This window comes from Peptoniphilus obesi ph1 (assembly GCF_000311865.1).
GTDB lineage: Bacteria > Bacillota > Clostridia > Tissierellales > Peptoniphilaceae > Peptoniphilus_E > Peptoniphilus_E obesi.
The window spans coordinates 607,980-665,650 of sequence record NZ_HE978580.1; the positions used below are offsets into that span (position 1 = coordinate 607,980).

Annotated in this window: 51 protein-coding genes and 1 tRNA gene (1 of these 52 only partly in view); 15 read left to right on the top strand and 37 right to left on the bottom strand. The window is 31.0% G+C overall.

Features of this window, described 5'->3' with window-relative positions; genetic code table 11:
• From HGPB_RS02640 to HGPB_RS02655, 4 genes are all read right to left on the bottom strand, one after another.
• The coding region (locus HGPB_RS02640) for a GTP-binding protein (protein WP_036738036.1) at window positions 1-368 on the bottom strand (368 nt) is incomplete at its 3' end.
• Window positions 369-482: 114 nt separating this feature from the next.
• The gene (locus HGPB_RS02645) at window positions 483-1,838 is read right to left on the bottom strand and encodes an MATE family efflux transporter (protein WP_019132138.1); all 1,356 of its coding nucleotides are present in this window, start codon (window positions 1,836-1,838) and stop codon (window positions 483-485) included.
• Between the two features lie 132 nt (window positions 1,839-1,970).
• Complete coding sequence (locus HGPB_RS02650) at window positions 1,971-2,375, bottom strand: aconitase X swivel domain-containing protein (RefSeq protein ID WP_019132139.1); 405 nt, start codon at window positions 2,373-2,375, stop codon at window positions 1,971-1,973.
• Entirely contained in the window at window positions 2,375-3,580 is a 1,206-nt protein-coding gene (locus tag HGPB_RS02655) for an aconitase X catalytic domain-containing protein (RefSeq protein ID WP_019132140.1), read from the bottom strand. Before HGPB_RS02655 ends, HGPB_RS02650 begins: the two co-directional genes overlap by 1 nt.
• Before the next feature lie 182 nt (window positions 3,581-3,762).
• Between HGPB_RS02655 and HGPB_RS02660 the strand changes: the two genes are divergently transcribed.
• The 4 genes from HGPB_RS02660 to HGPB_RS02675 all read left to right on the top strand — a co-directional run bounded on the left by HGPB_RS02660 (window position 3,763) and on the right by HGPB_RS02675 (window position 7,882).
• Window positions 3,763-3,838, top strand: a tRNA-Thr gene (locus HGPB_RS02660).
• A gap of 104 nt (window positions 3,839-3,942) precedes the next feature.
• On the top strand, window positions 3,943-5,907 hold the full coding sequence (locus HGPB_RS02665; RefSeq protein WP_019132141.1) for a YcdB/YcdC domain-containing protein: 1,965 nt from the start codon (window positions 3,943-3,945) through the stop codon (window positions 5,905-5,907).
• 269 nt (window positions 5,908-6,176) lie between these two features.
• Window positions 6,177-7,160 (top strand): macro domain-containing protein, encoded by a 984-nt coding sequence (locus tag HGPB_RS02670; RefSeq protein ID WP_019132142.1) that lies wholly within the window; start codon window positions 6,177-6,179, stop codon window positions 7,158-7,160.
• Between the two features lie 71 nt (window positions 7,161-7,231).
• A complete protein-coding gene (locus tag HGPB_RS02675; protein WP_019132143.1) occupies window positions 7,232-7,882 on the top strand; it encodes a vWA domain-containing protein in 651 nt (216 codons plus the stop codon).
• A 340-nt stretch (window positions 7,883-8,222) separates the two neighbouring features.
• On the opposite strand, the gene HGPB_RS02680 is transcribed toward HGPB_RS02675, so the two are convergent.
• Window positions 8,223-9,404, bottom strand: a complete 1,182-nt coding sequence (locus HGPB_RS02680) for a MalY/PatB family protein (RefSeq protein ID WP_019132144.1) — start codon at window positions 9,402-9,404, stop codon at window positions 8,223-8,225.
• A gap of 116 nt (window positions 9,405-9,520) precedes the next feature.
• Window positions 9,521-11,128, bottom strand: coding sequence for a gamma-glutamyltransferase family protein (locus HGPB_RS02685; RefSeq protein ID WP_019132145.1), 1,608 nt, complete (start codon window positions 11,126-11,128; stop codon window positions 9,521-9,523).
• Window positions 11,129-11,198: 70 nt separating this feature from the next.
• Between HGPB_RS02685 and HGPB_RS02690 the strand changes: the two genes are divergently transcribed.
• Window positions 11,199-11,711, top strand: coding sequence for a methylated-DNA--[protein]-cysteine S-methyltransferase (locus tag HGPB_RS02690; protein WP_019132146.1), 513 nt, complete (start codon window positions 11,199-11,201; stop codon window positions 11,709-11,711).
• Window positions 11,712-11,722: 11 nt separating this feature from the next.
• On the opposite strand, the gene HGPB_RS02695 is transcribed toward HGPB_RS02690, so the two are convergent.
• From HGPB_RS02695 to HGPB_RS02710, 4 genes are all read right to left on the bottom strand, one after another.
• A complete protein-coding gene (locus HGPB_RS02695) occupies window positions 11,723-12,364 on the bottom strand; it encodes a trimeric intracellular cation channel family protein (protein ID WP_019132147.1) in 642 nt (213 codons plus the stop codon).
• Window positions 12,365-12,498: 134 nt separating this feature from the next.
• On the bottom strand, window positions 12,499-13,287 hold the full coding sequence (locus tag HGPB_RS02700) for a family 1 encapsulin nanocompartment shell protein (RefSeq protein WP_019132148.1): 789 nt from the start codon (window positions 13,285-13,287) through the stop codon (window positions 12,499-12,501).
• A 14-nt stretch (window positions 13,288-13,301) separates the two neighbouring features.
• The gene (locus HGPB_RS02705) at window positions 13,302-13,649 is read right to left on the bottom strand and encodes an encapsulin-associated ferritin-like protein (protein ID WP_019132149.1); all 348 of its coding nucleotides are present in this window, start codon (window positions 13,647-13,649) and stop codon (window positions 13,302-13,304) included.
• A gap of 47 nt (window positions 13,650-13,696) precedes the next feature.
• Window positions 13,697-14,014 carry a rhodanese-like domain-containing protein gene (locus HGPB_RS02710; protein ID WP_019132150.1) on the bottom strand — a complete coding sequence of 106 codons (318 nt, stop codon included), beginning with the start codon at window positions 14,012-14,014 and terminating at the stop codon, window positions 13,697-13,699.
• 124 nt (window positions 14,015-14,138) lie between these two features.
• Here HGPB_RS02710 and HGPB_RS02715 point away from each other — a divergent pair, with 124 nt between their 5' ends.
• The gene (locus HGPB_RS02715) at window positions 14,139-15,545 is read left to right on the top strand and encodes an alanine/glycine:cation symporter family protein (RefSeq protein ID WP_019132151.1); all 1,407 of its coding nucleotides are present in this window, start codon (window positions 14,139-14,141) and stop codon (window positions 15,543-15,545) included.
• Between the two features lie 51 nt (window positions 15,546-15,596).
• On the opposite strand, the gene HGPB_RS02720 is transcribed toward HGPB_RS02715, so the two are convergent.
• The 4 genes from HGPB_RS02720 to HGPB_RS02735 all read right to left on the bottom strand — a co-directional run bounded on the left by HGPB_RS02720 (window position 15,597) and on the right by HGPB_RS02735 (window position 18,739).
• Window positions 15,597-16,106, bottom strand: a complete 510-nt coding sequence (locus HGPB_RS02720) for a macro domain-containing protein (protein ID WP_019132152.1) — start codon at window positions 16,104-16,106, stop codon at window positions 15,597-15,599.
• Window positions 16,107-16,170: 64 nt separating this feature from the next.
• Entirely contained in the window at window positions 16,171-16,446 is a 276-nt protein-coding gene (locus HGPB_RS02725; protein ID WP_019132153.1) for a GNAT family N-acetyltransferase, read from the bottom strand.
• A gap of 504 nt (window positions 16,447-16,950) precedes the next feature.
• The gene (locus HGPB_RS02730; RefSeq protein WP_019132154.1) at window positions 16,951-17,397 is read right to left on the bottom strand and encodes a hypothetical protein; all 447 of its coding nucleotides are present in this window, start codon (window positions 17,395-17,397) and stop codon (window positions 16,951-16,953) included.
• A gap of 13 nt (window positions 17,398-17,410) precedes the next feature.
• Window positions 17,411-18,739, bottom strand: coding sequence for an aldehyde dehydrogenase family protein (locus tag HGPB_RS02735; RefSeq protein ID WP_019132155.1), 1,329 nt, complete (start codon window positions 18,737-18,739; stop codon window positions 17,411-17,413).
• A gap of 124 nt (window positions 18,740-18,863) precedes the next feature.
• Between HGPB_RS02735 and HGPB_RS02740 the strand changes: the two genes are divergently transcribed.
• Window positions 18,864-19,349 (top strand): GAF domain-containing protein, encoded by a 486-nt coding sequence (locus tag HGPB_RS02740; RefSeq protein WP_019132156.1) that lies wholly within the window; start codon window positions 18,864-18,866, stop codon window positions 19,347-19,349.
• Between the two features lie 46 nt (window positions 19,350-19,395).
• On the opposite strand, the gene HGPB_RS08430 is transcribed toward HGPB_RS02740, so the two are convergent.
• From HGPB_RS08430 to HGPB_RS02780, 8 genes are all read right to left on the bottom strand, one after another.
• A complete protein-coding gene (locus HGPB_RS08430; RefSeq protein WP_019132157.1) occupies window positions 19,396-23,007 on the bottom strand; it encodes an S-layer homology domain-containing protein in 3,612 nt (1,203 codons plus the stop codon).
• A 134-nt stretch (window positions 23,008-23,141) separates the two neighbouring features.
• Window positions 23,142-24,596, bottom strand: a complete 1,455-nt coding sequence (locus HGPB_RS02750; RefSeq protein ID WP_019132158.1) for a zinc ribbon domain-containing protein — start codon at window positions 24,594-24,596, stop codon at window positions 23,142-23,144.
• 4 nt (window positions 24,597-24,600) lie between these two features.
• Window positions 24,601-25,884 carry a type IV secretory system conjugative DNA transfer family protein gene (locus HGPB_RS02755; RefSeq protein ID WP_019132159.1) on the bottom strand — a complete coding sequence of 428 codons (1,284 nt, stop codon included), beginning with the start codon at window positions 25,882-25,884 and terminating at the stop codon, window positions 24,601-24,603.
• Between the two features lie 12 nt (window positions 25,885-25,896).
• Window positions 25,897-27,264, bottom strand: coding sequence for a hypothetical protein (locus HGPB_RS02760; protein ID WP_019132160.1), 1,368 nt, complete (start codon window positions 27,262-27,264; stop codon window positions 25,897-25,899).
• The gene (locus HGPB_RS02765) at window positions 27,249-28,508 is read right to left on the bottom strand and encodes a hypothetical protein (RefSeq protein ID WP_019132161.1); all 1,260 of its coding nucleotides are present in this window, start codon (window positions 28,506-28,508) and stop codon (window positions 27,249-27,251) included. Before HGPB_RS02765 ends, HGPB_RS02760 begins: the two co-directional genes overlap by 16 nt.
• A 299-nt stretch (window positions 28,509-28,807) precedes the next feature.
• Entirely contained in the window at window positions 28,808-29,695 is an 888-nt protein-coding gene (locus tag HGPB_RS02770; protein ID WP_019132162.1) for a mechanosensitive ion channel family protein, read from the bottom strand.
• 112 nt (window positions 29,696-29,807) lie between these two features.
• Window positions 29,808-31,277 carry a C69 family dipeptidase gene (locus tag HGPB_RS02775; protein WP_019132163.1) on the bottom strand — a complete coding sequence of 490 codons (1,470 nt, stop codon included), beginning with the start codon at window positions 31,275-31,277 and terminating at the stop codon, window positions 29,808-29,810.
• Window positions 31,278-31,365: 88 nt separating this feature from the next.
• The gene (locus HGPB_RS02780) at window positions 31,366-32,112 is read right to left on the bottom strand and encodes a phosphatase (protein ID WP_019132164.1); all 747 of its coding nucleotides are present in this window, start codon (window positions 32,110-32,112) and stop codon (window positions 31,366-31,368) included.
• A 117-nt stretch (window positions 32,113-32,229) separates the two neighbouring features.
• Here HGPB_RS02780 and HGPB_RS02785 point away from each other — a divergent pair, with 117 nt between their 5' ends.
• Window positions 32,230-32,571: a DUF488 domain-containing protein gene (locus HGPB_RS02785; RefSeq protein ID WP_019132165.1), complete on the top strand. Its 342-nt coding sequence runs from the start codon at window positions 32,230-32,232 to the stop codon at window positions 32,569-32,571.
• Window positions 32,572-32,577: 6 nt separating this feature from the next.
• On the opposite strand, the gene HGPB_RS02790 is transcribed toward HGPB_RS02785, so the two are convergent.
• Together HGPB_RS02790 and HGPB_RS02795 are read right to left on the bottom strand one after the other, a co-directional pair.
• Complete coding sequence (locus HGPB_RS02790) at window positions 32,578-33,495, bottom strand: NADH:flavin oxidoreductase (RefSeq protein WP_019132166.1); 918 nt, start codon at window positions 33,493-33,495, stop codon at window positions 32,578-32,580.
• Window positions 33,496-33,526: 31 nt separating this feature from the next.
• The gene (locus HGPB_RS02795) at window positions 33,527-34,357 is read right to left on the bottom strand and encodes an exodeoxyribonuclease III (protein ID WP_019132167.1); all 831 of its coding nucleotides are present in this window, start codon (window positions 34,355-34,357) and stop codon (window positions 33,527-33,529) included.
• 220 nt (window positions 34,358-34,577) lie between these two features.
• On the opposite strand from HGPB_RS02795, the gene HGPB_RS02800 reads away from it, so the two are divergent.
• The 3 genes from HGPB_RS02800 (at window position 34,578) to HGPB_RS02810 (ending at window position 37,060) form a co-directional block, all read left to right on the top strand.
• On the top strand, window positions 34,578-35,618 hold the full coding sequence (locus HGPB_RS02800) for a coiled-coil domain-containing protein (protein ID WP_019132168.1): 1,041 nt from the start codon (window positions 34,578-34,580) through the stop codon (window positions 35,616-35,618).
• 115 nt (window positions 35,619-35,733) lie between these two features.
• A complete protein-coding gene (gene ypfJ, locus HGPB_RS02805; RefSeq protein WP_019132169.1) occupies window positions 35,734-36,594 on the top strand; it encodes a KPN_02809 family neutral zinc metallopeptidase in 861 nt (286 codons plus the stop codon).
• A gap of 22 nt (window positions 36,595-36,616) precedes the next feature.
• Entirely contained in the window at window positions 36,617-37,060 is a 444-nt protein-coding gene (locus HGPB_RS02810; RefSeq protein ID WP_019132170.1) for a MaoC/PaaZ C-terminal domain-containing protein, read from the top strand.
• Window positions 37,061-37,162: 102 nt separating this feature from the next.
• Here HGPB_RS02810 and HGPB_RS02815 read toward each other — a convergent pair whose 3' ends face one another.
• Together HGPB_RS02815 and HGPB_RS02820 are read right to left on the bottom strand one after the other, a co-directional pair.
• The gene (locus HGPB_RS02815; RefSeq protein ID WP_019132171.1) at window positions 37,163-38,293 is read right to left on the bottom strand and encodes a 2-hydroxyacyl-CoA dehydratase subunit D; all 1,131 of its coding nucleotides are present in this window, start codon (window positions 38,291-38,293) and stop codon (window positions 37,163-37,165) included.
• Window positions 38,286-39,500, bottom strand: coding sequence for a 2-hydroxyacyl-CoA dehydratase subunit D (locus HGPB_RS02820; RefSeq protein ID WP_019132172.1), 1,215 nt, complete (start codon window positions 39,498-39,500; stop codon window positions 38,286-38,288). Before HGPB_RS02820 ends, HGPB_RS02815 begins: the two co-directional genes overlap by 8 nt.
• Before the next feature lie 573 nt (window positions 39,501-40,073).
• On the opposite strand from HGPB_RS02820, the gene yfcC reads away from it, so the two are divergent.
• Together yfcC and iadA are read left to right on the top strand one after the other, a co-directional pair.
• Window positions 40,074-41,786 (top strand): putative basic amino acid antiporter YfcC, encoded by a 1,713-nt coding sequence (gene yfcC / locus HGPB_RS02825; RefSeq protein ID WP_019132173.1) that lies wholly within the window; start codon window positions 40,074-40,076, stop codon window positions 41,784-41,786.
• Between the two features lie 12 nt (window positions 41,787-41,798).
• Window positions 41,799-42,983, top strand: a complete 1,185-nt coding sequence (gene iadA, locus HGPB_RS02830; RefSeq protein ID WP_019132174.1) for a beta-aspartyl-peptidase — start codon at window positions 41,799-41,801, stop codon at window positions 42,981-42,983.
• A 71-nt stretch (window positions 42,984-43,054) separates the two neighbouring features.
• On the opposite strand, the gene HGPB_RS02835 is transcribed toward iadA, so the two are convergent.
• The 10 genes from HGPB_RS02835 to HGPB_RS02880 form a co-directional block, all read right to left on the bottom strand.
• A complete protein-coding gene (locus HGPB_RS02835; RefSeq protein WP_019132175.1) occupies window positions 43,055-45,313 on the bottom strand; it encodes an ATP-binding cassette domain-containing protein in 2,259 nt (752 codons plus the stop codon).
• Window positions 45,314-45,403: 90 nt separating this feature from the next.
• Window positions 45,404-46,330, bottom strand: coding sequence for a DUF1177 domain-containing protein (locus HGPB_RS02840; RefSeq protein WP_019132176.1), 927 nt, complete (start codon window positions 46,328-46,330; stop codon window positions 45,404-45,406).
• Between the two features lie 10 nt (window positions 46,331-46,340).
• The gene (locus tag HGPB_RS02845; RefSeq protein ID WP_019132177.1) at window positions 46,341-48,305 is read right to left on the bottom strand and encodes a S9 family peptidase; all 1,965 of its coding nucleotides are present in this window, start codon (window positions 48,303-48,305) and stop codon (window positions 46,341-46,343) included.
• 2 nt (window positions 48,306-48,307) lie between these two features.
• Complete coding sequence (locus HGPB_RS02850) at window positions 48,308-49,564, bottom strand: M20 family metallopeptidase (protein WP_019132178.1); 1,257 nt, start codon at window positions 49,562-49,564, stop codon at window positions 48,308-48,310.
• Complete coding sequence (locus HGPB_RS02855; protein WP_019132179.1) at window positions 49,557-50,369, bottom strand: ATP-binding cassette domain-containing protein; 813 nt, start codon at window positions 50,367-50,369, stop codon at window positions 49,557-49,559. Before HGPB_RS02855 ends, HGPB_RS02850 begins: the two co-directional genes overlap by 8 nt.
• Window positions 50,359-51,387, bottom strand: a complete 1,029-nt coding sequence (locus HGPB_RS02860) for an ABC transporter ATP-binding protein (protein ID WP_019132180.1) — start codon at window positions 51,385-51,387, stop codon at window positions 50,359-50,361. The genes HGPB_RS02855 and HGPB_RS02860 overlap by 11 nt, the downstream gene beginning before the upstream one ends.
• 25 nt (window positions 51,388-51,412) lie before the next feature.
• A complete protein-coding gene (locus HGPB_RS02865; protein WP_019132181.1) occupies window positions 51,413-52,297 on the bottom strand; it encodes an ABC transporter permease in 885 nt (294 codons plus the stop codon).
• Window positions 52,297-53,250, bottom strand: a complete 954-nt coding sequence (locus tag HGPB_RS02870) for an ABC transporter permease (RefSeq protein ID WP_019132182.1) — start codon at window positions 53,248-53,250, stop codon at window positions 52,297-52,299. Before HGPB_RS02870 ends, HGPB_RS02865 begins: the two co-directional genes overlap by 1 nt.
• A gap of 60 nt (window positions 53,251-53,310) precedes the next feature.
• A complete protein-coding gene (locus HGPB_RS02875; RefSeq protein WP_019132183.1) occupies window positions 53,311-54,924 on the bottom strand; it encodes an ABC transporter substrate-binding protein in 1,614 nt (537 codons plus the stop codon).
• Between the two features lie 268 nt (window positions 54,925-55,192).
• Window positions 55,193-55,540 carry a Spx/MgsR family RNA polymerase-binding regulatory protein gene (locus tag HGPB_RS02880; RefSeq protein WP_019132184.1) on the bottom strand — a complete coding sequence of 116 codons (348 nt, stop codon included), beginning with the start codon at window positions 55,538-55,540 and terminating at the stop codon, window positions 55,193-55,195.
• Between the two features lie 137 nt (window positions 55,541-55,677).
• Here HGPB_RS02880 and HGPB_RS02885 point away from each other — a divergent pair, with 137 nt between their 5' ends.
• Both HGPB_RS02885 and HGPB_RS02890 read left to right on the top strand, forming a co-directional pair.
• Complete coding sequence (locus tag HGPB_RS02885; protein WP_019132185.1) at window positions 55,678-56,463, top strand: SDR family NAD(P)-dependent oxidoreductase; 786 nt, start codon at window positions 55,678-55,680, stop codon at window positions 56,461-56,463.
• Window positions 56,464-56,511: 48 nt separating this feature from the next.
• Window positions 56,512-56,775 (top strand): glutaredoxin domain-containing protein, encoded by a 264-nt coding sequence (locus tag HGPB_RS02890; RefSeq protein WP_019132186.1) that lies wholly within the window; start codon window positions 56,512-56,514, stop codon window positions 56,773-56,775.
• 30 nt (window positions 56,776-56,805) lie between these two features.
• Here the strand turns inward: HGPB_RS02890 and argH are convergent, their stop codons facing one another.
• A protein-coding gene (argH, locus tag HGPB_RS02895; protein WP_019132187.1) for an argininosuccinate lyase crosses the window boundary here: on the bottom strand, window positions 56,806-57,671 show its 3' portion. The gene runs 571 nt beyond the window's last position; only the last 866 of its 1,437 coding nucleotides appear in the window; the start codon falls outside the window, past its right edge — the gene reads right to left on this strand; its stop codon occupies window positions 56,806-56,808.

Here is a 57,671-nt window from a genome sequence, read left to right on the forward strand (position 1 = left end):
AGTAGGATGTGTTCTCTTGTTTGTGGCATTGGTCCGTCTGCTGCTGATACTACTAGGATTGCTCCGTCCATTTGTGCTGCTCCTGTGATCATGTTTTTTACATAGTCAGCGTGTCCTGGGCAGTCTACGTGTGCGTAGTGACGGTTTGGTGTTTCATATTCTACGTGTGATGTTGAGATTGTGATTCCTCTTTCTCTTTCTTCTGGTGCTTTATCTATGTGTGCGTAGTCTATGAATTCTCCTCCACCGTATCTTTTGTTTAATACTAGTGTTATTGCTGCTGTTGTTGTTGTTTTACCGTGGTCTACGTGACCGATTGTTCCTATGTTTACGTGTGGTTTATTTCTTTCAAATTTTTGCTTTGCCATGAATTTCCTCCTACAAATCTTTAAATTAACTACATGATACAATACTAACTGTATAAAATCAACATTTAGCTATCTTTATTACACATTAATTATACATCTTTTTAAAAATGATTTCTATATAGCTTCCTTTTCTCCAATTGCATCTATTTTTTTATAGGCAAAATTTATTAAATTATGTCTACAATAAATATAATCTGCAATTTCTGATATAGGATAGGCTAACCAAACTGCATTTAGATTTCCTGTTTTTGACATTAAATAAGCAACTGGAAGCAGGGCAACGATTTGCCTAATTATCGAAGCATTTAAAGATAAAACTCCATTTCCAAGTCCTTGAAAAACAGCTGATGCTACCAAATTATGACCTGCTACTAAATAAACAAGAGAAATCATTCTTAGTGCAACAACCCCTATCTCTAAAAGTTCATCCGATGCATTAAATATCTTCAATAATTCTTCTGGAAATACTTGCAAGGCAAAAAATCCTATCATCATTATTAAAGTCGCAAATTTAATCGAAAAGTCTATTGTTTCTTTTGCCCTATCCTTATAGCCAGCTCCATAATTATAGGCAATAACTGGAACTACTACATTGTTTAGTGCAAAGATTGGTAAAAATATAAAAGACCTGATTTTAAAATATGCCCCCAGCGCTGCAACAGCTGTAGATGAAAAACCTATCAAAATAAAATTCATAATATAAATTGTTAAAGATGTAACTGCTATTAGGACGAAACTTGGAAATCCAACCCTATATATTTCTTTTATGATTGGGAAATTAGGTTTTAAGCTTGATATTTTAATATCATCATTAAACTTATATTGTAAAAATATACATAAAAAAGTAGCTATAGCTTGGGCAATAACTGTTGCAATAGCCGCACCCGCAACTCCAAGTTTTGGCATTCCAAAATATCCAAATATTAAAATAGGATCTAAAATCATATTTAAAATCATGCCACAAGATTGGGTTATCATTGTATAGTAAGTTTTCCCAACTGATTGGAAAATTTTTTCCAAGGTTAGTTGCATAAAAGATCCAAAGGAAAAAATTGTCACTATCGATATGTACTGAACTCCATATTCAATTATTTGAGGATCATCGGTTTGTGTTTTTAAAAACAATCTTGGAAAAAATAATCCAAAAATTAAAAATAAACTGTAGTGAAAAATTCCAAGTAAGAGACCATTTTCTGCAGATTGATTGGCCTGTTCAAAATTCTTTTCTCCTAAAGACCTGGACAAAAGGGCATTTATACCAACAGCTGTACCAACAGCAAGTCCACTCATTAAATATTGAATTGGATAAGCAAGAGAGACTGCGGCAAAAGCATCTTCTCCTATCTTCGATACAAAATACGAGTCAACAACATTATACAATGCTTGAACAAGCATTGATGCAATCATGGGTAAACTCATTCCTATGACAAGTGATTTTATGTTTTTTGTACCCATCTTGTTTTCTTTCAAGTTAAAACCCCCCTCTTCCATAAAACTACTATAATACAGTAACTTGTGATAATCAATTAAAGAATAAAAGTACAAAGGCCCTAGAGTATTTTAGGGCCTAATGTCTAAAATTAATTATTATTTATTTTTAAATTATAAAAGAGTTACTTCTTCTTTATCTGCATCAACAATAATATGTTCTGCTTCTTTTATATCTTCATAAAATGATTTATCTAATTTATCTACCATGGGTATTTCAAAAAGTATGGCAGCTGTTACTAAAACTGTATCAGGATTTTCAACTATCATAGCCTTTGGTTGATTATTGTTTTTCATAAGTTGGAATAATCCATCTGCTTGAACAACACTTGACCCTTTACCTCCAGGAAATACTAAAATCTTATTAGCAATTATTTTTCCCTCTAAATCATGACCTCTTTCTATAAACTTCCCAGTTTTAGGATCAATTAAATAAAACATAATATCATCTTTTGAAATTACAAATTCACCTTCTGCTCTACCTTCAGAAATTTTATGACATTTATAAACTTTACTCATTATTTGACCCTCCCTGTTACTGCTCCTTCAATGCAGGTATCTAAATCTCGAATTACAAAATCTATTCCTCTTCTCTTTGGATAATAAGCACACTTAGGCGATTCTGTAAGTCCAACTTTTCCTTTAATAAATTTCCAACATGGTTGATCTGGACAAGTTGATGGAACAATATGAGCTCCAAGACTTTCAAGTTTTTCATCAATTCCCATAAGTTCTGCCATTTCTTTTACATGAGATGAAGTTAGTATATACATTTCTTTTTCAAGTTTTCGTCCATTAATTTTATTATTTATGTAGATACATTCATTTATAGTAAAGTGAGGGCAACCAAACATAACAAAATCAATTTCCCTATCTCCTTCAAGAGATATTGTTTCTAAGATTTCATCAAAGTCTTCATTTGTAATAGTAACTTTTCTTTCAGGTTCTTTTCCTCCAAAAGCAGTTTCAATATCTTTTGCTTCAGGAGTAACCCCAACAATATGATACATATCATAAGCTCCAGATGTATTTAATTGAGCCCCTAAATTTCTAAAAGCTTCTGGACTTATATGTTTTGGAAGTCCAGTAAAAACTGGTATGCCATGTCCAATTTTCTTACCACACATGCCAAGCATATGGTAACAATAATCATTTTTCATATCTGCTTTTACATCTACTAAAATATTTCCCTTCCTATTTTCATCGAATAATAAACCATATTCTGGAACATAACCTGTGATAGCTGCAAATAAAGCTGAGTTTGCTCCTTCTCTATTTGATCTTGCTCCCCATACTGCATTTACATAAGGAGTAGCACTTGATTCAGAAAAGGCAACAACTTCTCCAAAATTTGGAACGTTTGTATCTATGTAAGGCGTGCAATTGTAAGTTAAAATTGCTCCAAGTTTTTTATAAGCATTGTGAGTTCTTTCCATCATCTTATAATCTTCATCACTTACTAAATTTCTTGATTTAAAATAATCTAAACACCAGCCTGGATTTACTGTAGGAGCAATTCTACATTTTGCACCCATATCAACCATCTTTTCAGCAAGCCAAAGGTCTGCATCTTGATTAGAAAGTGCAACGTGGGCTCTAGTAATTGGCACCATTCTCTTTGCCCCGAATGATTCTCCAATAGCAATTTGAATTTTTATTGCAAGTTGTGCCCCAGGACCATATTTCCCATCTAAAATATTTTGTTGATCTTGATTTAATTTCATAATAACACCTTCCTAAAAAACTTTGACTAAAGTATCCCTACTAGCTTTAATATTTATTTACCCAAAATTAAACATTAAAGTAGTATTGAATTAAAGTATTAAGTATTTTTTATCATAAATAAAATAATCTTGAGCAATAAACTTTAATCTGCTATACTTAGATAGATTTAGATACAAAATTTGCTGACGTAGCTCAGTAGGTAGAGCACTACATTGGTAATGTAGAGGTCACGGGTTCAATTCCCGTCGTTAGCTCCATTTAAAAACAGCTAGGTAAAATAACCTGGCTGTTTTTTATTTTTAATCTTGTAATTGATGTTTATTATTGTTGGGTATAAATATTAAACAAAGGAGGAAATTTTATGAAAAATAAATTATTTTTTACTGTATTTTTATCTTTTCTTCTGCTTTTTTCACTTCCAGTAGATGCAAGTAGTCAAACTGATGCAGAGGTTATAAGACTTAAGAAAATATTTGATATCGGCGATGAGTTTGATAATTTTGATGTATCAAAATCTAGTAATCCAGATAATTTTAAATCTATATCATATGAATGGTCTAACAAGGACTCTGATATTTTAGTCACAACTGATGATAAGGGCAATATTTTTACATTTAGCAAATATACATACACGGATAGTAAGGGACCTGCCATTCTTAAAAACAAGGAAGATATTATAAAAGTTTGTAATGATTTTTTAGATAAGATAGATCCTAATTTATCTAAAAAATATGAACTTGCTAGTATTAGAATCAACTTTAAAGAATCCGTTGCTTTCCTTTCTTTCGATAGGACAGTAAATGGTTTGGAAGTAATAAATGATAATATTAACATGCAAGTTGACCTAGCAAATAAGAGTGTCTACCAATTTACTAGGACTTACTCCAGCGAAATTTTTAAAGATAATCTATTTCCAAATCCTAAGGAAGTAAAATCTAAAGAAGATGCTCTTAAAAAAATCAACAAGGAAAGACCTTTTTATTTAAGCTATTTAGTAGTAGATAAGGATAAAGAAAAAGAAGTTATCCCTGTTTATAGTCAATTGAATGACTTCTTTGCTTTAGATGGAATAAAGCTTAATTTTATTGATAGTCTAGACAATTATGGTGATTATAAAGAAGAAGAAGCTAAGGACTATGCAGGAGCAGAAGTTGAAAAAGCTCTGAGCCCTGTTGAAGAAAAAGAAATTGGTAAAATAAAGGGCGTAAAATCTTTAGATGATGCAAAAAAATTTATAAGTAAAAACTTTGATATTAAAGGATGCAAGATAGTAGAAGAATCTTTATCTAAAAATTATAAAGATGATTATGCTTATTTTATAACTTATGAATCTGATGATTATTCTAAGCGTTTTATATTAGATGCAAAAGATTTAAATCTTTTATCCTATTCTTACTTTAGATATTCTGATGATAAAAAATCTGATTTAAAAACTGATGATGCTATTGCTATTGCAAAAAATTTTATAGAAAAATTTAATAAAAATAAGGACATAGATTTAGAAAATCCTTTCATCGAAAAATCAGACTATGCAACTGACATTAGATTTTACTTAAAGAAAAACGATCACTATGTTTACAATAATTATCTTAATATCACAATTTCAAATTCAGATAAGATAGTTACTTCTTATGGTTTAAATGTGGATGATATAAAGTTTGAAAAGATGTCCAAAGACTTGATAGATAAAAATAAGGCAAATGAAATTGTTAAAGAAAATTTAAAACTTGTTTATGCTTATGTTAAAGATGAGGTTAAACTTCTTTACCTATTTGATGACAATGATGATCTAAAAATAAATGCTAAAGATGGCAACTTAATTAATGACCAAGGCAAGACTTTTATCAACAAAGATATATCTTATAAAAATATAGATGATTCCAAGTATAAGGATGAAATTTTGTATTTAACTTCTCTTGATATAGGTCTTCCAGGAGATAAGGATTTAAAAGAAAAAATTAGTGTTGTTGATTATATCTATTTACTAAACTGCCTATCAAATCCTGTCCCTTATGATAAGGATGGCTTAAAAGATTCTATTAATTATTATGAATTTGAAGATTTAAATAAGGAAAAAGTGGATAATAATCTATTAAGAGCAGATGCTGTTAAGTGGCTTATGAATCAAAATTCTTATAGAAATTTAAAAGATGTCAAAGATGTTTTTGATTCTTCTGTATTTAAAGATTCATCTAGTATTCCAAAAGAATACAAGGCTTACTACTATATAGCAAAAGGACTTGCTATATATGATTATGACAAGGCATCTCCTAAAGAAAATGTATCAATTGAAGAAGCGCTACATTTTATATATAAATCCTTATAAATTTAAAATAAAAAAGACAGGTTAAAGGCTTATTTAATTTGGGATTTTAGAAAACTGATTTAGGGGGTCTTTAAGTGAAAAAGCCTATGAGTTTAAATTCATAGGCTTTTTTATTTGGGAGTATTGTTGATATTGGGAATATTTTTAAGTTATAGATACACGCACCTTGGTCTAATTGTGAATGCCAAAAGGGAGCTTAAATGTCTACTATATTGTCTAGGCACATCAAAAATTCACACACTTTGATAAAATATAGAAAGGAGTTACTAATGCCATTTGAAATAGTGAGAAACAACATAGTAAATATAGAAGTGGATGCAATTGTAAATACGGCAAACCCTAAGCCTATAGTAGGTGGTGGAGTAGATAGTGAGATTCACAAAGGTGCAGGGTCGGAGCTTCTCATTGCAAGAAAGAAAATCGGCGACATACCCTTTGGCAAAGCCTTTATTACGTCTGCATATAATTTAAAGGCAAAATATGTAATCCATACTTCAACTCCATCCTGGAAAGGCGGATATAAAGGGGAAGGAGAAATACTTTCAGCCTGCATTAAAAACTCTTTAAACTTGGCAAAAGAAAAGGGCTGCGACTCCATAGCCATGCCTTTAATCGGAACAGGAAGCTGTGGTTATCCAAATGACTTGGTGCTTAAAATTGTCATTAAAGAAGTGAGCGAATTTTTATTAAAAAACGAAATGCACATCTACCTTGCAGTCTTTTCAAAAGACGCCTTTTCATTGTCAAAAAAACTCTTTCAGTCGGTAAAAGAATATATTTCAGAAAACTACGTGGAAGAAAAAATAAATGAAGAATACATAGGCTCATTTTATAGAAAATATAATTTTGAGGCTGACAAGATGGCACCCCTTATACAAGATAGTGAAAGTATAGAGGACATTTTAAAAAATTTGGACGAAGGATTCTCTAAAACCTTATTAAGACTCATAGACAAGTCCGGCAAGACGGATCCTGAAGTTTATAAAAAGGCAAATATTGACAGAAAGCTTTTTTCCAAAATCAAAAACAATCCCGACTATCGCCCCTCAAAGACCACAGCAATAGCCTTTGCCTTGGCATTGGAACTGAATAAGGATGGGATGGAAGATTTAATAGGAAAAGCAGGCTATGCCCTCACAAGAAGTAGCAAGTTTGACGTAATAATTGAGTATTTTATTGAAAGAAAAAATTACAACATCTTTGAAATAAATGAAACCTTATTTGCCTTTGACCAACCTTTAATTGGAGGATAAACGTCGCCTTGGAAGTGACCTAAATGTCTTCTTGTTTTTTTACAATATAGTAAAAGAAAGAGGGGATAAAAATGATAGAACTTGTATTTATATTAGATAAGAGTGGCTCAATGGAAGGCTTGGAAAAGGACACAATAGGTGGATTTAACTCCATGATCAAAAGGCAAAAAAAAGAAGCAGGAGAAGCCTATGTCTCCACAATATTATTTAACGAAGAAAGTAAAGTGATACACGACAGAGTGTCCATAAAAGACCTACCAAAGCTAACAGAGGAAGAATACTATGTAGAAGGCTGCACCGCACTACTTGATGCAGTGGGAAGAGCCATAAAACACATAGGAAACATTCACAAGTATGCTCGCAAAGAAGATGTGCCAGATAAGACATTATTTGTAATCACCACAGACGGTATGGAAAATGCCAGCAGAAGGTACGGTTACAGAGAAGTAAAAAGACTAATCACCAAGCAAAGAGAGAAATATGGCTGGGAATTTATCTTCTTAGGCGCAAACATAGACGCAGAAGGAGAGGGAGAAAAATTTGGCATAAGAAAAGAAATGGCGGTAAACTATCACAGCGACGAAAAAGGCACAGAACTAAACTACAGAGTCATAGGCGATGCCATAAGCTATGTAAGAAGAAACAAAGGAAGAGTTGACAAACACTGGAAGGACGAAATCATAGAAGACTACGAAAATAGAAATGGCAAAAGACAAAAATAATTAAAGACCTGTTCTGTTATTGGGAAACTTGTTAAAGGGGATAGACGCAAGTCTAAATACTTGTGTCTATCCCCTTTAATATAAAATAGAACTTTAAATAAGGCTTAATATACTTCCTTTTAGTCCTAAATTAGTATCTATCTAAGCTTTTACCTTCCCCAGCAAGGATTATAACTTACATAAGTCTTCTTATAATTAAAGACTTGATAATAAAATACTATGACGCCAATTACTCTATAAATAAGGACAAAATTTTTTATAAAGTTTTTAATGAAGATATTAAAAAATCCTGTGACACAATACTTAATATCCTAAAATAAAAACCCATAACCTGTCCTTTTTATTTGCCTATTTTTTTAAGTTCTATATCTAATCTTTCTAATGCCTCTTCTATAGTTTTTTTCGGAGCTGCTAGGTTAAATCTTGCAAAACCTGATCCGCCTGTTCCAAATATATAACCTTGGTCTAAAAATAATTTACATTTCTTTTCACAAAATTCTTCTAATTCTTCATCTGTCATTTCAAGACTTCTAAAATCAACCCAAGATAGATATGTTCCTTCCAACAAATCCGCCTTTATGCTAGGATGATTTTCCTTGAAAAAGTTGTGGATTAGTTTTTGATTTCCATCTATTACTTGTATAAGTTCATCAAACCAATCTTCACACTCATTATATGCAATCTCGCAAGCCTTGTAACCAAGTGCTGTGCAAGTTGATATAGACATTCGATCCATAGACTTAATAAATCTTTTTTTATTTTCCTCATCTGAAATTACAATATTACTTAGCATCATACCAGCTAGGTTGAATGATTTTGATGGTGCAGTAAAAGTTATTGTCCTTTCCTTTAATCTTTCATCTAAAGTTTGGAAAACTGTGTGTTTGTAGCCTGGCATGACAAAGTCAAAGTGTATTTCGTCACACAAAACAAAGACATCATTTTTTATTGCAATTTCTGCAATTTTTTCTAATTCTTCTTTTTCCCAAACTCTCGCAACTGGATTGTGTGGTGAACAAAATAATAGGGTTTTATTTTTTGGATCTCTTGTTAATTCTTCCAATAAATCAAAATCTATCCTATATTTTTCTTCCTTTATTAAAGGACATTCTACAATTTCTCTGTCTTGCAATTTTATTGCTTCAAAAAATGGATAATAAACAGGTGGCATAACTATTACCCCATCGCCTTTTTTTGTAAATTCATTGATAGCTGCAAATATAGCTGGAACAATTCCTGGAGTCTCAATTATCCAAGATTTTTCAACATCAAAATCATGTCTTCTCTTTAGCCAAGAAATTACTGCATGGTAATATTCTTCATTTCCCCTTGTGTAGCCTAAGACTGTTTGGTCTAAATATTCTTTTAAACCATCTCTTATTTGAGGCGGAATTTTAAATTCCATATCTGCAACTGAAAGAGGGACTATTCCCTTCTCATCGCTGATTACTTTTTGCATTTGCATCCACTTATTTGAACCTTGTCCACTCCTATCGGGCTGACTTGTAAAATCATATTTCATATTCTTATCTCCTTTTTAGAGTATTATCTTCTAAAGACAATATAACATATTTTTCACACTTGGATAAATCTCTATCCTTATAAATAATTTAAATTATAAAAAATACTTATGGTCTCTTATATTCCTAAAACGCTACCATCAGTTCTTCCTTCTGTTCCACCGATATAAACTCCATTATCTAATTTTAAAATTATTTCTCCTCTTCCCATGTCAGTTCTGTCTTTAATTATTTTTATATCGTGTCCCCTATTTTTTAAATCTTCTATAATATAATCTTCGTATTCTTCTTCAATTTCTATTGTCTTTGAATTCATCCACTGCCATCTTGGAGCATCAAGCGCTGCCTGTGGATTCAATCCTTCATCTATCATCCTAAGCAAAACTTGCATATGACCTTGGGGTTGCATAAATCCTCCCATAACTCCAAAAGGACCTATTGATTTATTATCTTTACTAATAAAACCAGGAATGATTGTGTGATAAGGTCTAACTCCTCCTAATAAGGAATTTGCATGGTCTTCATTAAAATTAAAATTTGCCACCCTATTATTTAAGGATATTCCAGTATTTTCAACAACAATTCCCGATCCAAAACCCATATAATTTGATTGGATAAAAGAAATCATATTTCCATCCTTATCTGCTACACAAAAATAAACTGTTGATCCTTGACCTGGTGTGCCAACTTTTGGATCTTTTGCCTTTTTACTTATTTCTCCAGCTCTTTTTTTAGCATATAAATCTGATAAAAGTTCTTCTTCCTTGTATTTCATCCTAGATTTTTCTGCGACAAAGTCTTTTGTATCAACATAGGCACTTTTCAAAGACTCGATTGCGTAATGAGTTCTTTCTTCCCTCGACGTTTTTCCTTTTCCAAGCAAGGCAAATTGTTTTAGAGCCATCAAAACTGTTATTCCATGTGTATTTGGAGGCAATTCCCAAATATCATAACCCTTGTAATTTATTGATATTGGGTCTACCCATTCAGGTTGGTAATTTTCCAAGTCTTTTTTTGATAAAAGTCCCCCGTTTTTTTCCATGTAATTTGAAATTTTTTCTGCAAGTTCTCCCTTGTAAAAAGATTCTCCATAAGTTTTAGCAATTTCTTCTAAAGTATTTCCTATATCTTCATTTATAAAAATTTCTCCTGCTTTTGGAGCTGATCCACTTCTTGTAAAGGTGTCAAAAAATCCTTTAAAAGTTTTATCATCCTTGTATTTTGAATATTTTTCCACTTCACTTTCCCACAAGTCTGAAATTGTTGGGCTGACAACAAAACCATTTCTCGCATAATCTATCGCATAACTTGCGAGTTCTTTAAAGGGCATTTTACCAAATCTTTTGTGAAGTTTCACCCAGCCTCCAACTGCCCCAGGAACATCTACTGTGAGTGGTCCAAATTTTGGAATTTCCTTATAAGAATTTTTCTTAAGGTAGTCTAAGCTTAATTTTTCAGGAGCAGGTCCAGATGCATTTAAACCATAAAGTTTGTCATCAATTGAAACAATTGCAAAACTATCAGATCCCAAACCATTGCAAGTTGGTTCCACAACAACATGAACCATGGCCATAGCAATTGCTGCATCGACACAGTTTCCTCCATTTTTTAAAACATCTATCCCAGCCATGCTTGCATAAGGATTGCCACTTGCTGCCATGGCATTTTTCCCATAGACAGCAGTTCTCCTGCTAGGATAAGGATATTGATTTTGTTTAATATTCATTTTCTGCCTCTTTCTTAATCTGCTTTACTTTGACCATTTTAATTATACAATCTATTTAGGAAGTGATGTCGTGAATTACAAAAAAATCTACAAATCTCCCCTTGGAAACCTATTTTTATTGAGTGATGGAAAATATTTAACTGGTTTATATTTTGAAAATCAAAAATATTTTGATGAAAATCTTCTTAAAGATTATTTAGATAAGGATTTAGAAATATTTGAAAAAACTTTTGCCTGGCTTGATTTATATTTTTCTGGAAAAGACCCAAAATTTAGACCTGATCTTAAGTTTATTGGAAGTGAATATAGAAAAAGAATTTGGAAACTACTTTTAGAAATAGATTATGGAAAATTAGTAAGCTATAAAGATCTTGCCAATGCTTACAATAAAGTTTTCCCAAAAGAAAAAACATCTCCAAGAGCTGTTGGAAATGCCGTTTCCCATAATCTAATTTCAATAATTGTTCCCTGTCATAGAGTCATTGGATCAAATAAAAAACTAACTGGCTATGCTGGAGGACTCGATAGAAAAGTAAAACTTCTTGAATTGGAAAAAGTAGATATTAAAAATTTATCTTACTAGCTTTAATAATTTTATTTTTTTATTCTTGGCAAGTTTACATCGTGTCTAACAGACCATAGTCTTGTCAAAACTATAACCAAAAATATTACTATCATTAAAGCATTTTTATTTTCTGCACTTAAAAATACTATATAAATAATGGCTCCAAATAAGGAAGCAATTCCATAAATTTCTTCCCTAAAAATAACTGGTATATTGCTGGCAAGAACATCCCTAATAACTCCACCACCAACACCTGTTACCATTCCTACAAATATAAGTAAAAACTTTGAATCATAGCCCATGGAAAGTGCAGTGTTTATTCCAGTGATTGTGAAGGCTCCAAGTCCAACTGCATCGAAAAATAACATTATTTTTTCAATAAATTTCATCCAAGAAGAATTTAAAAAATCAATTTTTATATAAAAAATTAAAAATAATATTAAAGATGAAATAACTGCATAAACTGCAAGATATGAATCTCTAAACATTTGTGGTGGAATATTTCCAAGAATCAAATCTCTTAAACATCCACCGCCAAGAGCAGTTACAATTCCAAGAACAACTACTCCAAGTAGGTCTAGACCCTTTCTTATTCCAACCATAGCCCCTGAAAAGGCAAAAGAAACAGTCCCAACAAATTCAAATATTATATCCATTGTTTGGTAATTCATAATAATCCTCCAACAGCCTAATTAATTTAAAAATTTAAATCTCTAGCTAAATTTTATTTTATTATCATAAATTTAACAAGAGATTTAGACAACAAAAAAAGAACACCCCGAAGAGTGTTCTTAAATTTAAAATATTATTCAAATTTTGCAATCTTGTCTGGATCTAAAACTCTTAACATAAATGATTCGCCCACAAAAAGTCTAACCATTTTATCGTCGTCATATTCGTAGCCAACAGAGAAGTCTCCTCCAACTGTAAATTCTATATCTTCGCATTTATGTGGGAACATTACTGCTCCTTTTACAACTTTAGATCTATAAATTTCTCCGCCAATAATTTTTTTAATAATAGAATAAACGCTTACGCCTTCATATATTTGATTTATTTTATCGTGAACATCAGCTGAAACAACAAGATCATATGGCATATCTGTATATGATTCAAATAAAGCATATTTAGCATCAGAAATTGCCTTGATAATTGACTTACCATCATTTCCTAATTTAAAGCTGTGGCCTGCACTTGGAATTAAACCTTCGATGTTTCCTTTTTTATAACCATTATAAATTGCATCTTCCTCAAAAAGAGCAATTTTTTTACAAGCTTCTTCAAGAGCATCAAGCTTAGGATCTTTTATTCCTCTTTCAATATCGTCTAATTCCCATTTATTTAATTCAAAAACAATTCTGCTTTCAACTAAAGGTCTAACTTCATATATTGCTGTTCCTACTTCACCTTTTTTAGAATCAAGTTCTTTTAAGCGACCCTCACCTATACAATTAAATTCAAATCCTTTTGGTCCATCTACTTTTAAAAGGCGTCTTGCTGTTAACATGCTTGTGATAGCTTCTTTGGCAGTATCATCTATTTCTTCCCATGCTTTTTCTGTTATTGGTGCACTATTTCTTTTTAATATATCCATATATAATTTCCCCCTTATAGCTGTCCAATTCCTAGTCCATCTTTAGGATCTTCAGCTTCTTGGTCTTCTTCTCCTTCTTCAAGTTCCATTATAGGTTTGGATGTAAAAAGATATTTTCTCATTTGTCCATCCCAGCCATCTTGATTTCTTCTTAACCATTCTAAGCACATCATAGCGTGTTCCATTTCTTCCACTGCATTATGCCACATAATTTCTTTGGCTTCTGGATCAGAAGTTAATTCGCAACGTTGATGATACCAATCTACAGCTTCAATTTCTTCTTTGAAACTGTTCATCATTCTTATTATATCTCTTGCTTTTTCACTCATTTCTTGCGCTGGTTCATGATAGTCATTTGCCATAATTTATCACCTCTATTTAAACTATACCCCTAATATTTATTTTTTATTTATTTACCAGGATATTCAATTATTCCGCCCTTTATATTGCATACATCAAAACCTTTAACCTTTAAAAATTTTGCAGCTTCAAGAGATCTTGCTCCAGACCTGCATAAAATATAAATTTTTTTATCAGGAAGTTCTGTATATCTTACATCTAGTTCTTGTAGTGGAATATTTACAGAATTTTTTACTGATCTTTCTTTATATTCTCCTTCAGTTCTAACATCTAAAATAAAAGCTCCTTCATCCATAAGATCATCTATCTTACTTGCAGGAATATTTTCAATTTGATTTTTATCTATTATATTTTTAAAAAAATCCATTTTTCCACCTCATAATATTTTTATTCTAAGAATTATATCTTAGTTTTTATTTTTACCCAATTTTTTATGATTTTAACAGTTTATTATGCTATACTAAATGTTATATAAATTTAGGAGGATGAAAATGTTAAATAATCTTACAGACATTATTAAGCAGGCAAATAACTTTCTTTGGGGTCTTCCTTTAATGATTTTATTAGTTGGCTTTGGTTTAGTTTCAACTATATATTTAAGATTTCCCCAATTTACTAAAATTTCTTATGGCTTTAAAGAAAGTTTTGGAAAAATCTTTTCTAAAAAAGACAATAAGGAAGGCTCCATGTCATCTTTCCAAGCACTTGCAACAGCAGTTGCTGCACAAGTTGGTACTGGAAATATAGGTGGAGTCGCTGGAGCAATAGTTTCTGGTGGCCCCGGGGCAATATTTTGGATGTGGATTACGGCAATCTTTGGCATGTCTACTATTTCTGTTGAAGCAATACTTGCTCAAAAGTATAGAGAAGTTAGAGATGGGCAATACATCGGAGGTCCTGCCTTTTATATAAGCAAGGGTTTAAAAGCAAGAGGACTTGAAAAATTTGGCAAAGTTTTAGCTGGAACTTTTTCAGTTTTAATAATTCTAGCTCTTGGCTTTATTGGTAACATGGTTCAATCAAACTCAATCTCAACAGCCCTAGAAGAAGCTTTTAATGCACCACTTCTTGTAACTGGAATAATACTTGCAATTTTTGCATCTTTCATTTTTATAGGTGGCATGAAGAGAATAGGAAACTTCGCAGAGCTTGTTGTTCCAATAATGGCTTTAATATACATAATCGGTTCAATAGTTGTTTTGGTTAAATTTAGGGCACATATACCAGAAGTTTTTGCAGCAATTTTTGAAGCAGCTTTTTCAGCAAAGGCTGTGCTTGGTGCAGGAGTTGGTATTTCTGTTAAAACTGCAATCAGATATGGGGTAGCTAGGGGATTATTCTCTAACGAAGCTGGTATGGGATCTACTCCAAACTCTCACGCTGTTGCAGACGTAGACCATCCTGTAATTCAAGGTAGTGTTGCTATGGTAGGTGTTCTTATAGATACTCTTTTAGTTTGCTCAGCAACCTCTCTTGTAATACTTGCTACAGGAGCAAATAACAGTGGAAAAGAAGGCGTAATGATTACAATGGATGCCTTTAATAAAGCTTTTGGAGATATTGGAACTAAATTTTTAGCAATTGCTCTTTGTTTCTTTGCATTTACAACAATAATTGGTTGGTATTATTTTGGTGAATCAAACACTAAATATTTATTTAACTCAAAAATTGCAGTTAGAATCTACCAAGTTATAGTTTTATCTTTTATAATTATGGGTTCTGTTCAAAAAATTGATTTCGTTTGGGAATTAACAGACCTATTTAATGGACTTATGGTTATTCCTAATATTATTGGATTATTTATTTTATTAAAAGAAGCAAAAATTATATATGATGACTTTGAAAAACAAGCAAAACTTGGAAATAAGTTATCCTATAATTATGAACATAAAAATTAAAAATATTTAAACATAAAAAGATGCACTTTACTCTGTGCATCTTTTTTTTGTCTATAAATCATAATTATTTAAATCCAGTTCTTCTTTAATAGCATTAAATAAAATTAAATATACATCCATTTCATAATCCTTATTTTTATCTAAGAAATCATTTATAGCTTTTATGGCAATTTCTATAGCCTGTTTTTTTGGATATCCATATATGCCAGATGATATTAAGGGAAAGGCTATGGTCTTGCAAGAATATTTTTTAGCAAGGTCTAGGGCTGAAAGATATGAATTTCTAAGTAAGATATCTTCTCCCTCCCTTCCATTTTTATAAATCGGTCCCACCGTATGAATTATATATTTTGCTTTTAAATCAAAACCTTCAGTTATTACAGATTCCGATGTTTTTATTGGAGAAAGTTTATCGCAGGCTTCCTGTAATTTTTCTGGTCCAGCAGCTCTAAAAATTGCTCCGCAAACTCCACCACCCATCAAAAGTTCTTTATTAGCTGCATTTACAATTGCATCTGTATCAAGTTTTGTTATATCTTCATCTATTAATTTTAGTCCCATCTTTACCTCCCATAAATTTTAACTTAATAATAAAAAACTATCCTAATTTATAGGATAGTCTTTCTTATATATTTTTTTCGAATACATCCTTATACTTATCATCTTGGAGTTTTGCATAGGCATAAGAACAGGTCGCCTTTATTTTTTTATTTTCTTTTCTAGACCAAGCTACAAGTTCATCTAATAATTTTTTACCTATTCCTTGACCTGCTAAATCTTCGCTTACAATAGTATGTTCTATATTTACATAATCTCCGTAGTCTTCATAAATCATTTGAGCCTTCGGCGCTTCTTCAAATTCGCCAATATAAAATTTATTATTTCCGTGTTTTATCTTCATATCTGCAACCTCCAATTATAATAACTAACATTTATTACATAAGTCCTTGATAAAATTAATTTATATTTATTATATAAATACCAATTTTAGTTTATCTAAAACAAGAATAAAAAATCAAGCCACAAAAAAGAAAAAAGATGACTTCAATCATCTTTTCTCTCGGGGTTATTAATCAAGATACACTCGCAGTGTATAAAAATTGGGATCGTATTTTTATTTCTTGATCAATATTTTTGGTTTTTATGAGTAGTAAGAACTAATTAAATTTTTATGTAGCTAATCTCTTTTAGCTATTAATTTTATAGAGGTTTTCGGCTATACAATTATAGAATTTAGGTAATATTTATGAAAGTCACAAAATTATAGGGTATTAATCTTATGTTTTTCTTTTTTTAATAATTAGTTTTCTTACTGTTTTTATATTAACATAATTGATATTGAATATCAATAACTTTTTTTAAAATTTTTGATTTTTTTATTTTAGAAAAAGAAGAAAGTAGTAAGTTAACTTACTACTTTCTTTATTTCTTCTGTTCTTATTTTTAGTTTTAGTTGGTTTTGAGTTCTTATTACTTTTTTTCTAAGACTTTTCATGAATTTTATGTTTTTATTAATTTCTTTTTGTACGGATATATCTATAAAAACATTGTCTAGAAAAATATCTAAGATATTATCAAACATAGTGTGTGATGGTCCATCAGGAATAAATAGGTCTGCATCTTTTAATTCCTTATTTAATTTTTTCATAGCCGCTTCTACATCTTTTATAGCTTTTCTACTCTTTTTGATGTTTCTTCTCTTGAAATAACTTACAAATTTTCCTCCGCCTATAACATCCCATCTTCCATAACCTTTAGCTTTTTTAAGTAAAGCTAGTGCCCTATCAATTTTTTTGATAACTTCTTGCGTTGAATCTTTGGCCTCTTTTAATTCATCTACATATGTTTTCAATTTATTCCCCTCTTTATTTAAATAATCTCTTTAAAAAGTTAATGTTTGAACCAGGATACCTAATAGCTAAATCTAAAAGTAAAGATTTATTTAGTATAGACTTTTTGTGGACAAATGTAAAATATGTTTCTTTACCATGATAACTACCAAAACCAGATTCTTTAAATCCCCCAAATGGCATATTTCCACTTATATGTTCTATTGTATCATTTATTGCTCCTCCACCAAAACTTACTTTTTTAATTATTGCTTTTGCCTTTTTTATATCTCTTGTAAATATATAAAAAGCCAGTGGTGTTTTAGCAGAATTTATATAATCAAGGCTTTTTTCTAAGTCTTTGTATGGAATAACTGGAAGAACTGGTCCAAAAATTTCATCTTTCATTAGTAAACTTGCAGTATCAGTTTTTAAAATCACAGGACTTATCTTCCTATTTTCATAATCATATTCATAGTCTACATTCTCTTGATCTAGAATAGCTTTTAGCCTATCAAATTCTTTGTAATTGATTATTTTTCCAAATTTATCTGTCTTTAAAGGATTTTTATAATATTCATCCACTGTATTATACATTTTTTCTATGAATTTATCTATTAAACTTTCATGACAAAGCACATAATCTACACTGACACAAGTTTGTCCAGCATTTAAAAATTTCCCAAAAAATATTCTTTTTACGCTGAGATCTAAATCTGCATCTTCCATAACCAGGCAAGGACTTTTTCCTCCAAGTTCTAAGCTCATTGGACATAAATCTTTTGCAGCTTTTTCATATAATTTTTGTCCAGTTTCTTGACTGCCTGTAAAAAATATATAATCAAATTTTTCTCTCATTGCTATTTCATTTGCATCTGGACCATCTAGGCAAAAAACTACTTCTCTTGGAAAAGTTTCTTCTATTATTTCCTTTAAAATTTTACTGGTCGCCTTTGATTGAGAAGATGGTTTTAAAACTACGCTATTACCAGCTGCTACAGCTCCAATCAAGGGTATCAAAGATAAATTTATTGGATAATTCCATGGTGCAATTACTAAGACTAGACCATAGGGTTCGTTTTCTATATAGCTAGTTGATAAAAAATTTATTATTGATGTTTTTACTTTTCTTGGTCTTGCAAATTTTCTAGTATTTTTTATCATATAGCTTAATTCTTTTCTAACCATTAAATATTCAGTTAAAAAAGCTTCATTTTCATTTTTACCTAAATCTGAATACAAGGCCTCATAGATATCTTCTTTTTTAGATTTTAAAACTTTTTCTAATTTTTTTAATAAGAAAATCCTATAATCTATATCTAAAAATTTTTTATCTCTTTGATATTTTTTCATATCTTCAAACATAATCTCACTACCTACAAAAAAACTTATACTTATAATATAATTATAGTTAAACATATAAATATGATTATTTAAAGCTTTAAGCTTGTATTTATATAAATTTAATTTTATAAGATTGGGTGATTTAATGACTTTTGAAGCAAGAGGAATAGAAAATTTAAATACAGACCAGAGGTTTGAATATATTTTAGATTATTGCAAGGCCCTAGTTAAAACAGAAACAGATAAGATTGCCTTGATGGCAAATATTTCTGCAATTATTATGGCTGCTACAGAAAATATAAACTGGGCTGGTTTCTACTTATATAAAAATGATGCTTTAATTCTTGGACCTTTCCAAGGTTTGCCAGCCTGCACTCTTTTGACTTTGGACCAAGGAGTTTGTGCCAAAGCTTTTAGGGACAAGAAAAGCTTAAGAGTTGCCGATGTGGAAAAATTTCCAGGCCACATTGCTTGCGATTCTAATTCTAGGTCTGAACTTGTTATTCCACTTATTAAAAATGATAAAGCTTTTGGGGTTTTGGATATAGATTCTCCCAGTCTAGACCGTTTTTCAGCTAAGGACCAAAAAGCCTTTGAGAAAATAGTAGATTTTATTAAGGATTATATATAAAAAAAGATGACACATTGATATGTCATCTTTTTTCTTATTCACAAACTTATTTTTCTATATATTTTTGATCATTTGCTGCTTTTTGAATTTCATAATATGCCCAATGATTTTCATCTAAGTCAGTAAAGTCCTTAATATTTATATCTGAATTTTCCTGGTCGAGAGAATAATCAAAGACTGAATTTAAAATCTTAACAGCTTCTGCTCTTGTAATTTTATTATCTGGTCTAAAAGTCCCATCTTCATAACCATTTATTCTATTATTTGCATAAGCTTGATTAATCGCTTTTTCCGCCCAATGACCGCTGATATCTATAAACGGACTCTTTGCTTGATTTTTAATGTCTATATTTTTTATGATTTCTGCAAACTCTGCCCTCGTTATCATTTGGTCAGGTCTGAAAGTCCCATCTTCATAGCCTTTCATAATATTTTTTTCTGCCAAACTTGCTATTATATTTTTCGCCCAAGATTTATCTATATCTTTTAAGTCTGTTTGTGAATTTCCTATATCAATTTCCATAATTTTTGCGAGCATGCTGGCAGCTTCTGCCCTTGTTAAATTTGCATCTGCTTTTATGCTCCCGTCTGCATATCCATTGATATAGGCCTTTCTAATTTTTATATTTGAATTTTCTTTTTCAACTTCTTCTTTTGTAGGACTTATTGGGTCTTTTAAAAAAGCAGGCTTAACTTTTATAGAATTATAATTTGAATTGTGATTTTCAAAATCATCTTCTTTTACTTGAATTTCTTTTACAGTCTCCGTGCTTCCTAGATAAAATTCCTTATCCTTATAAAAAATCCTCGCCCCTGCCTTATCATCTATTCTTATCTCTAAATCTGATCCTATTTCAGGATTGGCTAATCTTATGGCATTTTTTATTTGGTCTTTTTCTGTCTGGCTTAAATTGTTTATATCTTCAACTAAAACTACTTCTCCAGGCTTAATTTTTATGTCAGGATCCTTTTCATCTTCTTTTTTATCTTTAACTATGATTTTAATTTCAATAATTTTCTCGCTCGTATCTGGAAAAAGTATTTTCATCTTAAGCTTGTATTCTCCAGGATTTTTACAATCTGGAATTTCTTGCCCACCTAAAATACTGATGTTTGGAGAATCTTCTAAATTATCTGGATAATCTGTTTTAACTAAATTTATGACTTCATCTTCTTCTATCTTTTCATTTATATCTTTTGTCAAATCTTCTGCAAAGACTTGATATTTGTCCTTATCTTTCATTTCTTTTTCTTTATAAACTGCATAGACTTCTGTGTCTTTTGAAATAGGAGATTTTTCTATAAATTTATATGCCTTATCTTTATCATTTACTTGGTCTAGGCTTTCTGCTTCTGTGATTTCTTGCCAAGCTTTTAAATCTTCTTCCAAACTTAAATCAAGTTTTTTTGTGGACCAGCCTACAAATTCAAATCCATTTTTTTCAGGCTCTGTTTTTACAAATTTTCTAAGCTCTAGGGCCTGTCCTTGCAATTCATTTCCTTGGTGGTCAAGCGTGCTTGCATTTTCACCTTCAAATCCATTTGCCAGATAATTTTCATCACCTAAAAGTCTGATATTTCTCGGTGCAATCCTTATTATCGGATCTGTATCACCTGATCTTAAAGTTTTATATGAAAAATCTTTTACAGGAGAGTCTTCATTGTAGCCTTCAAATGAAATTTCATCTGAACTTCGAATAGATCCACCGTTTAAATCAAATTTCACCCTAGCTTGGGCTATTTCTTCTACTTCTTGTGAAGCAAATGAAGCTTTATTGTCCTTATTTGAAATATAAATCGGACTGTCTTTTTCTAATTGACCTAGTTGGTGTGAAAATTTGTAGCCAGTTATTTCTTGATTTTCTATTATAATTTTTTCTGCTTGGTTGGAAGACTTTGTTTTGATTTTTTCTCCATTTTTACTTATATAGATATTTGCATTTTCATAAGAAGAAAAGCCACTTAAATTTCCGTCTGTAAATAATTCATTTGTTTTTACAGGATTTTCTGTTTTTGCTAGGATTATTGAAGAATAAGTATCTGTCCAAGGGATAATTCTTGGATTTTCTTCTATATAGCTAGGTTTTTTAACTCCAACACTTGAATTCCTATCATTTCCCGTTCCCTGAGTTGATTTAAAAAATGTAATTACAATATTTTTCTTAGTATTATCTATTGATTGGCTTTTTACTGTTATTGTATCTCCACTTTTAATAATTAAATCAAAAGGCATGATAAGATCTACTTCTCTTGTTGCAAGACCCTCTTTTTTCCTAAAAAATAAGGAATCTCTTAAATTTATTTTATTTTCTCCATTGATAAATATAAATTCTTGTCCATTGATAAATTGCTCTGATCCAAAATCAATCTCAATTTTTTCCCCTTTATTAAATTTATAGTCGCTTTGTGTTGTAAGTTCAAAAACTTCAATATTATTAGGAAAATCTGTAAGAAGACTGGTATGCAGGCCTAATTCTATAAGATTTTTGTCTTTAAAAGACTTTTCCAACTTATCCTTATCTATAAAATAGCTTATTTTTATAGTAAGATCGTCTTTATTATTTAAAAATATTTTGTTAAAACTACTACTCGCTACTTGTGAAAAGTTTTCTCCCCTAAATTCTTCCTTAAAATTATCAGGTCCAATTTTTAGAAAGGCAAGCTTATCTTTTATGTAAAAATCATCCTTATTTATCTCTATTTTATTGGAAAGTTCTTTACTTGTGTCATTATTATCAACTCTTACAATTTCAGCAAAAATAGGACTATCATCCTTCCCTAGAATTTTGTAGAAATTTTCATCCATAACTTGTCTAAAGGCTTTAGGCTTTTGATTTATAGCTGGTCTATATTTATCAGATCTTTTATAGCTACAAATTATGTCAATAGATCCTTTTTCTTTATTGTAAAATCCATATAAGGAGTTTCCATCAAATTCAATATTATTCTTGCCCCTCAAATCACTAGCCGTTTCAGTCTTGTAAGAACTTGAAAAGTCTATATTGCTTGCAAAAGTGTAGTCATTATATTTTTTACTAGAATTTATAGTATAAAAATTCTTATAATTTTCATCACTTATCCTAAATTGAAGTAAAAAATTAAAAAGCTGGTCTGCTTCAACTCCTTCTTTTAAAACTAAATCAATAGGAACTTCTATAGGACCGCTTCTGTTCTCTCCAATCTCATCTTTTAAAATTTCCATTGAATATTGACAGTCTTTTAATTTTTCGAACTTGCCAGTTTTTTCGTAGCCTGGATAGTCATGTCTGTAGCCTGGATAAGCTTCCTTGTAAAAATAAGAATTATCCCAATCTACTAACTGGTCAATTTCACTTGGAAATAAAAGTATTAGCTTTGACCACTTGCTTAAATTTTCATTTAGTCTAGCATCGAAGCTAAGTCTAAGAACATTTCTCAAAGATCCAGATATATTTTTTCTATAAATTCCTTGGTATTCAAGTCTCGTTAAAGAAAGTCCATCATTACTTCCAGAACTTTCTAAATTACTTCCTTCATCTAATTGCCAAAAATTTTCTTCGTTTTTTATTTCGACCAAATTATTTGTCGGAATTTCTGCAAAAATATTGTAGGTGAAAATTGTAATTGTAAAAATTATAGATAGGATTAAAGCTCTTCTAAAGCTTTTATTAAACTGCATGTCTTCATTCCTTCCTTTTTAATATTAAAATTATAATTTCTAAAAAAGTATATCATATAAAAACTATCTTTCGCCCAAATAAAAATTTTGAAAATAAAAAACTATTACCGAAAATATCAGTAATAGTTTTTGTCTTATTTAAATAAATCTTCTGGACTAACCTTAACTCCCCATCCAATCTGCTCTAGGCTTGCAATCTTTTCTAAGGATGTATACTCATAGCCCAAACCTTCCATCTCTTCTGAAGAATAATCATCAGTTACTGCTGCCAAAAATCCTACCTCTCCTAATAGTATTGATTGGAAATACCTTTCTCCAAGCAGGGCGTTTATTGCATAACTGTAGCTATAATCTACTTCTCCATTAATAATATTGTAAATATTTTCATTTATTATAGTCGCCAAGTTTCCTTCTCCATTTAATGTACCATTATTAAAATCATAGAAGTTACACATTTCATATAAATAAGCACCATAATCTCCGTCTCCTTCAATTCTTCTTTCTTCGCCCGTATCAGAAGTAATTACAACTGAATTTAAAATCAAAGGAAAGATAACAGATGTGCATAAAAAAGGAACTACATATACATCTTGTCCTTGAAGATCGTAACGAATATAGTCCAAATAAGTTTCCTCTGATGGATCTAATAAATACTGGTCTAAATCTAAACTTATTATCTCTACATCATCATCCGTATAGGTTCCATCATAAAATGCCTCTTGATTATCAATATATTCAAATGTAATCTCTTTTAAATCATTTCCTAAAATTAAAAGCCTAGACTCTTCCGTAATTGGAATATCATTTCCATCATCAACTAGGAAAAATTCATAATTCGGTACCATACCGTAATAATCAGATATTTCTTTATCTCCTAGAGTATAAGAAACCCATTTGAAATTTTCTTCAGTCCCTTTTAGAGTGCCCACTCCTTCGTTCACAAGAAAATCCATGTTTCTAAGTTCTTCTACTTCTTCTGAGTCCATATCTTCATAGCTAGGTAGTCTGTATCTTTCTAAATATGTTCCACCCTTTTCCAAACTAGAAAAAGCAACATCTTGAATTTTTTTATCACTTTGTAGAGAAATACTCTTTTCCCATTTCTTTTTATTTCCAGTTTTTACTCCATCATAAAAAGCAAGAGACTCGTCTATAGTTTTATGTTCTAACTTTTCTTCTTTATCTTTTTTCTTTCTTAAATTATCTTCTGCGCTTGCTTCCCTGTATTCAATAGTATTTTTAGTATTGCTTGAATTGTAAAAATAATATCCTATTACAGAAATTGAAATGACACAAGCTAATCCAATCATTAGATATTTTTTATTTATCCTATCAAATATGCTTTCTCTTGCATAATTTCCACTAGAAGAATTAAAGTCTTGACCGTGATTATAGTTCTTATCGTTATAACTTGGATTATTATAATTTTGATTACTATAAGATTGATTATGGTTAGAATTATAATTAGGATTTCCAGCTTGCTTTTGCCAAGTATTTTCTTTTAAACTCTCATCTTCAATTCTTCGTCCACACTTTTCACAAAATACTGCTCCGTCAATATTTTTATGACCACACTTACTACAAAACATTTGATCACCTCATTCTAGCAAATTTAAATTTAAAAGGTCCTGTCCCAGGCATTGAAATTATTGCTTCCCCTGTTGCAAGACTAGCTATATCCCAGTCTTCAACAACATATGCATCTCTAATTTGTTCGCTTATTCCCCTAGAGCTGATAGAAGATTGAAAGATTTCTTTTTTCCTATTTTTACCATGCAAACCTTGAACGTATTGCTTAGATGTCGGCTCATTTAAATTAAATACAATTGATGTTAAAAATCCTGATAGTAAAGATCTGGCTCTTGATTCTCCATAGATGTCAAAAATTTGTTCAACGTTTTGTATTCCAATGACAAATTTTATTCCTAAAGACCTACCAAAGTTTACTGCATCATCAACGTGAGATAAGTTTGGCACCAAGGAAAATTCATCTGTTATAAAATATACATTTCCCGTATTTCTAGACCTAGATAAGGATTTTTTAATAGCTAGGTCAAATAAAAGAGTATAAATTGGAGAAAGAGTCCTACCTTGAGCAAGATCATATTCTATAAATATTTTTTTGCCAGCTTTTTTCATAAGCAAGTCGCACATAGCTAAGTTGCCTGACTTTTTAAAATTTCCAATAAAGATTTGTCTAAGAGTTTGTTGTAATTCTGAAAGAACGCCTTGGGTTTGAGGAGACCTATCATCAAATATATAAGAAGCCATTCCGTAAAGATCCTGATGGCTGCTCAACAATTCTCTTAATAATTCTCCATCACAAACATCTACAAAGTCTCTTAAAATTTTATTATCAACTTGTATCTTGTCCCTAACCCTATAAAAATGAGTAAGTATTGCTGCAAATAAATCTTTTGCCGCCATAGGGAAAAATACTTGAGATGTTTTTTCAATTTTTTCTCTAAAAATAATATTAGCTATTTCATTTATAGATTCTTCTGGAGCATTGTCATCGATTTCTTTAAATATATTCCAATAATCGCTGCCATTTTCTCCCCTAGCATTTTCATCATTTGAGATAACTATATCGCCAGCTTCATAAAAGTCTTGGAGATATTCTCCCTTGGTATCAAAAATAATAAATAGATCATCTTGCTTCTTTGCCTTATTTAGCTGACCTATAATTTGGTAAAAAGTATTTGTTTTTCCAGTTCCTATTCCTCCAAGAATCATCATGTGCCTGCTGAGTAATTCTTCATTTATAGGTATGTATTGTCCGTTGTCGCCATAAAAAGCCATTATAGGTGATGGAACTTGAAGCTGACCTGGTCCATTTTCAAGTCTAATTCCATCAAAAACTTCTACTACTTTCAATTTATCATCTCCTTACAAGCCAAAGCCTTGAATATTCTCTACCGTGATTTCTTCTTGTATTTGTTGGTCCATTTCTTCTTGTAAAGCTTCTTCTGCTTTTTGAACTTCCTGATTAATAAATTCCTGGTACTCTGCTTCAAAAACCTCTTGACTAACTTCATCTAAAAGTTCTGAATCTACAATTTGATTCAAAGATTTTTCAACTTCTTCTTCCAGCAGTTTATCTAGTTCTCCTCTTTTTTCTAACTCATCTGCATATTCTTCTACAAGAGATATTTCAGTATTTTCTTCTTCGACTTTTTCATCTCCTAAAGCCTTATCAATCGAACTTTTCATATAATCCATCATCAAATTATGACTTACTTCTATCGGTTTAATTATGCTATAAACTATAAGATCTCCCATATTTGCATTTTTTAAATCAATTTCGGACTTTATATGATAATTTGGCATAATGGAAGTATCATCGTGATCCATTTGAAGTTCAAAACCTGCCTTTACATTTTTTGTAACAGCCGCCTTGCTTTCAATTGATACATCTTTTCCGCTAAGTTTAAAGTCTGTATCTACAAGCTTACTCGAATATGAGTGTCCAATATAAAATTTTTCTTTAAAGTTGTATCCAAATTTTTTTGTAGAACTCACTCCCAATGTTTCGTTAGATTTTTTATCTGAAAGCTCTATGCCAAATATTTTATTTATCGAAGTATATGCAGAAAGTTTTCTTGCGTGCTTGTACTTTGTCCCATTTAACTCGAAGTTTCTTATATTATTAATATTAAACTTGGCTTGGGATTTTTTTAAAGACTGCAATGAAAGATCAAATCCTGTTTTTTTATTTGGATTTTTAAATTTATACTTAATTTTTCCACTCTCAAGACTATCTATATTTGATAAGCCAAATTTTAAGTTTTCAAATTGTTTCTGGCTGAGGTTTAATTCTGGAATTTTTTCCAAACCATTTATAAAATCTTTATATTTTATAGGCTCAAAAGCTTTGTATATACCGTAGGGATCACCCATAAAGAAATTAGCATTTTCTACAAGCTCACTTGGAAAAACTTCTCTTAGATTTTTGACATCATCAATAAATTTTTCAGAAATAAGATAGGCTTTTTGTGGGTCTGTAAGAGTTTTTGCTATTCGCTCTGCCGCTTGATTTTCTAAACCAGCTTGTTCTGAAATTATCTTATCTATAAAATTTTTGTCCCCATTATAAAAGGCTCTTATGGCCTCCCGACCATAAGAGTTTTTTATTTCCTGATTTAAATCTGCCAAATTATATAAACTGGCAAGATCTTTATAAAAGCTTTTTGTTATTTCTTGATTTTTTATAAAATCTTCATATTTGAGTCCAAAATCTTTTAGACTTGCTTCCATTTTTCTACACCATAGTCACCAAGGACTTGTATATCATCAATAATTGCTCCTACTTCTCTTAAAGCAATTTCTGTATCACGAGCAGGTAAAACATAAGAATAACCACAGTTTTCTTCATCCGGTCTTATCAATGGAATTCCCTTCTTATCTGCTTTTACCATAACTGCTTCTCCTCCGCCTTTTGTTGCTACATAAATTTCCATATCTGGTAATTTTGAAACAGAGATAATTGCAATAATTAATAAAATAAACTTAACTATTGTTAAAATAACTGTCAACTCTCCGCCTGAGCCTCCATAATAAACTGACGCTAGTGGATTTCCTATTAAATCAATGCCTTCTGCTGACAAACTCATTGAAACTGCAACAGCTAAAAGTTTTAGCCACCTATTTATTCCTGGAAAAAACAAAATAAAACCTGCTGCTATTACTGATATTGTTGAAAGTAAAGATAAAAATTTACGTCCGGCTTCTCCATCAAATATTTCAAAAAATATAGCTGCAAGCGTTCCTACTACAAGGCTTGTAATAAAAAATATAAATAAAAATCTTAAAAACTTAAAAGCATATGACTTTCTAAATTTCACTCCACCAATTTCACTGATAGTAAATTCTTGTTGGTAGTTAGTTGATCCATTAAAATCAAAACCCTTAGCAGAAAAAATTACCCTCTTATTTGTTATAAGTAATTTTCCAGCTGCCTTTCCAGTTGGTATAAAACCAAAAACTAAATTTCTAAGAGTTGTAAGATTAAATTGTTTTACAGGAATTTCTCCATCATTTGATGTCATTGAATGTGGAATGATTAATTCATCTGGGTTTCCCATATACGCCCTTTCACGAGCTTGGGCCTTTTCTCTTTCATCCTTAATTTTTTGATAAGTATTTCCCACATTTTTAGACATACCATCAAAAATTTCCTTGCCCTTTTGTGCAAAATCATCTGAATTAAAAGAACCATCTGAATAATTATTCGATCCGCCTTGATTGTAGCTATTGTAGTTTTGATTTGAATAGTTTTGGTTAAAGTTCTGGTTTTGATTGAAGTTTTGATTTGTATTAAAATTACCTGTGTTTTGATTGAAGTTTTGATTTTGACCTTGATTAAAATTATTTTGCTTTTGATCAAAATTATTTTCTTGCTTATTGTATTCTGTTGAATTTTTTCTTTGATTTACGCTGCCTGGACAATCGCAAGTTTCCCAATCCTCAAGTTTTTTACCACACTGAGTACAAAATTTCATAATTCCTCCTTTAATTTATATATTTAATATGTATCTAAAAATAATTATATATAAGTAACTAAGCAATATCCACAACTATTGGGATTATAGATATGTCTTTCTTTATAAATTTTTTTGATTTTATATACTTACATTTCTCAATAAAACTTTATAAATTCTCAAAATTTATCCACATATCCACTCTACTTATACATAATTTTTAATATAAACTAAATATGCCTACTATTATTTTACTATATTAAAGTGGTTTTATCTCCTATTTTTATTAAAAAAAGGACAATTTCTTGTCCTTAATCTTTCTATTCTTCTATATTTCTTATAAATGTTGGAGTTGGCATTTCTATATTTGCCTCTTTTAATGCATCGTACAAAGCATTTTGCATTATCATTTTATTTTTTCCAATATCATAGTAAGCAGTAAAGAATTGTATATAGATTCTAAACCCGTTTGGATCGAGTTCCAAACGCACCTTTGGTTTTTTATCCGCATCAACGCCAGCCATTTTTATATCAAATTCCTTAATTTCTTTATCATCATAAACATCTAAGAAATGTTGATATTTTTCATAAGCAACCTTGCCTGCAATTTTTATAACTTTTTCCCTATCAATATCAAAACCTGCCAAAACTGAAATATCTACAATTACAAATGGATTGTCGTGGTTGAAATTATAGACCGGATGCTGAAATATAAACCTGTTTGGAATTGAGATGTATCTTCCAGTGTGAGTTCTGCTCGCCGTTAAATCGCCAACTTCTGCAAGGTTAAATTGTAAAAAATCTATATCAATTACTTCCCCACTAGATTCACCAATCTCGATCACATTACCAACATTAAAAGGTTGTCTAACTCCTATATAAATATATGCGACCAGATCCATGATAATATCTTTTGCGGCCAGGGCAATAAAGGCTAAAATTATTGCAACTACAACTCCAAATAAACCATTTTCTGAAATCCACATATTAATTATTACTAAAACAGAAGCTATTATTAAAAATAGTCTAGCAAATCTTATTATCTTACTATTTATTTTTTCATTGTCGCTTATTTTTCTAAGTATCCAAGATAAAAGCTTTATAAATAAATAGCAAATTATAATTATTCCAATAGTAATACCAACTTTTTTCACAAATAATTCATAATCTACATCATCGCTATTTAAATATTTTAAAAAATCGTTCATCCTAACCCCCTTGTATTGATTTACTTTAATAAATCAAACCTATTCGATTATAACATGAATAATTTATCTATATATAAAAAAGACACAAGCTAAGCCTGTGCCTTTATAATTTTTAAGCATCACTTCTTGAAAAGCTGTTTCTCATTTGATTGCTGGCAATATATAAAACCTTGTCTAATAGTTTTTGAGTTTCTTCTTGAGTAAAGTCTGAAATTTCTTGGTTAGCCTTTTCACAAAATTCTTTTTGCTTATCTTTTTCCACATCTTCAAATTCTCGGTCAAACTTGTTTATCATTTCATTAACTTTATTGTTCACTGCTATTTGATATCTTTCAATCTCTGCTGATGTTTCATGATAGTGAGGGTCTGCAAGTGCTCCAATTATCCTATTTGTCCAATAAAAACTATCAGTTGTTGCCTTTAAGAAACTTCCACCTAAATATTCTGGAGTTTTTGTTATATTTGTATAGCAAGGAATCATTGCATTAAATACATTGCTAGCAAGTGCCATCCATTGTAGAGCTTTTATTTCTTCTTTTACATATGGTCTGATTTGTACTAGACCTAAGACATTTGTCCTGTTAATTCCAATCGGTCTGTATTTATTTTTTGAAGATTTATCTCTAGTATAAGGATCATATTCAGTTGATTGATAGTGGTTTGAAAGAACCCACTTTACTTCATTTATTGTTATCTTCTTTTCTGGAACAAGTGACCAGTAAAGATCATCGTCTTCAGGTGATATTTCTTCTTGTCTGAATTTTTTAGGATTAAAATATTTTAGCATAGCCCAAGCTCTTGGAGTGTTATAAACATGGTCAGAATCATCATGAGAACCAAAAGCATGTCTTGGATTAAAATCTTCACTCGGATCCATTCTTAAATCTAAATGATATTTTTCTACCATCTCTTTTAATCCTTCTGAACACATAAATTCTTTTTTATCAGAATATGCATCTTCAAAATCAAAATAATCAATTCCCAATTGGTTTGGCATAACAATATAAGAATCATCTGGAACTTTTCTTGCTATCCAATTGTGGCCGCCAATAGTTTCTAACCACCAAATTTCATTTTCATCTTGGAAGGCTATTCCGTTCATTTCATAAGTTCCATATTTTTTCAAAATTTCGCCAAGATAAATAACGCCTTCTCTTGCTGAATTGATATAAGGAAGAGTTATAGTAACAAAATCTTCTTCTCCAACTCCACCCTTTACTTCTTCTTTTCCATCTTCAGCTTTTTTATATTCTACTAGAGGATCTGCTCCCAAAACTCTCTCATTTGATGTTATAGTTTCTGTTGCAGTCATCGAAACATTTTTTTCATTAACTCCATAACAGCCCCAAACTCCATTAGATAGATCTGCTTCTGGCATATAAGTGTAGGCCATAGGATGGTCTGGTAATTCTATTTCCACCTTTGATATTACTGATTTATATATTTTTACTTGGTCTTTAGGATCCATAACAGCAAATCTTTTTTCATTATATTGACCTGCTGATGAATCTTCATTTCTAGCTACAATTGTTGATCCATCGTAGCTCGCATTTTTCCCAACTAATATTGTAGTACAAGCCATTTAAATCGCTCCCTTCATCTATAACTTATATTTTTATTATAATTAATCAGCCTAATAAAAACAAAAATATTTAAAAAAACAGTATCTATTAAATACTGTTTTCTCCATAAATTTCTTTCTTATCTATATTTAAATATTTGAATAATCTGCTTTCATCTTTGTCAAAGTTGATTATCCTGTCTTTTGGATAATCCATTTCTTCAAGAAGTTCTACCATAGAAGAAAAATTTCCAACCTGATATTCAACATGAGCATCCGTATTCATTATAAAGTTGATATCATACTTTTCTCCAAGTTCTAAAAGCTCTATTATATTTTCTCTTGCATTTATCCTAAATGAATTTTCACTAAGAGATGAATTATTTAATTCCAGTAATATATTTTTTTCTTTAGCTGCAAGGACAATTTCCTTCTTATCTAAAGGATAATTATCATCATCAGGATGACCTATTATAGCAACTTTTGCCTTATCCATAGCCTTTATTATCGCATTAGTATTATTTTTTACCCCGCCATCCTTTATGCAAGCTCCGTGCAAGGACGCGATAACATAATCAGTCGCACCAGGAACTCTAGAAGCATCAAAATCTAAATTCCCATTATAATCCATTATATTTGCTTCCACGCCTCTTAATAAGTAAACTCCATCAAATTCTCTTTTTAAAATTCTCATATTATAAAAATAACTATTCTTACAAGAACCAGGCATCATTTCAGCGTGTTCACTAGTTCCGAGAAATTTCAATTTATTTATCTTTGCATAATTTAAATTATCTTTCAAACTTGAATAAGCATGTCCGCTTATAATTGTGTGCGTATGAAGATCACATAGCATTTTATATTTTCCTCCCAAAAATCTTTTCAATAACTAAATCAATTATAACATGCAAGAATTAATATTTTTCTAATTCGATTTATAAATAATGGTTATAAATTTAATAAGGGTGATTATATGAAAATTGTTGTAAAAAGAGTTTATGAAGATTTAGATAATAAAAGTTATAGGGTACTTGCAGACCGTTTGTGGCCAAGAGGCATTAAAAAAGAAGATCTTAAAGCTGATATCTGGCCAAAAGAAATTTGTCCAAGCAATGAGCTTAGAAAGAGTTTTCACAGTGAAAAAATTGATCAAGATAAATTTAAAGAAGAGTATAGAAAAGAAATAAAAGAAAATAAGGATAACTGGAAAAACTTTAAAAAGTCTATTTCAGATGAGGAAAATATTTTATTATTATCTGCCGCCAAAAATCCAGTCCATTGTTACCTAATAAAAGAAGAATTAGAAAAGGAGTGAATTAATTCACTCCTTCTTCATATCTTCTAGTAACCAAGCTGGATTTTTTAGACTTTGTCTTCCAACTCCAACAAGATCGCAAACTCCTCTATTTAATAAATCCTCACATTGCTTAAGATTTTTAACCCCACCAGTCATCATAACTGGAATTTTAACAGAATCTTTTATTTTTTTACTAACTGATGAAAAATATCCATATTCAACTTCAGGATGTTTTAAAAAGCCTAAAACTCCACCAGATATATCAATTGCATCTATTCCATAACTTTCAAGTAGTTTTGCAGCTTTAACTCCATCTTCTTCAGTATTTCCACCTTCTGTATAGTCAGCTGCTCCTAATCTTAAAAATATTTGAAAATCTCCAATCTCTTTTCTAATTGCTTCTATAATTTCCTTGTGAATCCTAAGTCTGTTTTCTAAAGATTCACCATATTCATCCTCTCTTTTATTTTCCAAAGGGCTGTAAAATTGATTTAACAAATATCCATGAGCACTGTGGACTTCAACTCCATCAAAACCCATTTCTTTTACTCTTCTTGCAGCCTTTGCAAATGCATCAACTATTGTTTTTATTTCTGCCTTGCTTAATTCTTTTACATTTTCTTTTGCCGAAGGACCAAAAACATCTCCTTCAATTTTTGCCTTGTTGCCGGCATGACTAATTTGCATTAAGGCTTTGCAGTCATATTTTTTTATAGTTTTTGCAATTTCACTTAAAATATCCTTGTCATAATCTTCATCTATTGCCATTTGATTAGGACTTGCCTTTCCACTTTTTAAAACATAGGCATGCTCTAAAATAATTAAAGAAAATCCAGACTTAGCCATATTTTCATAATAAGAAAATAATTCTTTTGTCGGTCTACCATCAATAGATTTTTCCCTCGCCATTGCAGGTAAAACTATCCTGTTTTTTAATTTCATATTCTCACCTAACTATAATTTTCTAAATTTACTAAATTTCTGAAATTTCAAGAAGTATTGGCGTATGGTCTTGTCTAGTTCCAGAATCTATCATTTCAGATTTTTCAACCTTTTCAGCCATCCTATCGCTTACAAGAAAATAATCTATCCTCCAGCCAGAATTATTAATCTTGCTAGTCCTAACCCTTTGTGCCCACCAAGAATAAATACCTTCAACATCTCCATGCTTATGTCTAAAAGTATCTGTAAAGCCAGCATTTAATAAATTAGTAAATCCTTCTCTTTCCTCATCTGTAAAACCAGCTGACTCATGGTTATTTTCTGGATGAGCAAGGTCAATTTCTTTATGAGCAACATTAAAATCTCCAGTCGCTATAACAAACTTATTCTTATCCAATTCTTTTAAATAATATTTATATTGTTTGTCCCAAACTTGTCTTTCGCCCAGTCTTACAAGTTGGTTTCCAGCATTTGGTGTATAAACTTGAGTAAAATAAAAATCTTCAAACTCTAGTGTTATAATCCTTCCCTCACTATCCATTGGCTCCGGTGCACCTATATTTGGATAAGTTATTACCGGCTCATAAGTCTTTTTATAAAGACACATATTTCCAGCATAGCCCTTTCTAGCTGGTTCAACCGAACTCACCCAAACATAATCATAATCTGGAAAATACTTTTCTAAACCTTCCTTGTGTTTTTTGCTAGGACCCTTCGCAGGAAGTTTTGTTTCTTGTATGGCTATTATGTCCGCATCGTAAGAAACAATTGTATCAAGAACCTCCCTTGATAATTTTGCCCTTGCCGAATCACTAGTAAGAGCTGCATTTAAAGAATCTATATTCCAAGAAATAAATTTCAATCTACCACTCCTTATATATAATAATTTAATTTATTTTTTCCTTATGTTAATAATTTTAGCATAGTTTAGAAAAATTTTTCTTATACAAAACTTATATATATAAGTTAAACTATATTTTCAAATTGTGTCAGTTTTTTGTTTTTGGGTACATATATTGTATAATGTTAATTGTAATTTAGATTATAATCTAAATATTATTATGTATTGGAGGAAAAAGTATATGAAAAGAAAGTTTGTTAATTACCTAAGAAGTGATGAAGAAGCGGGAGCTAACATTTCTTGGGGATCAATATTTGCAGGTGTTGTAACATTTATGGCAGTATTTATTACACTATCATTTATAAGTTCAGCACTTGGTTTTGGGATTCTAGAACCAACTTCAAACGACCCACTAGATGGTGTTGGCACAGGAGTCCTTGTTTGGACAGTAATTAGTTTAATTATTTCATTTTTATGTGCAGGATTTATATCTGGTGTTGCTGCACAAAGAGTGGGAATGCTACATGGTATTGTAACTTGGGCAGCGTCTATTCTTATAGCTTTCATACTAATATCTTACACAGCTGTTTCAGCTATATCAGGTGTTGGTAAATTGGTTGGAAATGTTGGATCAGCTGTAGCAAGTGGAACAGCAAATGTTGCTGAATCTGCAGGAAATGCTGCATCAGCTGGAATTGATAAAATTACATCTAATTTAAATGTAGACACTGAAGAATTAGATGCAAATGTAAAAGAAATTTTAAAAGATACTGAAGTAGAAGAATTACAACCAGCTTATCTTCAAGGACAATTAGACCAAGCTGGTGAAGAAATTAAAGAAGCTGCAAAACAAATTGCAGTAAACCCTGACCAAAGTGATCAAATTATAGAAAATACTACTGAATCTCTAAAAGCTCGTGCAGAAAATATTGCAAACGCAGCTGATAGAGACGCAATTAAAAATGCAGTAGAAAAAAATACAGACCTAACTCCAGAAGAAACTGACAAGGCTGTAGATAATATTTACAATGGACTACAAGAAGCTTCAGCAGAAGCTGAACAAAAATTAAATCAAGCTTCAGATGAAATAACTAAACTACAAATTCAAGCAGAAGAAACTGTTGAAGATGCTAGAGAAGGAGCAGAAGAAGCATCAAATAAAACAGCTCTAGCTTCAGGCTTAACATTTGTAGGACTTGCACTAGGTTTAGTTTTATCAGCATCAGCTGGTGTTTACGGATCTAGATTAGGTAAAGATGAAGAAGTTAAAGTAGAACTTTAATAATTTTAATAAAAATTAAGACTGGTTAATCCAGTCTTTTTTTTATTTATCTAGATTTTATATTTAATTAGGGGTAAATTATATATAATTACTTTATTTTTTAGGGGGAATTTCAATGAAGTGGCAGGGAAGAAGAAAAAGTTCAAATGTGCAGAGAGGAAAGAGTGGCGGAGCTCCTTTGATGTTTGGCGGAGGTATTGGTGGTATTGTTATACTTCTAATATATTTTTTATTGGGTGGAGATCCATCAAGTCTTCCTCAACAAAGTAGTTCAACTAATTATGAGCAAAGTCAAAGTTCAGAAGAACAAGCTATGTTAGAAGATTTTTTATCTGTTGTTTTGGCAGATAATGAAGATGTTTGGCATGAAAAGTTTAAAGAATATGATGTTGAATATACTGAACCTAAGATGACTTTGTTTAATCAAACTACTCAGTCTGGATGTGGACTTGCTCAATCGAATATGGGGCCTTTTTATTGCCCACTGGATCAAATAGTTTATATAGATGCCTCTTTTTATAATGATTTGAAAAATACTTTTGGAGCTGAGGGCGATTTTGCTTTTGCTTATGTTTTAGCTCACGAGATTGGGCACCATGTTCAAAATCAATTAAATATTTTAGGACAAGTTCAACCTCTTAGACAAGAGCTTCCTGAAGCGGAATATAATAAATATTCTGTTGCTATGGAGCTTCAGGCGGATTACTTTGCTGGGCTTTTTGCTTATTATATTCAAGAGAAGGGTTATTTAGACCAAGGAGATATTGAAGAGGCGATGAATGCAGCTGCATCTATTGGTGATGATAGGATCCAAAAAATGAGTGGTCAGGAAGTAAATGCAGATAGTTTTACCCACGGTACATCAAGGCAACGTAAAAATGCTTTTGACCAAGGTTTTAATTATCACGATCTTGAGCATGCTATGCAATTTTTTGATGGTCTTAAGTATCAACCAGAATTTCAATATAAAAGATAAATTTAATTTTATAGGTGGCTAAATGTATTTAGAAGAATACCAAGTTGGTAAAAAATATTATGTAAAGGAAGCTAAAATAACTAGTGAAGAGATAAAATCTTTTTCTAAAAAGTATGACAATAGACCCTTTCATCAAGATGAAAATGATTCAACCAATCCTGTTTTTTATGGTCTGGTTGCATCTGGTTTTAATACCTTGTGTTTTGCTTGGAGCAAGTGGGTCGATATGGGAATTGATTCCAAGGGAGTTTTGGCTGGGATCGGTATTGATAATTTGAGGTGGTTACAGCCTGTTTATCCGGGAGATATTTTGTCTTCTGTTTGTACGGTTACTGGTAAAAAAAGATCCAGCAATAAAAAAACTGGCACAGTTTATTTTAATTATCAAACTAAAAATCAAAATGGAGATTTGGTCTTAACTTTTGATTCTATAGTTTTAGTAAAATCAAAAATTTATGATGAATAGTTTTAATGGCTTTAAAAGATAATTTTTTTTAAGGTCATTTTTTATTATAAATAAATCTACTAGAATTTTATCTAGTAGACTTTTCTTGTTTATTTAATTTTATCAAGAATTAAGTAGCTCTTGGAAGGCTTCTATCCTGGTTTTTATTTGTCCATTAGAAGTGTTTTCCTTGTTACTTTCTATAAGTATTTGTGGAATGTTTTTTTCTTCGAGTGCTTTTTTTATTATAGGATAATCATATTCTTCTGGATCGCAAAAAGATGTATTCACAAATATTACTCCATCGACATCATTTTCTTTAATCTTTTCTAATATTATTTTTACCCTTTCATTTTCCCTGCTGTGTGCCATTGAGCAGCCTTCAAAGTCTGCCCATTTTTTACATAGGTTAAAAAGTGGATCGCTGGTATATTCTTTGATTTCTGTCCTGTATTGTCTTGATTCTTGAGCTAAATCATCGCTTACAACATCTAAATTACTATCTGCTATTGAATTTAATAAGGTTTTTGAATCTGCCATTATTCCTGTCAATAAAACTTTTTTATTTTCAGATTTAAATTCTTCTCTTGCTTCTAATTCAGCAATCAGTTCATCTATATATTTTATATGGTCTTTTACGTCTAGGATTGATCCTGCCTTATTTATATAATTTCTATATTTAGGAGTTATTATATCTAGGTGCTTGTTGGCAAGGTCCATAAGTTTATTTAATTTTTGATTTCTTTCATTATAAAGCTTGATTGCTTCTTTTAATTTATCTTCATCATATTTGCAGTTGAATTTTTCTTCCAATATTTTTATTATATTTAAAAATTCTGATTTTAGAAAATCCATGCCGCAATCTAGGTCTCTATTTTGTGGATAAACTAATGGAATAAATTCAATATTTTCAACTGCAACCTTCCAATTTTGTCCTATTGCCTTTAAAGAATCGCAAAAACTTGCAATCAATACGGCTGCTAGGTAGTCTAGTTTTCCTTCCATGCCTGCTTCTAATAAACTTTTTAGTGGATAGCAATAAAATGGAGGTAGGTATTTAGAAGATGCTCCTGTTTCTATTCCATACCACCAAAGTATTTGAGGGTGAAATCCCATAGAATAAATAAGTTCAACTGGAGTATATGGAAGAAAACATCCTATAATCTTTTTTTCTTTCCTTATATTTTCTAAATATTCTTCAGGATTTAAACAAACTTTTTCTAAGACTTTAAGTGTATTTTTTATTTCAGTCATTGATCTTCACCTCTTTACGTGCGTCCATTATTTCATTTAATCCTTGGACTCTTGTTTCAAATTGTGCTTTTGAAAACTTGCTAGGGTCTGCTTGGTCGCCGTCAAAAATAGCATATGGAATATCAAGTTCTTCTGAAACTCTTCTTACCATTTCTAGTAAAAATCCGTCCCAAATTTTGCAACTCCTATTCATATGTACCAAAATTCCATCACACTTAGATTTTCTAGCTATGTCTAGTCTTCTGTCTACTGCTCTTTCAAGATTTATGCCGTCTGGAACATTAGAATATGAATATAGCATTTCTTCTAGGCTGGAATAAATCCTGCCCCAGGTTTGAATATAAATTGATCCAACTAAATTTATTCCATATTCATTTAAATATTTGCTATTGTGTCTTAGGTATGGCCAACAAGCTATTCCTTCCATCATTATGCGGTGTTTTTGTTCTCCCTTGTATTGGCTTTCTCCCTTATTATAAAGTTCTTCTAATTCATCAGCATATTTTTTTATACAATCTCTTGTTGATTCTTTGCCCCTGGCACAAACCATAAGCGCCATATAATTAAATAAGTAAAATCCATTTACTGGAGATGGTTCTTTTTGAGCTAGGCTTTCTACTCTTCTCCATTGTCTGGAAGTTTCATTTGATATTTCTTGAATTTTTTTAAATTTTTCTGGATCAAATTTTTTGCCTGAAATTTCTTCAAGACTTTTTATAAGATAGTCTACTTGACCTTTCATATATTCAATTCTAGATTCTGTTACTTCATAATCATTGTTAAATGGAACATCCACTAATATTAGAGGAATATTTAATTCGTGAGAAATATTTTCAAACCATTTTATTAATTGGTTGCAAATATTGTTGCAGCATAATAAAAAATCAGGCATAGGAACATTTGAACTTTCGCTATATCCTTTTTCTAAAAATCCCAAACTAACTCTGGCATAGGAACATATATCGCTCGAATAACCTAGAGATTCTGATTCTTCAATCATTTCTGGGGCTTCGCTCCTTGCAGCAATTGCAGCAGTTTGATTTTCAGGATAGATTACATCCAAATCAAAAACTTCAATAAATTCTTGCGGAAAGTTTGAAGCTACCCAACCTACTGGCCTTCCTGATTCTTTTGCTTCCATAGCATCAGAATAGTGCTTTTCTAATAATTTATTTAGCATCTCTTTTGCAGTTAAATCTTCATACATTTTTTTACCCCCTCTATATTTATAATCAGTTTTATGAAAACGTTTTTTGAATAAATATAATTTCTTATTTTTATTACAAATTTAGTCTTTGTCTTTTCTATTTTATTTTTATACCACTTATTTAATAAATTCAATCAGCCTTAACTAGCTCATCGACTAGGTTTTGATTGATTTTTACCTTAAATTTTTTAATATTTGCATAAAAAGATTAATTTTAAAATAATTTGCTATTATTATAGCTTTGCTTGTATAAAGTGTGCGTGTTTTGATATATACTATTTAGCAAGGATATATTATTTTAAGCTTAAATCTTTTATAAAAATTATATTTAAGCTTTGATAATTTTATATATCTTTGTAGATGTCCATATAGTATTTAAATTATTATAAAAGTTTAAAAGCTAGTCTAAATAACCCCTAACTTATAGACTTTGAATTTTTTGGATAAATTTTAACTTGGCTTTAAATTTATTTGCTTGCTATTATAAATATCCTAACTTTAAATAAAATTTACTCGCCCTGCTTAAAATATATAAAAATATGGATATATTATAAAATTTGAAGGGAGAAAATTATGAGCAAAAAAGATTTAACAAAATTTAAAACACCGCACACTTATGCAATTATTTTTGTTGTTGTTCTTATTTGTTGGTTTCTAACTTTTATAATTCCAGCTGGTAAGTTTTCGACTCACGAAGTTGAGTATGAAAATGCTTCTGGAGAAATCGACACAAGAACTGTTTTACAGACCGAAACTTTTAGATACATGCATCCTCTTAACAAGGATTTCTTAGCTCAAAATCTTAACCAATTATATCAAGATAAAGAAGCTATGGAAGAAAATGACATTGATGAAGAGGCCTTTGCTGAATTTCTTAAGACACAACCTGATTCTTGGGATCAAGAAGGTCTAGACAAGGTTGGTTTAACAGATGACACTTTATATGGACTTTATGGGGATAATTTTTATGATAAATCTGTTAACCTAAATAAAACAGCAAAAATTTGGGGGACTGAAGATTTTAATGGTTTTGGTTTTCTAAACTACTTATTCGAAGGTTTAGTATCTGGAGATAAGTATGGTTCTGCTGTTGGTATTGTTGCTTTACTTTTAGTTGTAGGTGGAGCTTTTGGTATTATCATGTCTACTGGTGCGATTGATGCTGGTATTTATGCTGTAATTGATAAGACAAAGGGTCTAGAAAAGTTTGCAATTCCTATTTTATTTTACCTATTCTCACTAGGTGGAGCTACTTTTGGAATGAGTGAAGAAGTTATACCATTTTCTATGGTAATGGTTCCATTTGTTATTGCACTTGGCTATGACTCCATTGTTGCTGTTACTGTAACTTTTGTTGCATCACAACTTGGTAATGCTGTTTCTTGGATGAGTCCATTCTCAGTTGCTATAGCTCAAGGTATAGCTGGTATTCCAGTTTTATCTGGTGCGGGATTTAGACTTGTATGTTGGGTTGTTGTTACAGGTCTTGGTGCAGCTTACACTATGGTTTATGCAGAAAGGGTTCGTAAAACTCCAACTCTTTCAGTTGTTTATGATTCAGATAATAAGTTTAGAGAAAAATTAGCAGAAGATAATTCTGCAAAAGAATTTAAACTTGGACATAAAATTATTTTACTTGAAATGTTGGCAGTTTTAGTTTGGATTGTTTGGGGAGTTATGAAAAAAGGTTACTATATTCCTGAAATAGCATCTCAATTCTTTGTTATGGGTCTTGCTGCAGGTATTACTGCTGTAATCTTTAAATTAAATAACATGACAATTAATGACATGGCTTCTTGTTTCCAATCTGGTGCAGCTGATTTAGCTGGTACTGCAGTTGTTGTCGGTATGGCTAAGGGTATTTTAATTGTACTTGGTGGTAGTGATGCGAATTCTTTCTCTGCCCTAAATACTATTCTTTACTCAATGGGTAATGCTTTTGCTGGTGTTCCAAAGGCTATTGCAGCGATTGGTATGTATTTATTCCAATCTCTATTTAACCTAGTTGTTACATCAAATTCAGGACAAGCTGCTTTAACTATGCCTATCATGGCACCTCTTGCTGATCTTGTTGGTATTTCAAGACAAATTGCAGTTCTTGCTTACCAAATGGGTGCAGGATTTATGGATGCTTTTACTCCAGTTTCTGCAAGTTTAATTGGTGTTCTTGGTGTTGCTGGTATTGATTGGTCTAAGTGGGCTAAGTTCCAAATTAAGATGCAAGGATTCTTCTTTTTACTTGGATCAATAATATTAATTATTGCAACAATTATTAATTTCCAATAGGAAGTGAAAAAAATGATTAAAGTTATTAGAAATGCAAAAGTTTATAGTCCTGAATTTATAGGAACAAAAGACCTATTAATTCTTGGCGATAAAATTGCAGCTATTGAAGATGAAATTAAAATCGACCTTTCTTGCTTGGACGTAGAAGAAATTGATGGGACTGGAAAAGTTTTAACTCCTGGCTTTATCGATTGCCACGTTCATATTCTTGGTGGTGGTGGAGAAGGTGGTTTTAAAACTAGAACTCCTGAAATTACACTAACTACCCTAACAAAAGCTGGTGTTACAACTGTTGTTGGAACTCTTGGAACAGATGGACTTTGCAGAGATATTTCTGCCCTACTTGCAAAGGCAAGAGGTCTTAGTGAGGAAGGAATAACTTCATACATCTACACAGGAGCTTATCAAATTCCAACTCCTACACTTACTGGCGATGTAATGAAAGATATAATGTCAATTGATAAGATCATAGGTGCAGGAGAAATTGCCCTATCTGATCACAGATCTTCTCAACCAACTTTTGAAGAGTTTGTTCGTCTTGCTGCAAATGTTAGAGTTGCTGGCATGCTTTCTGGCAAGGCTGGTATTATTAACATCCACATGGGCGATGGAAAATCTAATTTAGATTATCTAAATCGTGCAGTTGATGAAACAGAAATTCCTATTTCACAATTTTTACCAACTCACTGTGGTAGAAATCCCGAACTTTTTGAAGAAAGTATTAAATATTTAAAACGTGGTGGTTTCTGTGACTTCACTGGTGCTGAAGATCCTGATCTTTGGGAAAGAGAATACGGTGAAGTTAGGATATCCAAAGCTTTGAAACGTATAGTTGATGAAAAAATATCTCTTGATAACTTTACTTTTACATCAGATGGACAAGGAAGCTTCCCAATGTTTAATGAAAAAAATGAATACATTGGACTAGGAATTGGCAAATCATCTTGCCTACTAGAAGCTGTTCAAGAATGTGTATTTAAAGAAGATATACCTCTTGAGATTGCCCTAAGAGGTTTAACAACAAACCCTGCAAAAATATTATCCTTTAACAGTAAGGGAAATATAAAGGTTGGCTACGATGCAGACATTAATTTACTAGATGAAAAAACTCTTGAAATTGATACCGTTCTTGCCATGGGTAAGGTTATGATTAGGGATAAAAAAGCTGAAATTCTTGGAACTTTTGAAAATATTTAAAAATTAAAGCGTGCAGATTAATAATTTGCACGCTTTCTTATTTCTATAAACCATAATTGTTTTTATAAATTTTATCTATTCAAATAATCTTTTAAGTATTTAGTTGTCTTACTTTCTGCATCAATAAAATGTCTTAAATATCCTTGGTAAATTAATTTTCCACCATTTTTTCCAGCATCTGGACCAAGTTCTAGTATCCAATCAAGTTGTAACAATAGTTTTGGCTCGTGTTCTATAACTATCACCGTATTTTTATTTTCAACCAAACTATTTAAAAGTTTTAATAAATTATCTATATCCAAAGGATGAAGTCCCCTTGTCGGCTCATCAAATATATAAATTTCTCCTTGGTTTCTCAAACTGCTTGCAAGTTTTAATCTTTGCAATTCTCCACCTGAAAGAGTGTTGGTTGTTTGTCCTAGGCAAAGATAAGAAAGTCCAAGTTCTTCTAAAAGATCTAATCTGTCTTCTATCATCTTGCTATCAAATATATTTCTAGCTTCTTTCGCAGTCATATCTAAAACATCAACAATAGATAATCCCTTATATTTATATGATTTAGCTTCGCTTGAATATTTATCTCCCTTGCAGGCTTCACAAATTATTTTTATCGGATCTGAATAGGCAACGTCTGGTTCTATAAATCCCTTGCCCTTGCAGATAGGACAAGCTCCTTTTGAATTAAATGAAAAAAGTCCCTTATCCACATTATTTTCTTTTGCAAATACTTCTCTGATCTTATCCATCATCCCCATATAGGTTGCAAGATTTGATCTTTTTGATTTTCCAATTTCTTTTTGATCTATAAAAAGAGCTTGATTATATTTTTTATAAAATTCCCCTATCAAACTACTTTTTCCAGATCCCGAAACTCCACAAATTCCAGTAAATGAATTTTTTGGAATTTTTATAGAAATATTTTTTAAATTGTTGCTAGTAATATTAGATATTTCATAAAATTCATCAAATTTTTTATCTGAAATTTTAATTTCTTCTTTTTCTTTTAAGGCCTTGCTAGTTGCAGTATCTTTCATATCTTCAAATTTTCCTTCAAAGACAATTTCTCCGCCGTCTTTTCCCGAATAAGGACCTAACTCAACCAATAAGTCTGCTTCTTTTATAATATCTTGATTGTGTTCAACTATCATAACTGTGTTGAAATTTTCTTTTAACTTTCTAAAGATAGAATTGATCTTTGATACTTCAAGAGGGTGTAGCCCTGCAGATGGTTCATCAAATATATAGCACATATTGTTTAAGGATGAGCCGAGTTTCGATGCAATTTTAAGTCTTTGACCTTCTCCTCCAGATAGGCTTGAAACTTGCCTTGATAAACTTAAATATCCAAGTCCTATATCTATTAATTGCTCAACAATTGGAATTATTTGCTGGCATATTTTTTCTGCATATTCTCCCTTGATTGATTTTAAAAACTTCAACAAGTCATCTAATTCTAGATTATAGACTTCTGCAATATTTTTACCTTCGATTTTAGCTTCTAAAACTTTTTTGTTTAAACCAGTTCCAAGACAGGCCTTACATTTTTTATAGGAGCAAAAAGATAAGACCTCATCTTTTGAAACAGATCTTAAATTTGATATATCTCTTTTTACATAAAGTCTTTCAAATCTTGGTATAAGTCCATCCCACCAAGACTTGTGGTCTCCATTTTTTGTATGGAAAGGAGCAAGTACAACTCCTCCGCCTTCTGGACCATATAAAAATAAATCTTGATCTTCTTTCTTATAATCTTTTATAGCTAAGTCTGGATCAAACAAGCCGCAAGTCATCATCCACCTTCCCTGCCATTGGCTTGGAGACAGGGGAGCAAACCTCACTGCATAATCCGCAAGAGATTTGTCAAAATCAACTAATTTATTTATATCAACATCTATTTCAAGACCATTGCCATCACAATTTGGACAAGTTCCAAAACTAGAATACTTTGAAAAATCACTTGCCTCTTTGATTCTCAGCTTAGCAATTCTTGAATATAAGAGTCTTATCATTGGTCCAATATCCATATAAGAAGCTATGTCCGAACGTGAATTTGAAGATATTAAACTTTGTTTTACAACAATTGCCGGGCTCAAATTTTCCACCCTATCCAGATCAGGCCTTTTGTATAATTTCATATGCCTTCTTTCGTAAGAAGAAAAATCTTTCGTCATCTGTCTTTTGCTTTCCCTAGCAATAGTATCAAAAACAACAGAAGACTTGCCCGAACCAGATAGGCCTGTGAAAACTATAATTTTATTCTTTGGCAAAACGAGGTCAACATTCTTTAAATTATTTTCCCTCATCCCATATAATTTTATTTTATCTTCCACTTTAACAGCTCCAATCTTTCCTTAATTGTAGCATTAAAATGAGCAAATAAAAAAGACCCTAAACTAATAGAGTCTTTGATGACTTTAAATTTATTTTCCCTTTGTTTGGAATCTTTTATTATCTCCATAAAGTTTTATAAGTTGGTCAAATTCTTTTTTATCATAAAATTCAACTCCACCATCCTTATATTCTTTTCCTATTTCAATAGCAAGATTTGCAGCTTGAGCAATATCAGTTTCATGGCTTGCTCCTGTTCCACAACCTGGTACTGCACTTTGTGCTGTAATTGCGATTCCTAAAACTGGTGCTGATGTTGCTGTTGCTGGTTGAAGAATAGAATTTATATGGTATAAATCATTGCCATATGGTGTAATATCCTGGATAGATAAGGCAAATACATTTGCGGGAAGTCCTGTTGCTATTTCCATAATTCCAACAATTGATGGACTAACTCTTAAAATATATCCTTCTTTTACTGTTGGAGAAATTGAAATTCCCTTATGATTAATAATATTATTTCCCTTTGTTGTATCTATTGATATTATTGCGTCCATCTTTTTATCAACTTCATAGCTATTCATTATATCCATATCAACTGGAGAACCCATAAAATCAACTGGCTTGTGCGGGGATGTTGGTGCATCAGGACAAACATGAGTTGTAACTATTAAATTACATGGTAGGTAGTCTCCATTTTTTTGCATTTTTACAATTTTTAATGCAGCTGATAAGGCAGCAATTGCTCCATCGCCATCAGATACTAATCCAATTCTTGCATCTCTCGCACCAAGTCCGCCTAGTCTTCCTATGATTCCAAGAGTTTTTTTATTTTTAATCTTGGGATCGCCTTCTATATTTATTCTAACAAAGTCCGTATATCCTTTGTCGCCTTCAACTTTTTTTACATATACATCTACATATTGATCGTATTTTTCAAAAAATTCTTTTACTTTTTCACCACTGGCATACCTAGAATCTACAATTTCCATTATGTCCATTACTTCTCTTAATAGCATTTTTTCCTCCTTATAATTCAGATAAAAAGTTTACCATTTCACTAAGTCTTTTTATTCTATTGCTTGGTTTACCATTTCTACTTAGACCATGGTTTTCACCTCTAAAAATTAATAACTTTGCATCTACTCCAAAATATTTTAATGATTGATACCACATTTGTCCTTGTGTAAGTGGACACCTGTAATCATGTTCTGAATGAATTACCAAAGTTTTTGTTTTTACCTTGTCTACATTTTTTATTGGAGATGCTTCCCAAAGAATTTCTCTGTTGCTGATATCTGCTCCCATTTCATCCTTATAAAAATAATAACCTATATCGCTGCTTCCCCATTGTGAAACAAAGTCTGCAATAGATCTTTGAGTTATTGCTAATTTAAATATATTTGTTCTTGTAGTGATAAGATTTGTCATAAATCCACCATAAGATCCACCAATTACTGCCATCCTATCAGGATCAACAATTTTTAAATCTTCAAGTAGATAATTAACAAAATCCATTATATCTGTATAATCTCTTTTTCCATAGTTTCCGACAACATCTTTTGTATATGCTTGTCCAAATCCTATTGAACCTCTTGGGTTAGGAAGCAAAATAAGATAGCCTTGAGAAACTAAAAGTTGTACCTCAAAGAAAAAGTTTTCTGTAAACATTATATATGGTCCACCGTGAATACTCACAACTAGCGGATATTTTTTGCTAGGATCATAATCATGAGGTTTAGCTAATAATGCATAAATATCAGTATTATCCCTAGATTTTATCTTTAGATTTTCATATTTTGCAGTGTATCTATCAATTTTACTATCCAAAATAATATTTTTAGTCTTATTTTTTGGATCATATTCTATAAATTCTGTTACTACATCTGGCTCACTTGCAAGGGCTAAAATCTTTGAATTATCCCTATTAACAACAAACTCTGTAATATTTTCTTTTATATCTTCTAGCTTGTCTAGATTTTTATCCATATCTACATTAAATAACTGCATTTTCCCAAAATATGATGATAAAAAGTAGACTGATTTACTATCATTTGCAAATGAAATTGGAGAGTGGCTCATGTAGCAATTTATATCTGTGCTAGATAAATCGCCAACTTGTATATCAAACTCACCTGTCAAGTCGTGAGTTTTATCTTCTTCAAAATCATAAACAAATAGTCTTGGTTGAATTGATGTGTGGTAACTAGATGCACAAGCAAATGCTATTTTTTTATTATCTGGTGAAAATACTGGTTCAACTTGGTAGCTAGTGTCTGAGTTTAAATTTTTATATAGAGAAAAGTCTTCTGTGTTAAAAATTTGAATTGATGACCTTCTATCTAATTTGTCTTGTCCATCTTCTTTAGATATAGCAAGGTATTTTCCATCAGATGAAACAACAAAAGAATTTACAAATCCATAACCTATTGCGTGTTCTGAGATTACTCTTGCTACTTTTGAATCAAGTTCTTGATAAAATATAAGTTCCTTGACATGGTCTTCTATAAATCCTCTCTCATTAGTGAAGTAATCCATGGACTCAGTTTCTATATAGTCTTCTTTTTCTTCAAATTCATATTCTGTATTTTGATCAAATTCTTTTTGATCTTCTTTTAATCTAGAAGAAAAATAAATTCTTTTGCCTGATGGATCCCATCTAACATCATCTACTCCAAAAGGCATATTGGTAATCTTTTCAATTTTTTCACTAGCTAAATCTAAAAGATAGACTTGTTTTTTACCAGTTTCATTACTTATAAATAAGATTTTTTCATCATTTAAAACTTGAACTTTTATATTTAAACTATCTTCAAATCCAAATTCTTTTTCTTCTTTATTTTCTAGATTTCTTATAATAAATTTAGATTGATAGTTGTTTTTTTCTTTGCTTATTTTTGATTTTACATAAATTATTTTATCTTTTCCCAAATAAATTGGATTCGATAGGCATTCTAATTTATATAAATCTTCTGTTTCAAATCTTTTTGTCATAACTATTTGTCCTCATTTAAAAAATCTACTGCTGTTAAAATATATACCTTGGCACAGTCAATAATGTCTTGAACTTCTGCTCTTTCGTTAAATCCATGAATTGTTTCAAGGATTGCCGGTCCATATTGAAGAACTGGTATATTATTTTGTCTAAAATATCTAGCATCTGAACATGCCCATTGTAATACTCCATAGGCTTTTTGGTTTTTAACATATGAAATATTATCTACTGTATATTTGCAGACTGGATCTTCTGCAGGAGTATAGTTTGCATTTGATTTAAAACCTGATTCTTCAAAATCATATTCTATATCAAGACTGTTTAAAATATCTTTAACATCTTTTAAGAATTTATCTCTTTCTATTCCAAAAGGAAGTCTTGAATCTATTTCAACAAGGCACTTGTCTGCAATTACATTTCTAGCTGTTCCACCCTTGATAACTCCAAGGTTAAACGAACATCTTTCAAAAATTTGAGCAAGTTTTTCTCCGTTTACTTCTTTTTCAATTACATATTGCTTAGATACTTCTATAAGTTCTTCTAGTTCTTCTGGAACTTCTATTTTTTTATCTGTATATTCTCTTAATTTATTTATAGCTAGAATAGCATTTTCAATAGCAGACTTTCCTGAAAGTGGAGCCAAGCTACCGTGTCCTGGTTCTCCATAGACTGTCAAAGTAAAAGCTCCTGAACCTTTCTGTCCAATAGTTGGATTTAAATCTCCTGATGGTTCTGCTATTAAAGCTCCATCTCCTTTAAGAAGTTTGTTTTCAAAAAGATAAGGGACTCCAAAATCTGTTCCTGTCTCTTCGTCTGGCACTACTGCAAGTGTCAAGCTTCCATTTATATCTATATTGTGTTTTTTTAGATAGATTAAAGAGAAAATCAATCCGCCTAAACCACATTTCATATCAGAAGCTCCACGACCTCTTAATATTCCATCTACGATTTCTCCTTCAAATGGGTCAAATTCCCATTTAGACATATCTCCAACTGGAACTGTGTCAGAATGTCCACAATAAATTAGATTTTTGCCCTCATCATTCCCAATTTTGGCTATTAAATTTATCATCTTGTCTGCACTTTTATGAACTTCTACTTCTATTCCAAACTCTTCTAGTAAATCTTTTATATATTTACTAATAGCTAAGCTATCTCCTCCAGGATTTTCGCTAGGTATCTTTATTAAGTTCTTGCAAATATCTAGCAATAAATCTTTGTCCTGATCAAAATATTTTAATAAGTCTTCTTTATTCAAAATTTCTACCTCCTGGTATAGCATTTATTAATTTTTTTGTGTAATCTTCTTGTGGATTAGAATAAATACTTTCGCTCGGTCCTCTTTCGATTATTTCGCCCTTATTCATAACTAAGATTCTGTCACAAAAGTACCTAACTACATTCAAATCATGAGATATGAAAATATAACTTAAGTCAAACTCTCTTTGAAGTTTTATTAATAAGTTTAAAACTTGAGCCTGTATAGACACATCAAGAGCTGATACCGGTTCGTCTAAAATTAAAATTTTTGGTTTTAAAATTAAAGCTCTCGCTATATTTATTCTTTGCGCTTGACCTCCTGAAAATTCATGAGGAAACCTATAAGCTAACTCTTTCCTAATTCCTACTTTTGAAAGTATATCGAGTGCCATTTCTTCCCAATCTTTACTAGATCCTATATTGTGTATTTTTAATGGCTCTATGAGTAATTCTATAATTCTCTTTTTGGGATCAAGAGAAGCTATTGGGTCTTGGAATATCATCTGAATATCTTTTCTTAAAGCTTGCAATTCTTTATCAGAAAGTTCATCTATATCTTTACCTTCTATATAAATTTTCCCACTTGTTTTTGAAATTAAATTAGTTACAAGTCTTGCTGTTGTTGATTTCCCACAACCACTTTCTCCAACTATTCCTAAGTATTCACCCTTGTATAATTTAAAGTCTATATCATTTACTGCTGCAAATACTCCAGCTTTCTTAAAAGGGCCAGATTTTAACTTATATTCTTTTTTAAGATTTTCAACTCTTATAATTTCTTTTTTTTCTGTATTATAAGTCATTCTTAGCCTCTCTTTCTTTATCTATTGAAAAGTGTTTATAGCAAGTACATCTTACATAATGGTTTGGTGAGACTTCTCTTAGTTGAGGATTTTCTTCATGATCTTCTTCTTTTAAAGATCTAATCCTATCAGCTATAACACACTTACTTCTATCTATATTTTCAACAGCTGGAACTGTACCTTCAATTACATTTAAAAGCCCATCATTTTTTGATCCTGATGGTATAGAATTTATAAGCATTTTTGTATAAGGGTGGAGTGGATTTTTAAAAATTTCTACTACATCAGCCTCTTCTACAATTTCCCCAGCATACATTACACAAACTCTATCGCATATATTTTTAACTACATCAAGATCATGTGTTATTAAAACTATTGATGTATCAATCTTTTCTCTTAAATCTCTCAATAAGTCTAATATCTGTTTTTGAACGGTCACATCAAGAGCGGTAGTTGGTTCATCAGCTATAATAAGGTTTGGATTTGATGCTATTGCCATGGCGATCATAACTCTTTGTCTCATACCACCTGAAAATTCGTGAGGATAAAGTTTTATTTTTTTTGCTGCATCTTTTATTCCTACCATTTCAAGTAGTTTGATTGCTTTTTCTATAGCCTCTTTTTTTGTCATTTTTTGATGAAGTCTTATTGCTTCTACTAGCTGATTTTGTATTGTAAATACTGGATTAAGCGAAGTCATAGGGTCTTGAAATATCATAGATATTTCATTTCCCCTTAACTTTCTCATCTCTTTTTCACTTTTATTAGATAGCTCTTGCCCTTTATAAATTATGCTTCCGTCTAGGATTTTCCCATTTGGAGGAAGTAGTTTCATTATTGATGTAACAGTTACAGACTTACCTGATCCACTTTCTCCACAAATTCCTAATATTTCACCTTTTTTTATGTTAAATGATACATTTTCTACAGCCTTAAGCATTTTTTTAGATACTTCAAATCCTATAGACAAGTTTTTAACATCTACTAATATATCTTTATTAATTGTATTTGTTTGCATTTTCCTCCTCCTAGTTGAGTCCAAACTACTTGCCGCTTTTTGGATCTGAAACATCCCTTAAAGCATCTCCAAATAAGTTAATTCCTAAAACTGATAAAACTATAGCAAGACCTGGAAATATAGAAATATGCGGTGCTAAAACTAAATAGTCTTTACCTTCTTGTAGAATACTTCCCCAAGATGCTGTTGGTGGTGCTATTCCTAATCCAAGATAAGAAAGTGCAGCTTCTGATATTATTGCTCCTGCAACAGACATTGTTCCATAAACAATTATTGGAGTAACTGCATTTGGAAGAATGTGGCTAAAAATAATCCTGAATTTTTTTGCACCAAGCGATTCCGTTACCTCTATATAATCTTCTTCTTTTATAGCCAAAACCTGACCTCTCGTTATTCTTGCAAATCCTGGTATATTTCCTATTGCAATAGCCAGTATTGTGTTGAAAAGACCTGATCCAAAAACCATCATAAGAGTTATTGCAAGAAGTATAAAAGGAAAGGCAAACATGGCATCCATGATTCTCATTATTATAGAATCAAGAGTTCCTCCAAAATATCCTGCTATTAATCCTAGTAATACTCCTATTAAGCATCCAACCAATATAGCGGCAACTCCTACTATTAAAGAAACTCTAGATCCATATAATATTCTTGAAAATAAGTCTCTACCATAGCTATCTGTTCCAAAGATATGTCCATCATATCCTGGTGGCATCATGGAATTTGCTACATCTATTTCATTTGGATCATAAGGAGCGATAATAGGAGCAAAAATAGCCATAATTACTATAATGCTCATTATTACAAAACCAACAATGGCAAGTTTATTAGCTAATAATTTTTTTAAAAATATAGAGAAGGGACTTCTTTTTTTATATTTTTTAACTTCAGCCATATTAATATTTTCCATTATTTCTCTCCTTCTATATCTATCTTTGGATTAACCAACTTATATAAAATATCTACAGCTAAGTTAACTAATACATAAATTATTGCTGTAAAAATAACAACTCCTTGTATAACAATAAAGTCTCTTTTGTCTATAGCCTCAACAATCAATCTTCCCATTCCAGGCCAAGAATATATAGTTTCAGTAAGAACTGCACCTGAAAGTAAAGATGATAATTGCATACCTACAACAGTAAGTAGTGGAATTGCTGCATTTTTAAAAGCGTGTTTTGTTACTATTTTAAAATTAGAAACGCCTTTTGCTCTAGCAGTTTTTATATAATTATTATTCATTACATCAAGAATTGAAGACCTCGTTATCCTTGCAAAGTTTGCCATCGGTATAGTGGCTAAGGTTATGCCTGGTAAAATATAATAAGACATATAGCTTAAAAATCCATTATCTAAAGACCCCATACCATTTGAAGGCAGCAATTGCAAATTAACTGAGAATAAAAGGGCTAGCATTATACCTAACCAAAAAACTGGGATTGATACACCTAGTAAAGATATTGAAGAAAGTAATAAATCAATTATACTTCCCTTTTTTAAAGCTGCCCATATTCCCATCGGCACTCCTAAAATTAATGCTATTAATAACGCAAAAATTGATAAACGTATAGTGTTTGGAAACCTTTCTGCTATTAATGAAAAAACTGGCACATTGTATCTATATGATGTTCCAAGATCTAGTTTTGCAAGATTTTTTAAATAATCAGCAAATTGAACCAAAATTGGTTTATCGAGTCCAAGTTGTGTTTCCAAAGCCTTTATGTCCTCAGCACTTGCTTGTGGTCCTAGCATAGCTGATGCTGGGTTTCCTGGTATTATTCTTGTTATAAAAAATACTATTAATGTTACTAAAAATATAGTGGGTATTATATCTTTTAATCTTCTCAATATATACTTTAACAAAGTATTTTCCTCCTATTTAAAAAATAAACGTGCATGGATAAACCATACACGTTTATTGGATTATTGATTTAACCATGTATTAGATGATCCATCAACTAAAACTATTCTACCATCTGGTCTTGAAACATATCCTTCAACCTTGTTTGAAAGTCCTGTTAAAACATCTTGATCATAAAGATCTAAGTGAGGTAAGTCTTCTGCGATTACATCTTGAGCTTGTCCATAGATTTTAGCTCTTTCTTCTTGATCTGTAACTCTTGATGCTTCGTCTAATAACTTATCAAGTTCAGGATTTGAATATCCTCCACCATTTCCTAGTGTTCCAATTTGATCAGTAGCAAGCATTTGGAATAAGAAAAAGTCAGGATCTGGATACCATGTCCAACCCATTATATAAGAATCTGCATTTCCTTGAGAAACTATATCACTAAATGTTCCCCATTCAGCACTCTTAATATTTACATTTATTCCAATTTTTTTCATTTGAGATTGGAAGATAGTAGCAACTGGAACCCTGTTAGCTGCTGTAATAAGTTCTAGGTCAAAACCATTTTCATAGCCAGCCTCTTTTAAAAGTTCTTTTGCTTTTGCAATTTGTTCTTCACTTCCACCACTTGCTTCTTTTACTTTTGTAGCAGCTTCTTCATTGTAGCCCCAAGATTTACTTGGTAGAGGTAGATAACCTTCTTTAGATTCATTGAATTTAAATACACCTTTTGTTAATTCTTCTCTATTTAATGCAAGGTTCATAGCTTGTCTAACTCTAATGTCGCTAGCTGGGTAACCTTCTCTAACATTAAATGAGAAATATCCAATTGACATACCTGGAATTTGGTCAAGTGTAAGGTCTTTATTTTTTTCAACTAGTGCAACGTTTTGTCCCTTTAATTGTGTTGCTATATCAATATCGCCTGATTGAATAGCATTACCCATCATGTTTTCATCTGTAATTATTGAGAACTTAACTCCATCAAGGTGAGGTTTTTCTCCCCAATAATTTTCATTTCTTACAAGTTCAACATAGGAATCTTTTTGCCATTCTTTAAAAGCAAATGGTCCAGTTCCTATTGGGTTTTCTCCAAATTTATCTCCTTGTCCTTCAACTTCTTCTCTAGGAACAATAACATTACCTGCATCAGTAAGCATTGCTAAGAAAGGAGAGAAAGGTTTTTCAAGGATTACATCTAATTCTGTATCACTCTTGACTTGGATATCTTTAATATATCTTATTCTTTTTAAAGCAGATTCATTAAGTGATCTCATTAGTGAGTACTTAACATCTTCTGCGGTCATTTTTCTACCATCTTGGAATTGTCCTTTTTGGAAATAAACATCATCTCTTAAGATAAATGTATAAACTGTTCCATCTTCTGAAATTTTCCATTCTTTAGCAAGATTTGGTACAAAGTCTGTAAGATCTGAATTATAATTAACCAAAGTATCAAAGATACTGTTCATAACATTTGATTCATACATAGCTGTATACTTAACTGGGTCAAGACTTGCTAAGTTAGCAGTTAGACCAATTCTTATAACTCCACCATCTTTTGCTTGAGCTTGTGAACTTTCCTTTGTTTGTTCATTATTTTGATTATTTGAATCATTTTTACCTGAGCAAGCTGTAAGCATTAACAATAAAACTAATAATAATGTAATTTTTTTTAAGTGTTTCAATCTTACTCCTCCTAAATTATTTTTATATATTTTTTGTATTATAGCATTAATACTTTAGCTTAGCAATAAGAAGTGCTATAATTTTATAAAATATATAAATATAAACCTAACAAAATCTTTAGCTATATATTAATATGATTCCATCTAATATTTATCTAAATTAGATTTACATATAGTAAAAAATTTTACAATAAAAAATAAATAAAGACACTTCTGTAAAGTAATCTTTATTTATCTATAAATTTAGTAATTTTCATTAAATTTTAAATTAAAGGCTTTCAATATATTTTTTCACATCTTGTCCTATGAAAAATTTATCTCCATCTATTAATATTGGTCTTTTTACCAGCATGCCATCTTTTGATAAGCGTTCTAATTTTTCGTCTAGGCTCATTTCTTTTAATTTATCTTTTAAATTTTCTTCTCTATATATTTTACCGCTTGTATTGAAGAATCTTTTTATATCTAGTCCGCTTTCTTCATACCACTTTTTTAATTCTTCTTTACTTGGGTTTTCCTTATCTATTTCTCTTGTTTGGTAGGAAAGTTTTTTATCTTGCATAAGTTTTTCAACTTTTTTGCATGTTGTGCATTTTTTATAACATATATATAGCATATTGATCTTCCTTTCTTTTTATAATTTTAAAAAATTATTTGCAATTTTTATTTGCTTGTATAATAATATTTTTATTAAATATCTAGTAATAGATTAATATATTACTATTATAAATCATTTTAAAGGATAGTGAAATTATGAAAAATTATTTTGATTTAAAAGATAGAGTTGCTATTGTAACTGGTGCTTCTTCTGGCCTAGGTGCTCACTTTTCTAAGGTCCTTGCTAGTCAAGGTGCAAAGCTTGCATTAATTGCTAGAAGGCTTGATCGTCTAGAGGCCTTGAAAAAAGAAATAGAAGAAGAGTATCAAACAGAGGTAAAGATATATCAAAAAAATTTGACCGATTTTAACAAGTTGGAAAGTCTCGTTAATGATATAGAAAATGATTTTTCTAAAATTGATATTTTAGTTAATAATGCTGGTATGGCTCATGTTGCTCCTGCTTTAGAAATGAAACAAGAAGACTGGTTAAAGATGCTTGATACAAATCTTTCTAGTGTATTTTTTATGAGCCAAGCTGTTGGAAAAAGAATGGTAAAGAATGGATACGGTCGTATAATTAATCTTGCATCCGTCCACTCTCAAGTTACTATGAAAACCGAAAAATTATCTGCAGATCAAATGATAGCCTATGTTACAACAAAGCATGGAGTAAGAGGTATTACTATTTCTCTTGCAGCTGGTTGGGCTAAGTATGGTATCACTGTAAATGCAATTGGACCTGGCTATTTTGAAAGTGAAATGACTTCTGCAATGCTAAAAAGTGAAAGTTTTAAAGAAACAATTCACGCAACTTGCCCTATGGATAGACATGGAAATCCAAAAGAACTAGATACCACACTTTTATACCTAGCATCTGAAAACTCTTCTTATACTACTGGTCAAGTTATAACTGTTGATGGTGGTTGGTTGACTTTATAGTTATTTAATAAATTATATTTTTTACATAAGCTTTTTGAGGTGAACTACATGAAAGAAATTAAATTATATTTTTCTGATAAGTGTCCTGATTGCCCTCCAATTATTAAAAGACTGGATGAATTAAATGTTGAGTATGAAAAGGTTAATATTACAAATTCCATGCCTGAGTTAAAAGAATTTCTTGCTTTTAGGGATAATGACAAGTTTTTTACTATTATAAAGGAAGAAAACAGGGTAGGAGTTCCTTCTCTGTTAATAGATGGCGAATTTTATGACCCTTATGAGATAGATCTTAATGACCTAAAAAAATAAGCACTGGTTTAAAAACCAATGCTTTTTTTATTAATCAAATTGCTTGTAGACCTTGTCTAATTTTTGATTTATCTTATTTATTTTTTCTTCTAATTCTGATAAAACTTTTTGCCCGTAGTCAATTTGTCTTTCTACTTCTTTGAAGGCTGTTCCTCCATAGGAATCTCTTTCTTTTATACTTTCTTCAACTTTGAACTGAGAAAGATCTTCTAGTTCAACTGGGAAGTCTATATTTTTTAAGTCTTCTTTATTTATATCTTTAAATTCTTTATTATTGTTTTCACAATATTTTACAAGTCCACCAACAATTTTATGGGCTTCTCTAAATGGTATTTTGTTTTTTACCAAAAATTCTGCTATGTCAGTTGCTTCTATAAATCCTTTTTCAACTTGTTTTTTCAATACCTCTTCTTTAAAGTGACTTGCTTCAATCATTCTTGCAAATACATAGATTGTCCTATCTAAGGTATGAATGCTGTCAAATAAGGCTTCCTTGTCCTCTTGGTAGTCCTTGTTAAAGGTTAAGATTGTTCCCTTTAATACTGTTAAAATATTTACAAGATTTCCTATTGTCCTTCCAACTTTTCCTCTTGCAAGTTCTGCAAGGTCTGGATTTTTCTTTTGTGGCATTATGCTTGATCCTGTGCAGAATTCATCGCCTATTTCTATAAAAGAAAATTCTTGTGAGTTAAAGATTGTTATTTCTTCTGCGAATGAACTTAAATGAGTCATAGTCAGTGCTGCTATATATAAATATTCTACAAAATTATCCCTGCTTGCAACTGTGTCCATGGCATTTTCTGTCGGTTTATCAAAGCCTAAAAGTTCTGTTGTTATAAATCTATCAGTTGGCAAAGTTGTTCCTGCCATTGCACAAGCTCCAAGTGGATTTTCTG

What these genes read in the sequence shown, in the direction of transcription:
- yfcC (WP_019132173.1), top strand. Translation starts at nt 40,074, where the DNA reads ATGAGCAAAAAAGATTTAACAAAATTTAAAACACCGCACACTTATGCA.
- HGPB_RS02810 (WP_019132170.1), top strand. Translation starts at nt 36,617, where the DNA reads ATGTATTTAGAAGAATACCAAGTTGGTAAAAAATATTATGTAAAGGAA.
- HGPB_RS02785 (WP_019132165.1), top strand. Translation starts at nt 32,230, where the DNA reads ATGAAAATTGTTGTAAAAAGAGTTTATGAAGATTTAGATAATAAAAGT.
- HGPB_RS02710 (WP_019132150.1), bottom strand. Translation starts at nt 14,014, where the DNA reads ATGGATTTTTTTAAAAATATAATAGATAAAAATCAAATTGAAAATATT.
- HGPB_RS02790 (WP_019132166.1), bottom strand. Translation starts at nt 33,495, where the DNA reads ATGAAATTAAAAAACAGGATAGTTTTACCTGCAATGGCGAGGGAAAAA.
- HGPB_RS02890 (WP_019132186.1), top strand. Translation starts at nt 56,512, where the DNA reads ATGAAAGAAATTAAATTATATTTTTCTGATAAGTGTCCTGATTGCCCT.
- HGPB_RS02800 (WP_019132168.1), top strand. Translation starts at nt 34,578, where the DNA reads ATGAAAAGAAAGTTTGTTAATTACCTAAGAAGTGATGAAGAAGCGGGA.
- HGPB_RS02695 (WP_019132147.1), bottom strand. Translation starts at nt 12,364, where the DNA reads ATGAATTACCAAACAATGGATATAATATTTGAATTTGTTGGGACTGTT.
- HGPB_RS02655 (WP_019132140.1), bottom strand. Translation starts at nt 3,580, where the DNA reads ATGAAATTAAATCAAGATCAACAAAATATTTTAGATGGGAAATATGGT.
- HGPB_RS02820 (WP_019132172.1), bottom strand. Translation starts at nt 39,500, where the DNA reads ATGTATGAAGATTTAACTGCAAAAGAGATGCTAAATAAATTATTAGAA.
- HGPB_RS02855 (WP_019132179.1), bottom strand. Translation starts at nt 50,369, where the DNA reads ATGACTTATAATACAGAAAAAAAAGAAATTATAAGAGTTGAAAATCTT.
- HGPB_RS02715 (WP_019132151.1), top strand. Translation starts at nt 14,139, where the DNA reads ATGTTAAATAATCTTACAGACATTATTAAGCAGGCAAATAACTTTCTT.
- HGPB_RS02700 (WP_019132148.1), bottom strand. Translation starts at nt 13,287, where the DNA reads ATGGATATATTAAAAAGAAATAGTGCACCAATAACAGAAAAAGCATGG.
- HGPB_RS02815 (WP_019132171.1), bottom strand. Translation starts at nt 38,293, where the DNA reads ATGACTGAAATAAAAAATACACTTAAAGTCTTAGAAAAAGTTTGTTTA.
- HGPB_RS02865 (WP_019132181.1), bottom strand. Translation starts at nt 52,297, where the DNA reads ATGGAAAATATTAATATGGCTGAAGTTAAAAAATATAAAAAAAGAAGT.
- HGPB_RS02725 (WP_019132153.1), bottom strand. Translation starts at nt 16,446, where the DNA reads ATGAAGATAAAACACGGAAATAATAAATTTTATATTGGCGAATTTGAA.
- HGPB_RS02680 (WP_019132144.1), bottom strand. Translation starts at nt 9,404, where the DNA reads ATGAAATATGATTTTACAAGTCAGCCCGATAGGAGTGGACAAGGTTCA.
- HGPB_RS02860 (WP_019132180.1), bottom strand. Translation starts at nt 51,387, where the DNA reads ATGCAAACAAATACAATTAATAAAGATATATTAGTAGATGTTAAAAAC.
- HGPB_RS02720 (WP_019132152.1), bottom strand. Translation starts at nt 16,106, where the DNA reads ATGGGACTAAAATTAATAGATGAAGATATAACAAAACTTGATACAGAT.
- HGPB_RS02885 (WP_019132185.1), top strand. Translation starts at nt 55,678, where the DNA reads ATGAAAAATTATTTTGATTTAAAAGATAGAGTTGCTATTGTAACTGGT.
- ypfJ (WP_019132169.1), top strand. Translation starts at nt 35,734, where the DNA reads ATGAAGTGGCAGGGAAGAAGAAAAAGTTCAAATGTGCAGAGAGGAAAG.
- HGPB_RS02770 (WP_019132162.1), bottom strand. Translation starts at nt 29,695, where the DNA reads ATGAACGATTTTTTAAAATATTTAAATAGCGATGATGTAGATTATGAA.
- HGPB_RS02845 (WP_019132177.1), bottom strand. Translation starts at nt 48,305, where the DNA reads ATGACAAAAAGATTTGAAACAGAAGATTTATATAAATTAGAATGCCTA.
- HGPB_RS02840 (WP_019132176.1), bottom strand. Translation starts at nt 46,330, where the DNA reads ATGCTATTAAGAGAAGTAATGGACATAATGGAAATTGTAGATTCTAGG.
- HGPB_RS02780 (WP_019132164.1), bottom strand. Translation starts at nt 32,112, where the DNA reads ATGCTATGTGATCTTCATACGCACACAATTATAAGCGGACATGCTTAT.
- HGPB_RS02650 (WP_019132139.1), bottom strand. Translation starts at nt 2,375, where the DNA reads ATGAGTAAAGTTTATAAATGTCATAAAATTTCTGAAGGTAGAGCAGAA.
- HGPB_RS02670 (WP_019132142.1), top strand. Translation starts at nt 6,177, where the DNA reads ATGCCATTTGAAATAGTGAGAAACAACATAGTAAATATAGAAGTGGAT.
- HGPB_RS02775 (WP_019132163.1), bottom strand. Translation starts at nt 31,277, where the DNA reads ATGGCTTGTACTACAATATTAGTTGGGAAAAATGCGAGCTACGATGGA.
- HGPB_RS02705 (WP_019132149.1), bottom strand. Translation starts at nt 13,649, where the DNA reads ATGGCAAATGACTATCATGAACCAGCGCAAGAAATGAGTGAAAAAGCA.
- HGPB_RS02760 (WP_019132160.1), bottom strand. Translation starts at nt 27,264, where the DNA reads ATGGAAGCAAGTCTAAAAGATTTTGGACTCAAATATGAAGATTTTATA.
- HGPB_RS02750 (WP_019132158.1), bottom strand. Translation starts at nt 24,596, where the DNA reads ATGTTTTGTAGTAAGTGTGGTCATAAAAATATTGACGGAGCAGTATTT.
- HGPB_RS02685 (WP_019132145.1), bottom strand. Translation starts at nt 11,128, where the DNA reads ATGAATATTAAACAAAATCAATATCCTTATCCTAGCAGGAGAACTGCT.
- HGPB_RS08430 (WP_019132157.1), bottom strand. Translation starts at nt 23,007, where the DNA reads ATGCAGTTTAATAAAAGCTTTAGAAGAGCTTTAATCCTATCTATAATT.
- HGPB_RS02765 (WP_019132161.1), bottom strand. Translation starts at nt 28,508, where the DNA reads ATGAAATTTTGTACTCAGTGTGGTAAAAAACTTGAGGATTGGGAAACT.
- HGPB_RS02880 (WP_019132184.1), bottom strand. Translation starts at nt 55,540, where the DNA reads ATGCTATATATATGTTATAAAAAATGCACAACATGCAAAAAAGTTGAA.
- HGPB_RS02740 (WP_019132156.1), top strand. Translation starts at nt 18,864, where the DNA reads ATGACTTTTGAAGCAAGAGGAATAGAAAATTTAAATACAGACCAGAGG.
- HGPB_RS02665 (WP_019132141.1), top strand. Translation starts at nt 3,943, where the DNA reads ATGAAAAATAAATTATTTTTTACTGTATTTTTATCTTTTCTTCTGCTT.
- iadA (WP_019132174.1), top strand. Translation starts at nt 41,799, where the DNA reads ATGATTAAAGTTATTAGAAATGCAAAAGTTTATAGTCCTGAATTTATA.
- HGPB_RS02735 (WP_019132155.1), bottom strand. Translation starts at nt 18,739, where the DNA reads ATGTTTGAAGATATGAAAAAATATCAAAGAGATAAAAAATTTTTAGAT.
- HGPB_RS02675 (WP_019132143.1), top strand. Translation starts at nt 7,232, where the DNA reads ATGATAGAACTTGTATTTATATTAGATAAGAGTGGCTCAATGGAAGGC.